Below are 57671 nucleotides of genomic sequence, written 5' to 3'. Positions count from 1 at the left end.
GCAGAACAAAAGCAAGAAGTCAGAGGTTTAAGGCGATCGCAAGTGGGAACAGGCGCGCGTTCGGAAAAAATTCGTACCTACAATTACAAAGATAACCGCATTACCGATCACCGTCTGGGTCAAAATTTTCCTTTAGCCAATTCTTTATCAGGAGACATTGATGTCATGATTCAATCTTGTATTTCTCAAGATCAGCAAGAAAGACTAGAGGAATTAGCACAATCCCCTAATACTGCCGAAGCTCTAAATTAGAACCAATTACCAAACTAGAGATTATGGCTCAGGCTAATCTTTTTGACTGAGTTAAAATTATCTCACGGTCAGAAAACCCATGCTGTTAAAAGTCACAGAAATTGCAGTTCTTCCAGGGCAAACAGTAGTGCTGGATAAACCTTAGCTGTGATGTATTTGTGGCGCTCCTAGAAAATATAGATATTTCCCCCCCCCAGAAAAATTGTCGAAATTTCTATTGTCATCAGCGATAAAATACCGCAATATATTGATGGCGATCTTTTCTTAAGGAATAGGTATCAAGAAAATGACATTCACCAACCTCAAATCAATTAATTTTATTACTAAATCTAAATTTTTAAACTATAAAAGCCACTGGATCTTCTCTTTATTTATTTGGTTATTATTTGTCTTCCCTGCTCAAGCTATCGAATTAAAAGTAGCGATTAAAAAAGAGGTTTCTAGTGTTAAAATAGGTAGTTCCACTACTGCTATAGTCAGAGACGGTGCTGGAAAGCAGCTAGGCCAACTTACTCCAATGTCCTCTTTAGCAGCCAAGCTTAAAGGGAAGACGATCGCAATTAATGATCGTGTTGGTGCAGGTGAATTAATTATTGAGCCTCAAAACAATGGTTATGTTTGGATTGGCGATCGCTGGTATCGGGGCAAAACTCGTCTAATTCGTCAGGACAATAGTATTACTGCGATTAATAATGTCGATTTAGAACAATATTTATATAGCGTAGTCGGTGCTGAAGCAATTTCTACTTGGCCGATCGAAGCTTTAAAAGCACAGGCTGTAGCTGCTCGTTCCTATGCTCTTTATAAGCACAATACGTCTAATGGTATTTATGATGTGGACACAACCATTGGTACTCAGGTTTATCATGGTTTAGATAGCGAATACACTACCACTCATGAAGCGGTTGATGGCACGTTAGGTCAAATTATGACCTACAACAACGAAGTAATTTTAGCAGCTTTTCATTCTTCTTCTGGAGGGTATACGGAGAATGTTGAGGATGTCTGGACTGCTCCTTTACCCTATCTAAGAAGCGTAGTCGATTATGACCAGAAGTCTCCCGTGTTCGAGTGGCAACAGGTAATTCCTGTCAGTAAAATTCAAAGTTTAGTAGCTGGTGTCGGTAGAATTAGCGGTTTACAGCCTGAAAAAATGACTCCTCATGGTCGAATAATTACCATGAAAGTTACAGGCGATCGCGGCACTACTACTGTTAGCGGTAAAAATCTACGCCAAGCCCTTGACCTCCGAAGCACTTTATTTCGTGTCTCTACTGACGGCAATAATCTTCAGATCAAAGGTCGTGGTTTTGGGCATGGACTAGGCCTAAGCCAGTGGGGTGCTTATTTTTTGGCACAGCAGGGAGTAAATTATCATCAAATCTTAGCTCACTATTATCAGAATGCTAATTTAACCAAATTGAATTAAGGTTTGGTGATTGTCAAAGAACAAGCAGGGCTTAAAACTATATCTCAAGCAATAGGCTTGAGATACTAAATGAAGCGATAGCAAATACGGCAAAAAAAATGTAACATTATTGAACGTTATTTTCTGAAAGCTCGAACACAAAACTGTAAGGTCTTTTGACAATGCCTAGTAATTTTTCTTCTGTAGATGCAGACCAATCGCCACGTATTCTGGTTGTTTCTGTTCGTGGATTTCGTTTTCAAGCAGCAAATTGCTGTATCTATGAACTTGAAGATTTGCTGACAGATTTAGAACTGGCGCAATTACATACTCCGATCCCCAATCGGGGGTTTGATATTGCGCAGAAGGTTTACCGTACAGCAAAATATTTAGGTTCTTCTAATAAGTTGGCTATTAATATTGCCCCTTTTCCTGCTCAAGAGTTAGTCTTGGAACATGAGTATGACCTGCTATTTGCGGTATTAGATAATCCTTGGCAGTTCCATTTATTAGAATCAATTAAAGGATGGCGTGATAAGTGTCGTCATACCGCTTGCTTTATTACCGAGATGTGGCAACCCGATCTAAAAATACAACGGTTATTTAAAGAGCCTTGGTCGAATTTTGATCGGGTTTTTTTAGGAGTAACTCAGTGTGTAGAAGAATTAAGCAAATTAATTGAGCCTCCTGTAACTTATATTCCTCCTGCTGTTGATACTCTTAGGTTTTCTCCCTATCCTAATCCTCCTCAGCGTTTGATTGATGTTTCTTATGTAGGAAGGCGAGCGCCTGATATTCATCAATCTTTGATCGAAAGAGCAGCCCAAAATAATTTCTTTTATTACCACGATACGCTCAAAGGAAAACTAGAGATTGGTAATCCCAGAGAACATCGAATCTTGTTAGCTAATTTGTTCCAAAGAAGTCGTTACAACATTACTAATTACGCCAAATTTGACTCTACTGAAGAAACTGGCGGAACTCAAGAAATTGGCTATCGCTTTTTTGAAGGGGCAGCAGCAGGAACGGTAATGGTAGGAATGCCACCGGCTGGATCAGCTTTTCCTCACTACTTTGATTGGGAAGATCCGATTATTAAAGTTGATTTATTAGGAACAGACGTAGTTGATGCGATCGCTGAACTTGACGCCCAACCCGAAAGATTAGCTCGAATTAGTCGCACAAACGTTGCCAATTGTTTACTCAAGCATGATTGGTCTTATCGTTGGCGAGATATGCTGGCGACTTTTGACCTCAAACCCAGTTCGGCAATGGTTGCCAGAGAAAAATATTTACACCAATTGGCTCTAAGTATTTTGGCTGAGATTGATACTTAGTATTTGACTATTAATGATTAATTATTGGTGTTCGAGCTAAATTAATTTGAATATTGGTTAGAAGTAACTCTGTTTGTAGACAAAGAGAGCAGCGATCGCTTTGGCCCAAATGTATGAGATTCCATCACTTCATAGTTGAAATAGCTCAATCATCGAAAACTGAAAAGACTATTTCTTAACTTACTCAAAATCTAGCCAAATTTATTTCATCTAAAATAACAATTTTCTTAACAAAGCTTAATATAATATATACTTTTATTAACAATTAATTTTATAGGCAAAAATTTACAATGGTAGCTCAATTTCCCTGGCTTACCGCGATTATCTTTTTACCGCTGCTAGCTGCTCTAGCAATTCCTCTTATTCGCGACAAAAAAGGTAAAACCGTTCGTTGGTATGCTCTTAGTGTCGGTATTGCAGATTTTATACTAATGGGATATGCGTTCTGGAACAATTACGATACCAGCAACGCACAATTCCAACTAACAGAAAGCTATAGCTGGATTCCCCAGCTAGGTATTAGTTGGTCAGTGTCAGTAGATGGCATATCTGCACCCCTAGTTTTGCTAGCAGGATTTGTGACAACTTTGGCCATGTTATCTGCTTGGCAGGTAGATTGCAAACCTCGCTTATTCTATTTCCTAATGCTGGTGCTATATTCAGCGCAGATTGGAGTTTTCGTAGCTCAGGATATGCTGTTGTTTTTCGTAATGTGGGAATTAGAATTAGTTCCTGTGTATCTATTAGTTTCAATTTGGGGAGGTTCCAAGCGTCGTTACGCAGCCACCAAATTTTTACTTTACACCGCAGCAGCATCTATATTTATCCTGGTAGCAGGTTTTGGTATGGCTTTCTATGGTGATAACCTTACTTTTGATCTTGCTGCTTTAGCTTTGAAAGATTATCCTTTAGCTTTAGAAATGCCTTTGTATGCAGGCTTACTAATTGCTTTCGGAGTTAAATTAGCTATTTTCCCATTGCATACCTGGCTACCAGATGCTCATGGCGAAGCCTCTGCCCCAGTATCGATGATTTTAGCAGGCGTACTGCTTAAGATGGGTGGTTATGGTTTGATTCGCTTCAATATGGAGCTATTGACTGATGCACACGTTTACTTTGCTCCGATATTAGCAACATTAGGCGTGATCAACATCGTTTATGGTGGCTTTAGTTCTTTTGCTCAAACCAACATGAAACGCCGTTTAGCATACTCTTCGGTTTCTCATATGGGGTTTGTGTTGCTAGGTATCGCTTCCTTCACTGATATCGGCACTAGTGGCGCCATGCTGCAAATGTTATCCCACGGTTTAATTGCTTCAGTGCTGTTCTTCCTCACAGGAGTAACTTACGATCGCACACATACTTTATTTATGGATCGCATGGACGGTGTAGCTTTGGTCATGCCTAAAGTTTTCGCCCTCTTTACCGCAGGTGCAATGGCATCTTTGGCTCTTCCTGGAATGAGTGGTTTTGCTAGTGAAATTGCTGTATTTGTGGGTATGACTAGCAATGATGTTTATAGTCCTACCTTTTCTACTGTAATTGTCTTTCTAGCTGCGCTAGGAATCATCATGACTCCCATTTATTTGTTGTCTATGCTTAGATTAGTATTCTTCAATTCTAATGAAGCTCTAGCCTGTGATATCGATTGGTTAAAAATGAAGCAGCCTACCAATGAGCCAGCGGTATGTTTCGGTAATAACTGTGTATTACCAGGAGAAGCTCCTTTTGATGATGCTAATCCCAGAGAAATCTTTATTGCTGCCTGTTTTCTAGTTTTAATTCTTGGTATTGGAGTTTATCCTAAGCTTTTTACTCAGATGTATGACGTTAAGACAGTAGCAATTAATGCTGAAGTTCGTCAATCTCAAGCAATTATTGCCCAACAAAAGCAAGTTACCTTAGCTCAAGCACCAGTTATTGGGAAAATGGTGAAATAACTGCCGATAATTCATCTATTTGTCAATAATTTACATATTAATAGCGAAAGGGACTGATTTGCTATAGTTTTAGCGATTACCAGTCTCTTTTTAGAAAATGTCCCCTAAAGGATATGCCAATCACGGATTCACGGATAAACCGCACTCCGCCCTTCGGTCTCGAAGCTTATCCTTTAGGACTGCCAAATAAATTTGACTCAACAGCTTCTAAATCTGTTGCTCGCTTATATCCGTGGGCTAAAGCCACACGGCTTTACGCTCCACGCTTGGTAAATAATTTTCTGAAACTTGCAGAAAAACTTGCTCAAGTCTTGGAATTTCTGTTTTGCTTGCGTTTGCGTGCAGCAATAAACTTAGTCAGTCTAACTATCGCTAAGATTAATAGACCAAGTACTAAAGCCATGGCCAAAGGCAGTATAGTTAAAGCTAAAATTGACAAGACACCAGAGCTTAATGCTTCTGTAGTGGCTACTAAAAAATTACCTAACCCCCCCGTCATTCCTGTAAAAGCTAGCCTGGTTAGAGCCGTAAAAGCCACAACAATACCTGCTGTACCGCCTCCTGCGATCGCTGCTATTAGCCACCATAATAATAATGAATCAACATCCCCCAAGGTAGCCGCCGTTAATAAAGTACCGATGGTAACTGCGGTAGGAATTTCAATCGTATCCAAAAAGTTATCTACGACAGGAATGTAATAAGCAAAGATTTCGACTACGGTAGCTATCCCCAGAGCGATCGCGGTAGGATATGTTCCCACCCAATCAAAGCCAAAAGACAGTTCTAGATCTCCATAAAGCGCAGCCAAACTTAACGCTAATGGAGGCACAAACAAGCGAAATCCAGAAGCTGCACTCAGGGTAACTCCTAGACCAAGTGCCAGAATAATTTCCATCTTCTCATTGAATACTTTTTGTTAATATAGCAATCCTCTGTTTAGACAATTTATTACCAGGTGATGCTTTGGTAACTGTCAACTTATGTAGCAGTGACATCCTCCAGACACCGTAATCTTTGATTACGGTGCTGGCTTCCATTGTCGCCAATGGATCTTGCTCCCCTAAAACGCCACTTATCTAGAACAAAGTTCCCCGACAGTAAGACTCAAGAGTGCCAATTTCTTGAGCGAAAATGCGGTGTGGATTTTCCTCCCGCATTATTCGCGTGCTTTTCGGGAGTTCCCCGATACGTGAGTGCGCGTCGCCTGGGGTTTCCCCAGGCGTTTATGCCGTACGTTTCTATTCCTCGATTGCATATTTCCTGCGCTGAGGCTATGTCTCTATCGACAACATAATCACATTCGTTGCATTCATGCAGCCTCACGCTTAGATCTTTTCTGACTTCAGTACGGCAGTTAGGAAAGGTTTGAGATGTCCCACGATGGTCTATCCGACCAATAAATACATCTCGCTTTCGAGCTACATATTTTGATATGTCTCGCTGTTTACCAAATGCTGCATCAATTGTATGCTTGCCCAGCATACCCTTTGCCATAATACGAAAGTCACAATCTTCAACGTAGATCGTATCTGCCATGTCATAGAGTTTATGGGCTAGTTTGAATTGATAGTCAGCACGTTTGAACGCTATATGGTTATGTTGTTTGGCTACAATAATTCTCGCTTTCTCGTAGTTCTTTCCCCGTTTCATCTTTCTTGACAGACGCTTTTGTAGCACTCTCAGCCGACGGTGCGCTGTCTTGAAAAACTTAGGTCTAGGCTACAACGTACGAGTCAGATGTCGCCACGTAAAAAAATATAGCCGTTGTTGTTGTTTATTATTAATATTCTGTATTAGATAACCGACATAATGTATTCTGATTCTAGACTGCACCGATCAATCAGACACTTTTTAGAAGCAATCCAATCTTTCAGTTCCCATAGTGCGTAGTTATAGCTGACACGACAAGTCTCAAGCCACTCATTGAGTAGCTCTGCTTGTTGTGCGTCGGGATATAATCTATAGCGTTAATTTAGAATCATACAACTATTTTACCATTTTGTAGGGCGAGTGTATGACAAATTACACTACGTTGCCAAGTTTTTTAAAGGATATGCCCGTGCATGATTAGCTAGCCCTAAAGAATTAGCTAACGCATCCGCGTCCGTCCTCCGCGTCGCGCTTTCATGAGGCGGAAACGGCGAGGAAACCTCGCCATGTTCCACGCCGTCTCGATGCTGATTTGCTACATCCTTGGCAATACAGCGCGGGACTTCTCGCTCACAATGTTAAACTGGCGCGATAGTTGCGAATGTTTTTAATACTTGAATTGAATCAATAAAACGCGTCTTGTTCAAAAAGAAAGTATTGAAAATTAGCTATTTGGTTGGGTTAGCAGTCGTGTAACCCAACGCATAAAACATTACTTCACACTTTAATTTACTCCCAGCGGACAGACATTTTAACCGCCGTATTCCCAACCAGTGCTAGATAATAGCAGTTGATCGCCTTCGCGATGAATACCAGAAGCAATTACTTCTGAGACATAAACAGTGTGATCGCCTTCTTCTACTGTATCGACAACTTTACATTCAATGTATCCCAAAGAGTCTTTAATAATTGGACAGCCTGTCTCTTCTCCTGGATAAAACTCTACATCTTCAAATTTGTTACCAACACGGGCTTTAGGTTTGAAGAAAGATGCAGCTAGATCTTTTTGGTCTGCTTCTAAAAAACTAATCGCAAATACTTGAGTGTTTTCGATCATTTTATGGGAAATAGTGCCTTTTTTGACACAGTTAACCACTAAAGGTGGTTCAAAAGAAGATTGCATTAGCCAGCTAACGGTAAAACCATTCATTTCCTCACCTTCTTTGACACCACAAATGTATAGTCCGTGGGGAATCTTACGTAGCATTGTTTTTTTTGCCTTCTGATCTAACAAAAGTTTTGCTCCTTAACTTAATAACTTAAAATTGTCTCGCAATAGTTTATCAAGCTTCCGTAGCTAGAAAAACCTTCTGTGGTTAGAAACGTCAATATTCAGCATCAGTTAAACATGGAATTAGCAAATCGACTTATTGGATTGACAGGGGGAATTGGTACAGGAAAAACCACCGTATCAAATTACTTGGCAGAGAAATATAATTTACCAGTTTTAGATGCAGATATTTATGCCAGACAAGCACTTGCCCAGGATTCTCCTATATTACAAAATGTTTTGGCGCGATATGGCGATCGCCTTAAATTGCCAGATACTAGTCTCAATCGTTCTGCTTTGGCAGAAATTATTTTTAATGACCCTAAAGAGAAACAATGGCTAGAAAGCAAGATTCATCCTTTTGTTCGCGATCGCTTTACCCAAGAATTACAGCGTACTCAAAACGATACAATAGTATTGGCTATTCCTCTTTTATTTGAAGCCAACTTAACTGACACGGTGACCGAGATTTGGGTAGTTAGTTGCGATCGTTCTTTACAAATTGCTCGATTGCAACAGCGCAATGGCTTAACTCTTGAGCAAGCGCAGGCGAGAATTGATAATCAACTTCCTTTGTCAGAAAAAGTCGCTTTAGCTGATATTGTCCTGAATAACGATGCTGACTTAGAACATTTGTATGCTCAAGTCGATTTTGCCCTAACCTTAAATCCAAAAACTGTATAAAGTTAAATTACGATTCTTTTGTTTTACTAAAATGGTAACAACAGTTACAGAAATAAACTATATTATCTATATAAGGCAGAAAAATCGCTATTTGATAACCAGCTTTGTTTAGTGTAAAACATGAGGTTACATAATTATTACTGCTGAATCATATAGAAAATAATATTTTAGATCAAAGGTGCAACAATGAGACTACAATTTAGAGGAAAAACTTACGAACATACTAATGTAGCAATGGACGTAAGTGAAGGCGAGGTTGGCGGAATGTATCGCGGTAAACCTTGGAAGGTGCATTACCTAAAAGAACAACATCGTCACAACCACAACGCCAAATCAGATTTGACCTACCGTGGTATTCACTACACTAAAGATTAGTTGTTTGAACTAGAGGCATTTATTGGTTAAATGCCTTGCTATTTTTAGTAGTCACAGATTACTCTGCCGCTTGCCCTAAAGGATTCCCTTCGGTCTCGGAGCGGTATGCTTTAGGGCAAGGGCAGGAGTGCGGTTTAACCGTGAATGCTCGCCAAGACACGACGGAGACGGCACGGACCGTTGGTCAATTATAACTCAACTTAAATTTTGATCTACTTTGGCTATTTTGGGTGTTAGCAGGAAAAATATAAAGTAATGTTAAATCTATCCCCTAATTCATCAAATTATCGACCACCTAGCTTTTATGACGAAGCAATGGGGGCAGAAACTTTTTATCAGCAGAAGAAACTTAAGCTACCTCGCCATATATCTTCACTCGAAAGCACAGCTCGTTTAAATAGTAATTTGGACGAAATTAATTACAAGTCGGTAATTTACTCAACAAATTTAGATTCCCATCCAGCAGAGGCAATTGATCTAGCTGTAAGTATCCTTAAATATCAGCTGAAGGATCTTGCTTCCAAACAAAAGCATTTACAAAATGTACGCTGCAACTTAAGACATCGTTTGCAGGTAGCTCAAGTGCAGGGAAACAGTCAGTTAGTAAAGATTTTGCAAGAAGAGTTTAGACAGTTGGAGGCTAGTTCTTAAAAACAACTATCGATTACCAATCTGACTCACAAGATTGCTTAGTTATTATTAGTATTGTTAGAACCAAGGTATTGACGCAAGCGAAACAGGCTGAAAGTTTGCCCAAAATTGAGTGGTAACAACGAAACGCCTTCTAAATGAGACTGTAACCAGCCATCACCCCAATGCCATTCGTGAAAACCATCGATGCCTTTACTCAATAAGAGGCGTAAACTATTCTCTTCGACAGTTTCTACCTGATGTTCAATTTCTACCAACCCGAAAGAACTAACAAAAGTATCTCCTGGACTTAAGCTGCCTGACAAAGAAGCAAAACTTTGAGGCCACATCCATTGTTTGAGACGATCGCTTTCAAGTAAACTATCTCGAATAATTTTCTCTGAGGCATCTATTTCGATTCGCAAGTTGCTTTGCTGAAAACTTCCCAACATATTTAACTGATACTGCGTTTTGGATGTATTAGTAAATTAAGTTTAGTTTAATTTTGCTAAGAGTTTCAAGACCAGTTGAAAAATTAATTTTAGCTAATTAAAAATCAACGCTAGACTATTAACAATCGATCCCTGAAGTATCTTTGTGTTTCATTCAAAAATGAACTTATGAATCATGAATCATAGTGCGACTTTTGACTACTGCTCGAAAACGGTACTCGTAATTAATAATAATAATAATAATGATGATGATGTAAATCTCGCCTCAAATTCTTCGATCCTGGCTTCGTTTCATCAAGTTTTTCTTTCGGTTTCAGATGCACATAATGCTTTATCTTGGGTACAACAAAATCAACCCGATTTAATAATTCTAGATTTAGAGTGGTCACAGATAGTTCGTCTACAATTAATTGCAGCGTTAAGATTGGATTGGCTAACTCGCAACATTCCGATTATGCTAATAGTCAGCTCTACTGCTCAAGGGCTTCATTCAACTGCACAACTCGATTATGATGCCTGTCTAGTAAAACCATATTCCATTACCGACTTAGACAAAAAAATCTGTTCTTTGGTGTCAATTCCTGCCTGTGAATTGTCTGCTACGGCAGTCTGAATACAATAGGCCAGAAAGAAACCAAATTTTCCAGCACAACTTCATATAATTAAACAATTTACCAGGACAATCAAACCCTTGCGCAATGGTAAGCTAACAGTTGCGCTAAAAAAAAATATTAAATGGATTTAATAAAATGAGTGGAGCGAATGAAACGCCATTATTGTTAAGAGCAGCCCGTGGCGAAAAGCTAGAACGTCCTCCTGTATGGATGATGCGGCAAGCGGGCAGATATATGAAAGCATATCGCGATATCCGAGCCAAATATCCTAGCTTCCGCGAACGTTCCGAGATTCCCGAAGTAGCAATTGAGATCTCTTTGCAACCTTGGAAAGCTTTCCAACCCGATGGTGTAATTATGTTTTCCGATATTGTTACGCCCCTGCCTGGCTTAGGGATCGAAATGGATATCGCCGAAGGAAAAGGCCCGATTATTAGTTCGCCGATTCGTTCTCAACAGCAGGTAGATGAATTACGCGCCTTAGAACCAGAAGAGTCTCTTCCTTTTATCAAAACGATCTTACAAAGTCTGCGTTCTGAAGTAAATAATAAATCCACAGTACTAGGTTTCGTCGGTGCGCCATGGACTTTGGCTGCTTATGCAGTAGAGGGAAAAGGTTCAAAAACCTATGCCAATATAAAAGGGATGGCTTTTTCAGATCCAACGATTTTACATCAGTTGTTGAGTAAGTTGGCTGATGCGATCGCTACTTATATTTGCTATCAAATCGACTGTGGCGCTCAAGCAGTACAGATGTTCGATTCTTGGGCAGGACAATTATGTCCCCAAGATTATGAAGCTTTTGCTTTACCTTATCAGCAGCAGGTATTTCGTAAGGTAAAAGAAACTCATCCCGATACACCCCTGATACTTTTGGTCAGCGGTAGCGCAGGTTTATTAGAGCGCATGACTTCTTCTGGGGCAGATATCATCAACGTAGATTGGACAGTTGACATGGCAGAAGCCAGACAGCGATTAGGCAAAGAGATGAAAGTACAGGGTAATATAGATCCTGGGGTTTTGTTTGGTTCTAGAGAAGTGATTCGAGATCGCATCTTAGACACGATTCGCAAAGCAGGCGATCAAGGACATATTCTTAATTTAGGACATGGTGTTTTAGTTGGCACTCCTGAAGATAATGTGCGTTATTTCTTTGAAACCGCTAAACAAGCCGATCAATTGTTGGCTCACGCTTAAATAAGCTGTTAGCTATTAGCTATTAGCTAATAGCCAAATAGATATTGTTCTTTGATTCAAAGAGTAGTTAAACAAAAAAACAAGCAAGAGAAATTCTGGGACTCAATAAACTCTTGCCTGTTTTTATCTCGACTTGCTACTCGCTACTGCGACGCGAAGCTATATGCGAAGCGGTATCCGTGATAGAGTCCTTTAGGGCTACTTGCTACTTAAACAGAGCTGGCTTGTGTTGAACGTTATTAGATTGGGGTACAGCGGAATTGCTTTTTAACTGTTGTCCTGTACCACCATCAGCAGGATCTAAAAAAGGTCTGAGGTCAATATTTTCTGGAGAATTACGGGGCGTATTCCCGTTTTTACCATTAATTACGTTACCGATCTCACCTAAAATATCGCTGCTGGATTGATTGTCACCAAAGGTATATACTCCTTGAGTTGAACCGCCGTCATCAGCAACTAATAAATTATCAAAGATTAGATCGCGAGTTAGCTGAGGATCTTGTCCAGGGGGAACAGTCAAAACAATACGGCAGTCTGTGGGGTCTAACTGAGTAGTTACACAGATTGTATCGTAGCCATTTTCAGTTCCAGTAGTCAACTCTAGCAATCCATCCTCACGATAAGATTCAAAGCGAGAAGTAATCGCATCGCAGCGTTTCTCAGGAGTCCAACCACCGCCTAACTCACTGGGAATAGCCCAAGGATATTTCTCATTGGGCTGGCTTTCGGGATAATACATTACAGTGTATTCACCATTAACTAGTTCACAAGTAAATCTGGTATCTCCATTACGAGTGACAGTAGAAGAAGATGAGGGAACAGAACGACGATTAGGTTCATTAATAATTACCTCTGGCGGTTCGCTATTTTGACTCAAAACTTGCCGTAACTGGTGAGTACTATTCAGACTCAAATTATCTACTGAAAGGGCGTTGACGCTGCTTGGTATACCTAGTAATGCGATCGCTCCAGGAATAGTAAATAGCGAAACCAAAGTTTTTAGATGATTGTTTAAATTCATTGATTGTAGTGGCACTGTTGTTAGTTCCTGAAATATTACAAGATTAGTAATTTTAAATAAGATAAAAACATTCACTTTAATATTTCAGCTTAAGTTTTTGCTCCATTATTTTTGACGAGAGTAAGGTACAAATAGTTTCTGAGAAAACTCGATCAATAAGCGATAATAACGGATAAACATAAAGAGAAGCAATACATCCTACTAGTTATAAAGCTAGCTGAAAACCAATAGATTATCAAAAAAATAGGGGTTCTAAACAATTGAGTGTCAAACAAAGTTATGTTATCGCTGCCGAAGCATGGCAAGCCCTTGAATCATCCATCATCTACTATCGTGGAAATCCTATAGGTACTTTAGCTGCTTGTGACTATAGTTCACCTTCCTTAAACTATGACCAATGCTTTGTGCGCGATTTTGTTCCCGCAGCCGTAATTTTTTTGGTCAGAGGTAGAAGCGAAATTGTCCGTAATTTTTTAACTGAAACACTCCAACTACAAATTAAGGAAAAACAGCTTGATTTTTTAGAGCCAGGACGAGGATTAATGCCCGCTAGTTTTAAAGTACTGCATCAGGGAGGGGAAGAATTTCTTAAAGCTGACTTTGGCGATCATGCTATAGGCAGAGTCACTCCTGTTGATTCTTGTCTGTGGTGGATGTTTCTCTTGCGAGCTTATGTCAAGGCTACAGCCGAAAATTCTTTTGCCCACAGTCCCGAAATGCAAAAGGGCATCAGATTAATTATTGAGCTTTGTCTTTCGGCACGGTTTGATATGTACCCAACGCTACTTGTTCCTGATGGAGCTTGTATGATTGACCGTCGTATGGGGATTAATGGACATCCGCTGGAGATTCAAGCTTTGTTTCATACTACCCTAAGATGCGCCAAGGAATTACTGCTATACAATGAAGAAAATGTCACAATTCTCCAGGCAATTGACAGCCGTATTGCTCCTTTAACCAGTCATATCCGTCATAACTATTGGCTAGATCCAGAAAAGTTAAACGTGATTTATCGCTATCACTCTGAAGAATATGGAGAAGATGCCTTAAATCAATTTAATATTTATGCAGATTCCATTCCCTATGCAGCATTAAGTGAATGGTTTCCCGAAGATGGGGGTTATCTGGCAGGTAATTTAGGTCCGTCTCATCTTGACTGTCGCTTTTTTGCCTTGGGTAACTTGATGGCGATTCTTTCATCTTTAGTTATGCGTCAACAGGGGCAGATTATCATGCACACCATCGAACAAAGATGGGAAGATTTAATTGGCTGGATGCCAATGAAAATCTGCTTTCCTGCCCTCAAAGGTCGCGATTGGCAACTACTTACTGGCTGCGATCCTAAAAACCGTCCCTGGTCTTATCATAATGGCGGAAATTGGCCAGTATTACTGGGATTTCTAGTAGCAGCGGCAGTTAAAATGGATCGTTTTGATTTAGCCCAGAGGGCAATTGACATTGCCGCCAAACGCCTCCATAAAGACGAGTGGGCAGAATATTATGATGGCAAAAATGGTCGCTTGGTCGGGAAAGAAGCCAGAAAATATCAAAATTGGACAATATCTAGCTTCTTGTTGGCTCAAGATCTGATCGACAATCCTAAATATCTGGATTGGATCTCTCACGATGGAGATGTCAAGCGATCGCGTTTTTCTAGTTACAAGTAAAAAAGTGCGGTTGCCGAGACAATTAACTACTAAAATCTATTTGAATCTAAAAATAATTGTCTTTCCGCTTGCCTTCTTCTAGTTAGTCCTGGCATCTGTACCAGTGTGCCTTGTAGATTGGCTTTATCCCAACGCAGAAACTCATTAGCTGCACCAGCATAATCTTCAGCATTAATTTTTTTAACTAAAGTGCTGTCTTTAATCGAGTTAATTCCTACATTAAATGAGATAGAAGCTAACGCGCTGAACTGGCGATCGCTTAAATTAACCTGTACTATTTTGTCTAATTCTTGATGAATTTCTTGTAATTGATGCTTCAAAGCGTTTTCAGCCTGGAGCGGAGAAATGCGATCGCCGAGCTGTACGGGTTTTCCTGCTATTGTCGATAAACCGTAACCAATTACAGGTGTTCCATCAGTATCGACATAAGCGCTATCGGCAAATCCTTCAAATTCTTTGACCAAGTTAACTGCTATGTCAGATATAGGTTTGACCTGCGGTTGTGTTGAAGTTTGTTCTCTAAATCCTTCTAGTTTTTTGAGCTTGATCTCTAGAGAATTATCTAGGCGTTCTAATTGAAGATCTTTAACCACATTTTTAGACGGTTCATAAATTTTCCCTTGAGCAATAGATATGGTAGCTAAACCCATAGAGCAAATACTGGTTAGTACAATTACGCTATCAATGTACTTATTCAAAGTTTGCTTCTCAAATAGTTATTTTGCAACCAACAGTTCTAGCCGATTGTCAAAAAAACAGCGACCAAATTAAGCTATTGATTAAAAAATCTTTACCAACGGTTATTGCAGACTCAGGATTGAAAAGCTTGAGGCTGAAAATTGCTCTTTGGGCGATCGCTATTTTGGAGTCAGATTAATTCAAGTAGAGATTTAAAAAGATAGAAGCTTGCTTTTGGGGTTCTGTCCGAGTTTCGATCCCAAAAACAAGCTTCTTAATAGTTCACTCCTCACACTTCTAGAATTTTTACTTATTTGTCAAATAAACGTTATGGATGGTGTAACAGTTTGATGATTGTCACCTCAGATTATCGATCGCTTAATATTTAGCTGAGACTCAATCTGATTCAGCCAAAAAGCACTTTTGGACTGAAATAGCTAAAACTCCCCTTTATTGATAATTGATATTAAGCAAGTTTTTCAATTACGCTTGTCAAAATAGTTACGGCTCGGTCTACTTCCTCTGAAGAGACGATCAAAGGAGGAATAAAGCGGAGTACTTTTGCTCCTGCGGGAGCGAGTAATAAACCCTCATCCATGGACGCTTTCACGACTTCAATCGAGGTTAGATCGATATTAGAGCTTAATTCTAAGCCATTGATTAGACCCCAACCACGAACTTCAGTAAACAAGGTAGGATATTTAAGTGCGATCGCTCTGAGTCTAACCCGAAGCTGTTCTCCTCGCTCTTGAACATTTTGTAAGATGCTTTCGTTTTCTAGAGTATGTAATACCGCCAAAGCAGCAGCACAGGCAAAAGGATTACCGCCAAAAGTACTGGCATGATTTCCTGGTTCAAATGCAGCACAGGAGTCTTTACAAAGCATTGCACCGATGGGAATGCCACCGGCTAAACCTTTGGCACTGGTGAGAATATCTGGCTCTACCCCCAAATTTTCATAACCCCAGAGTTTACCGCTTCTGCCGATCCCCACCTGCACCTCGTCAAACACCAACAAGATCTTATTTTCGTCGCAGATTTTACGCAGTTTCAAGAAATAGTCTAAATCTCCTGGACGCACCCCACCTTCTCCTTGAAGAGGTTCGATCATGATCCCGACTACTCGGCTTAAAGTACCTTCGTCAAGGTCAGTAATTGCGTTTTCTACCGCAGTAATATCATTGTAGGGAACATAGGCAAAACCAGGAAATAAAGGACCAAAACCCTTTTGATATTTTTCTTGTCCTGTAGCGGTAACTGTCGCCAGAGTACGTCCATGAAAGCTAGATTTAGCAGTCAAAATAATCGGATTTTCTACCTTATCTAAATAAGTGTGAGCGTATTTTCTAACTAGTTTAATTGCTGCTTCGTTAGCTTCTGCCCCAGAGTTACAGAAAAACACTTTGTCCATACAGGAGTTATCGACTAGCCATTGAGCAAGCTGTCCCTGTTGCGGAATGTAGTATAAATTAGAGACGTGGTGTAACTTTTTAATTTGTTCGGTTACCGCAGCAATCAAAGCAGGATGAGCATGACCTAAAGTACAGGTGGCAATTCCCGCCACAAAATCCAGATACTTTTTACCCTCAGTATCCCAAAGACTACAGCCCTCGCCTTTTTCAATGGCAATCGGGAAACGGCCATAGGTTTGCATGACACTATTATCAAAGCGATCGCGATCGAATTCAGTACTGACAGATAAAAGATTTTTTGAAATTGTGGATTGAATCACAGGTTTCTCCTAAGTAAAATTTATATCTTCGGCAAATACATTTAAAATGACAGTTGTCATTCGATATTGCTGGGATTATTTGGTTTTAAACCAGACTTAATCTTAAATGTAATTAATTTTAGGTAAAACTGTTGTCAAAGTCAGCACCGAATTTTGAATATATAAATGTATATTTGAATGAATAATTACACTTTTAAAGAAAAGTATGGTCGTTTACGCAAGGAATTAGTCACGGGTGGTGTAGTATTAGTCATTATTGTACTAGTCGGTACTCTTTGGTATTGGCAGGTCGAGAAATGGTCTTTTTCTGAATCAGCGTACATGACCGTGATTACCTTGTCTACGGTCGGGTTTTCTGAGGTGAGACCGCTGGGAGAGAGGGGACGATTATTTACCGTTGCCTTAATCTTAATGGGTTTGCTGACCATTGGTTATATAGTTAATCGTTTTACAGAAGCCCTAATTCAAGGGTATTTTCAGGAAGGAATCAAACTAAGACAGGAGAAGAGTTTGATTGAATCTTTAGATCAACATTACATAGTATGTGGTTTTGGGCGTACAGGTCGTCATGTCGCCCGCGAATTTTTTGCTGAGGGCATTCCCTTTATTATCATTGATGACAATCTTGAAGAGGTAGAAGAAATTAAGCAGATTGGATATACCGTAATTCTGGGAGATGCTACCCTGGATGAATCTTTGCTGCGTGCCAAGATCGATCGAGCAATTTGCTTAGTAACGGCTTTACCCTCAGATGCGCAAAATCTTTATACAGTTTTGTCAGCCAAAACTCTTAACCCTCGAATCAGAGCGATCGCTCGCGCTAGCAACGAAGAAGCCGTACAAAAGCTTCAGCGTGCCGGGGCTGATGCAGTGGTTTCACCCTATATCACTGGCGGAAAAAGACTAGCAGCGGCAGCCTTAAGACCTCAGGTAATGGATTTTGTTGATGGTATCATTACAGGGGGCAACCGTTCTTACTATCTCGAAGAATTTTTAATCGATTCTCAGGACTGTCCCTATGTCGGCAAAACTTTAAGAGAAGCACAATTGCGATCGCAATCAGGAGCTTTAGTCTTAGCAATTCGTCGTTTTGATGGCAATCTGATCGCAGGACCAACGGGAGAAACGGAAATCTTAGAGCGAGATGCCTTTATTTGTATGGGGACAGCAGAGCAATTGCGCACGCTTAACAAGATTTTGGGGCCAATCAATTCTAATAATGCACTGAGATTACCGAAGAATAAGTAACTAATTACTAATTGCTGATAGGTTATGACATCACATATTTTAGTGGTAGAAGATGAGGTTAAGCTAGCTCAGTTCATCAAGATTGAACTAGAGTTTGAACAATATAAGGTTACTCATGCACTAGATGGCTTTACTGGATTATCTTCTGCCCGAGAGATTCAACCAGATTTGATTCTGCTTGATTGGATGTTACCTGGAATATCGGGACCAGAAATTTGTCGTCGTCTGCGGCAGACAGGGGATAAAGTACCAATTATTTTGCTCACTGCTAAAGATGAAGTAAGCGATCGCGTTGTAGGCTTAGACGCTGGTGCCGATGATTATGTGATCAAACCCTTTAGTATTGAAGAACTCCTGGCGAGAGTAAGAGCCAATTTACGTCGTGATCACGAGTCAGAAATAGACCTGCTGCAATTTAGCGATCTGACCCTCAATCGTTCTACTCGCGAAGTATTTCGGGGACAGCGTTCGATTGAATTAACCGCCAAAGAATTCGATCTTTTAGAGTATCTATTATCTCATCCCCGCCAGGTATTAACTCGCGACCAAATTTTAGAGCGAGTCTGGGGTTATGACTTTATGGGCGACTCTAATATTATTGAAGTCTATGTTCGCTATCTACGCCTCAAGCTAGAGCAACAGCAAGAACCCCGCCTGATCCAAACATTACGGGGTGTCGGCTATGTTTTGCGGGAGTAGCAGATCGTGTATGGGCAAGGCACTGCCTTATTCCTACCGTTAATTTTAAATAAACACTTCGTCACACCAGCTACCGTGTAAACCATAGGGAATATGATGTTTGAGATGTAGTAAGGCGATCGCTTTTCCTGCTAAATTTTCGCCATCTAAAATTGCTAGCGTAGAACGGTGTTTGCTGCCGTCATAAACCAAAGTTAAGACCCAGCCTGCATCTTCTGCTTCAGCGTTGGGCTTGGGTACGAAAATGGGTTCGCTAACATAACCACTGGGGGCAAAAGAATGTATCTGACGTTCTCCTGTATCTAGGTCTAATTTCAAAATTGCCTGTAATGGCGCATTATGTCCTGTATCACTGGGTATAGCACCTATGTATAAGTAGCGATATTGTCGACCAACTTTACCAGGATTATGGGTCGGAAATTCGCAGCAACGACTTTCGATCATCTGGCGCTCAACAGTACTATTATCCAGATTGAGGGTAAATCGCCATAGCTGTCCTGGATCGAGACTGTCGAAATCAACTTCTTTATAGTTAGACTGGGGTTGTACTTGAGGCAAAGTCTGATAGGCAATTGAATCGATACAAACTTGGTTATCTTGCTCAAAAGCATTGGCATGATGAAACACAAAGCCCGATTCTACGCTAAAGGTTTTGACCTCTCGATTATTAGGATCGCGAGGAATTAAGACTACAGTGGTTGGTTTATCTGGCTGAAACTCAACACATTCCCCAGCACCACGCATTCCCAGCAAAAAGGGTAGGGGATTAAAGCTAACAGGATTCTGGAAAAAGATGGCGTAATGAGGCGTAATGATAAAATCGTGAATAAAAGAAAACCCAGGAATACTGTGGGAATGGCGACGCAGTAATTTACCATCAGGAGCAAATTCAAACAGGGTTATTTTACTTGATAATCCTGGATCTATGCGAAAGTTGACTAAACATGGTGCGCCATCATCCATTACGCAACTAGGATCTACCCAAGGATGAGCTGCAAAAGCATCACCTGGTTCTAAAACACCGTCAAGGTATTCAATACCTATCGTTTCCAAAGTTCGCGGATCTAAGCGGTGAGGTTCAGCTGCTTCCCAAAGAGCCAGTAGTTTGCCTCCCCAATAAATGACCCCCGTATTTGCAATATTTTTTAGCTTGAGGTCAAAAATATTGTTGAATAAACCGCCAGGCTTCTGAGTCCCAAACACTCCCCGATAGAGAATTTTTTTTGCTTCGTTTTCTTTAACGTAAGACTCGGTTTGCACAAAGCGATTGCGATAATATGCCTTACCATCTTTGAGCGAAAACGCACTAATCATGCCATCTCCATCAAAAGGATGATGAATTGCCGAGCCGCCAATGTCTAATAAACCAGGCCCATTACGAAACAGTGTCCCAGACAATTGGACCGGTATTTCTCCTTCAATTTCGGTAATTTCATATTCGTATTCATTGGGTTGAGAATCGTAACCTCTTTTCCATTCTTCGATCTTGTATGGTTGAGTATTTGCTTGTTGAGTAATCGTGTTAGTCATGATAATGGTCGGTTTTGAGGGCAGTCTTGCCTCGATAAAATATCAAGATTTGTAAAGTTGTCAGATATTTTTTAGCATAGTCTGAATTTTGGTTATTCAGGAAAATTTTTGGCATTTTGGACTAATTACTATTAGTGTTGAAGCTATAGTAATACCAGGCTTTTAGCAGATAGCTAAGATTGGCACAGTATTTTTTCAAACCATTTATACTGAATAAAGAGAAAAATTTTGTGTAAAATTACCTAATTTTTGATTGGTGCAGGATATACTTTGAAACAAAGAAACCATTGACTTATAATTCTATAAATTTTCAGGCAAGATAGTAAACATAAAAGCAGCTAATACTTATGTTAGTCAAGGTTAATGCCTCTTCAGTAGAGTTATTGATAATTGGAAATTGCTGATTGCAAAGTAAAATCGGCTGTTGAGCTTAAGTGCATCTTATCCGCTAAATAATCACATCTTTGCTATATGTGTCGTGCAAATTAATAATGAATGTAGAACCTCGTCGTCAGAAAATCCAAGCAGCAGATTCTAAAGTTCCGATGATTTTGGCTGTGGAAGATGACATTGACAACTTGCTATTTATTTCTCATGCACTTATATTTTTCAAATTTGACTTTATTACAGCCAGGGACGGCAAAACTGCTTTTAATTTGGCAACTAAATATGAAATCGATCTGGTTCTCTTAGATTTAGTACTACCAGAGATTAGCGGTTTCGAGTTAGCCAGCCAGCTAAGACAAAATGTGTTAACTCAAGATATGCCAATTATTGCAATTTCTGGCTTGGCAAAAAAACAAGACCAAGAGCGCGCTTTGTCATTAGGCTGTAATGATTATTTATGCAAGCCTTATTTGATTGATGATTTAGAAACTAAAATTTATCAGCATTTACCTCGTGACCAACAATTAAGATCAAAACGAAATCTTAAAGTTTAATCTTTGATGTTAAACGTTAAATATTAAATAGTTTCGTTTGTTCGACAAGATAATCAACTACCTCAACCAAGTTTTGATTTTTTTGATATATGGCTAGCTGACGTTGCGCACCATTACCCTGGTCGAGAATTTTTTGTACCGAAGTAGAAATAAGCTCCCAATCACCAAACTTTTCTAAACCTGGACGCAAATAGTTGAGAAATTTCTCAACTAAGTCTTGAGCAGGAAGGGGAATTTTGCCGATAACATCAATTAAATTATCTGTTAAGCCATAACGCGCTGCACACCATTGAGCAGCCTGTAACAATTCAGGACGTACTTGATTTAAAGGAACATTATTAATTACCTCTTGATAACCAGTCCAGACTAAGGCACGAACTAAACCTGTAATGGTCACTGCCTCTTCTACAGTCAGACAGATATCGGTGACGCGAAATTCAATGGTAGGGAACTTGTCTGATAAGCGAATATCCCAATAAATATTAGTAGGATCTTTGATTGCACCAGCAGAGATCAAATCATCAATCAAAGTCTGATATTCTTGCTCGTCTGCAAAAATTTGTGGTGCACCTGTCATTGGTAACCGTGTCCACATTTCTGTACGATAGCTGGCATAATCTGTTACTTGACCCAACCAAAAGGGAGAATTAGCCGAAAGTGCGAGTAATACGGGTAGCCAAACACGAACACGATTAATTACCTGTAGTGCGATCGCGCGATCACTCATACCAATATGAACATGATTACCAAAAATAACTAGCTCGCGAATTAACTGTTTAAATTCTGCTTCTAAGTTTTGATAGCGAGGTTTTGGAGTTATTTCTTGCTCGCGCCAGTCAGAAAAAGGATGAGTCCCCGCGGCGGCGATCGCTTTACCTGAGACTTCAGCAGCCTCAATTACTGCTTGACGACAGCGAGTCAATTCTTGACGCACATCTGATAGAGATTGACATACCACTGTGGCAATTTCTACCTGGGAACGGTGCATTTCTGGCTGGATAATGTCTTTGTTTTCTAGAGCTAAATTCTCTCTAACATAACTAATTATCTGCTCGGCTTTACCACAAAGTTCTCTGGTTTGCGGATCGATTATTTGATATTCCTCTTCTACGCCGATGGTAAATTCTTCAGATTCATTCATATTGAAAAATATATTTTTAAAGCTGGATTATAAATTAAAAGCTTATATTTTTAGCTGAAATTAGGCGTGTATCTAGAGAAATAAATTATGGGAAATAATACGGGGTCTAGCAATGCTAGACCCCGTATTAAATATTTTCTTAAGTATTAGTATCAGCAAATTAGTCGATCATTTTTTTGATATCATCCTTAGCGTTTTCAACACTGTGCTGAACCTGAGCTTCAGTCTGCTTTTCCTTACCTTCTACCCGATCTTGAGGATTTCCTGTTACTTCTCCGACTACTTCTTGTACTTTGCCTTGGATATTTTTAGCAGTAGCATTAATTCTATCTTCAACACTCATTTAAATTAATCCTTTTACAATAAACTTTCTCTCAATATATCTATCTTAAGTCGTTTTTTACATCTATCATAAGATTGATTTAACAGCAAATATTAATAGTCAAATGAAAATATTGAGTATTTAGGCGCTCGCTGATTAAAGTTGATGCGCTGCTACTCATCTTTGCTGTTAAATCTAAAAAAGGTTAGCTAATTTGTTCCCGTTTTTGCTTCATCAAGCTTGCTCAAAAAAATTATTTTAATCAAATGACAACCCAAAATAATCAATCTAAATACAAACTGTCGAGTTATTAATAAATGTTTAGTTCTCTTGACACAAAAGCTTGGCTCATCCCGACGATAGATGTTTTCACTTGTCACACTAAATATACTTGCAACATTAACCTGGATATTTTTAGTATTTTTAGCAATTTTGAAAATGGCAAGTCTAACAGAATTTAAGTTATTCGCTCCTTATAACAAGGAGGCTGCTGTTACTGGTTCTTTTACCGATTGGCAACCTGTACCAATGGAGAAAGGTGACGACGGTTATTTTAGAACTAAGATTGAACTAGAAGACGGGGAACATGAGTATAAATTTCGCGTTCGTTCTTTGAGTTGGTTTTTAGAACCAGACGAATGGGTAGAAATAGTCGATCCCTGTGCTGTTAATATTGCCCCAAAAAGTCAAAATGGCACGATAACCATCAAAGACGGAGAACCAATTGTCGATACTTATGTTTGGATGCACGACGAGAAACCACTACCCCCAGACCATGAGTTAGTTATTTACGAACTACACGTTGGTGACTTTTCAGGTGGAGAAGACGATTCTAAAGCGCGAGGAAAATATCAGCACGTCATTGATAAGCTTGACTATCTATTAGATTTAGGTATCAACGCCATTGAAGTGATGCCCGTCAAGGAAAACCCTGGGACTTATAGCTGGGGATACAGTCCACAACATTTTTATGCCGCTGAGTCCAATTATGGTACAACCTATGAACTAAAGCATTTAATTGATGAATGTCATGGTAAAGGCATTCGGGTAATTATGGATGGGATTTATAATCACGCCAACACTGATTGTCCCTTAACCCAAATTGACCATGATTATTGGTTTCATCATGACCCAACCGATCCAGATAACAGCTGGGGTCCAGAATTTAACTACGAAAAATATGATGAGAACCTAGAGGTTAAACCTGCTTGGAAATTCGTGGGTGATACCGTGGATTTTTGGGTTAAAGAATATCATATCGACGGTATTCGCTACGACGCAGCCAGACAAATTGATAACTACGACTTTATGCACTGGATTGTCGATCGCGCCAAAAAAGATGGCGGAGTCAAACCATTTATCAATATTGCCGAACATATTCCTGAAAATCCAGCGATCACCAACCTAGAAGGGCCAATGGATAGCTGCTGGCACGATAGTTTTTACCATACCGTAGTCGAACATATATGTGGCGATCGCTATGAACCTGAAGAACTCAAAAATGTAATTGACTGTAAACGTCAAGGCTTTATGGGTACGACTAACGTAGTTAACTACATTACTAATCACGACCACGAACGAGTAATGGTAGAGTTAGCTAAGCGTGATCTTTTCGGAGAAGCTGCCTTTAAGCGAGTCAAGTTAGGCGCGATTTTATTGATGACCGCAGTGGGGATTCCCATGGTCTGGATGGGTGAAGAATTTGGCGAATATCAGCCTTTGAATCAAGAAGCCTGTAAAATTGATTGGACACTATTGGCAGCAGACAACAACCAGTATCTGTTTGCTCACTATAAGGGTTTAATCAACCTACGTAAAGGAAATCATGCTTTGTATACAGAAAATATTGATTTCTTCTATGAAGATCCAGAAGCGAAGGTAATTGCCTATACTCGTTGGAATGGTGAAGGTTCTCGCGTAGTGGTTGTAGCTAACTTCTCCGATCAATATCTGGGCGGTTATGCAGTTCCTAATTTTCCTGCTGATGGAACTTGGCATGAATGGACTGGCAACTACGACATTGAAGCGGGTGATGGTCAGATTGTGATCGATTTACCTGAATACGAAGCACAGGTATTCGTAATGTGATAGCTATTCTCATGTAGGGGTTATGTATGCCTAACCTCTACCAATTTATGTAATTTTTTCTGAGTTAACCATAATGAAGTTTAAGCTTGGCTGCCAATTAGACTACGATCTTTCCAGCGATAGTACTTTTATCTTCAATATCTGTGCTATCGAAAATGAATATCAGCGAATTTTAGATCACAGTCTTGAGATTACCACCTGAGTGTGAAAGAGAAGAATTTATTGACCAAGACAGGAAAAACAGCTACTTTCGCTTGATTGCACCAGAAGGAAAGTTGGCAATTGCTTATCAGGCAATAGTGGAATCAAAGTATCATGCCGATCAGATTAATACCATAGAAGAAAAATCTCCGGCAGAACTACCTTTAGATGTTGTTCCTTATTTATATCCATGGCGCTATTGTCAAAGCGATCGCCTGATGAAGCTAGCACAAGATGAATTTGGCAATTGTCAGCCTGGTTATAATCGGGTGGAAGCGATCTGCGATTGGATTTACAATATAAGATAGACTATATCTCTGGCAGCAGCGATTCCCATACTTCAGCTTACGATACGGCGACTGAGAGAGCAGGTGTTTGTCGAGATTTTGCCCACTTAGGAATTGCTTTTTGTCGTGCCTTAACTATCCCGGCTAGATTTGTATCAGCTTATGCCTGGCAGCTAAAGCCACCCGATTTTCCTGCCTGTTTTGAAGCCTATTTAGGAAATCAATGGTATCTTTTTGATGCTACTCGTCTGGCACCTACCGACGGATTAGTGCGTATTGCTACAGGTAGAGATGCAGCAGACGTAGCTTTTGCTACGGTATTCGGTGCTGTGCAATTAAACAAGATGAACGTATATATCGAGAATATAGGCGATCGCCAAGAAGCATCTAACCCAGAAAGTACTGCCTATGCCAACATTTCAACTTGAGTTGAGGCTTTTTTTAGGTTAAAACCTGGGTTGAGAATCGAAGGGTAAGCTAGTGGCTTATTCATAGACTCATACAACAGTTAAATTATCTCCCCTGAACTTGTCCCTGTTGCCTTTCTCGATCTAATACTAATAGCTCCACTGATTTTGTAGGTTATATTGTCCAGTAGTGTTGATAATAGTGTTCTGCTGGCCGATTGCTGCTGCATTATCGGTGGCATTTTGTATTGCTTGCTGATTGTTAGGATCGCCATAGTTGCCAGATTGATTTTGTACGCTATTTTGCTCAATCTCACTGATTACTACATTGTCTTGACCAACAGCAGCAGCACTACTTTGTCCCTGTTGAACAACAGTCTGTCCTTGCTCGTTAATATAGGCATTGGGGTTAGCAGACTGGTTTTGAGTTGCGGACTGCTCAACACTGCTAGCAGCAAAGTTATGGTTGCCTATGGCTGTAGCATTGGTGCTTCCCTGCTGCACAACTACCTGTTCGGCTAAAACAATGTTAGGAATCAAGATGCTTGCCACAATACTTAAAGATAATAATTGTTTAGACATAATATTTCTAGACCGTAAACTGATTAATTAACTTTTGAATACACTTTTGAATACGTTGGAAAGTGACTAAATATGCAAAGGCGATCGCCTTAATTGAAAATTAAGCTAGTTAGCATACAGCTTGTTCATTCTTGATTGCACCATTTTGATTGACCTTAAAAATAAATTAATTAGCTCGATTAAAGTTGATCAGGTTTGATGCTACAAAAAGAGCTAGCTAAAAAAATTACCGATTTTTCAAATTAACTTAGACGCTTCAAATCATTTCTTTCTGCTATTTTCGAGTTATGCCAAAAAAGCTTAATTCAATATATGCAATAAAAGTATCGTAGTTATGTAAAAAACACATATCAAACTACTTATCGAAGAAGTTTTGTATCTAAATATACTATAAAACCTATTGGTAAATGTAATTATTACCCCAAGATAAACACATCTTAAGAATTAGAGACAACTTCTATAGTTCTTGAAGATGCTCGATCAAGATAAATAGTTTGAGCGGCAAATCTTACCTATGCAATAAGTAAATTAAAAAGCAAATAAATAGACATTTAATAATTTTGCAGTGCTTTAGTATTTGATATCTAAGTTTTAGGCATTAAATATGGTGATTTTAAACATTAAAGGAAGGTAAATAATGCTCGGAGAAATGTGGCAATTCCAGGGTAGATACAAAATTCTACATATTACTTGGTTTGCATTCTTTTTAACATTTGTAGTTTGGTTCAATCTGCCCCCTCTGGCAACTACTATCCAAGCCGACCTGGGTTTAACAGGAGAACAAATCAAAACTCTGGCTATTTGTAACGTAGCTCTAACTGTTCCTGCTCGGATTATTATTGGGATGTTGCTCGATAAGTTTGGTCCCCGACTAACTTATTCTTTGCTACTAATGTATGCTTCAATTCCCTGTATCATGTTTGCCTCGGCACAAAACTTTAGTCAGCTAGTGATTTCTCGCTTATTGATTGGTATTGTTGGTGCGGGTTTTGTAATTGGAATTCGCATGGTTGCAGAATGGTTTCCGCCTAGAGAAATCGGTCTAGCTGAAGGTATTTATGGTGGCTGGGGTAACTTTGGTTCTGCTTTCTCCGCATTTACATTAGCTATTTTCGCTGGCTGGTTGTCATTCGGTGCGCCTGGTTCGGGCATTAACTGGCGTGCTGCGATCGCTTCCACAGGTATTATCGCTGCTCTCTATGGAATTTTCTATCTCTTAAACGCCAAAGATACTCCTCCTGGCAAAGTGTATCGTCGTCCTAAAAGTGCTAGAGGTCTAGAAGTTACCACCAAAAAAGATTTCTGGTTCTTAATGTTGATGAATGTTCCTTTAACTGGAATCTTGATGCTGGTTGCTTGGCGATTAATGAAGTTGGGTCTGTATGGCACAGGCACAATGTATATTATCTGGTTTGCTTTACTAGGATTATATTTATTCCAAGCTTATAATTGCTGGGCAGTAAACAAAGACCTGATGACAGGCAAGAAACGCTATCCCGCAGAAGATCGCTACGATTTTTCCCAGGTAGCAATTTTAGAGCTGACCTACGTTGTTAACTTTGGTTCAGAACTAGCTGTAGTTTCCATGCTTCCTGCCTTTTTTGAAGGGACATTTGATTTATCTAAAGCTGCCGCGGGGATGATTGCCTCTAGCTACGCTTTCATGAACTTAGCTGCTCGTCCTGGCGGTGGTTTGATTTCTGATAAATTAGGTAGTCGTAAAATGACCATGGGTGTCTTAACAGCCTGTATGGGTATTGGCTATCTACTTTTGAGCCAAGTCGGCAGCGGCTGGTTTTTACCTGCTGCGGTTGTTTTGACTATGGCTTGCTCTTTCTTTGTGCAAGCAGGGGAAGGTTCTACGTTTTCGATCGTGCCTTTAATTAAAAAACGTGTAACTGGTCAGGTGGCTGGTAATGTGGGAGCATACGGTAACGTTGGAGCAGTAGCTTATTTGACAATTTTTAGTTTGCTTCCTGGTTGGTTAGGTGGTGGAGCCGATCCTTCTCCAGCCATTGAAGCAGCAGCAGATGCGCGCTTTTTCCAAATTATGGGTGTAACAGCGTTAATCGTTGCAGGATTATGTTTTGTAGTTCTCAAAGAACCCAAGGGTTCATTTGCCGAGGCTCATCATGATGAAGAAAAATCGTTACTTGAGCCTACTTTAGAGCCTGAAAAAATCTAATCAGTAATGAGCGACTAATACTAATTTAGTGCTGAGAACATAAGCAAGTATTCTCGGCACTTTTTGGTTGCTAGAGAAAACTAAAAAAAAATTTCAATTAAGTATGATTATTAGCAGCAATCATGGCGAATTTTAAGATATAACCTGGCAAAAGTCTTAAGAAACCTAGATAAATAAGCTTTTAACATCTGTAAATATTTAACTGAGAGAGAAGGAAAGTGAGCGAACCAATAAAAACTCTGTGTCCCTACTGTGGTGTTGGCTGTGGACTAGAAGTTTTACCTCCAGCACAACCAGGAAAATCGATTCAAAGAGACAATCAAGGGAATCCGCTTTGGCAAGTTAGAGGCGATCGCTCTCATCCGTCCAGTAAAGGTAAAATATGTGTTAAAGGTGGTACAGTCGCTGAATCCTTGGATAAAGACCGCCTCAAATATCCGCTGATGCGGAATAGCTTAGATCAAGAATTTAAGCGAGTTAGTTGGGATGAGGCATTAGATCGAATAGTAGCTCGAATTAAAAAAGTTAGAGATACTCGGGGTTCAGATGCAATTTGTATGTATGGTTCGGGACAGTTTCAAAGCGAAGATTACTATATTGCTCAAAAACTGCTTAAAGGCTGCTTGGGTACAAATAATTTTGATGCCAATTCCCGTCTGTGTATGTCTTCTGCAGTGTCAGGATATATCCAAAGCCTGGGTTCGGATGGTCCTCCTTCGTGCTACGAAGATCTGGAGTTAACCGACTGTGCCTTTCTGATTGGCACGAACACCGCTGAATGTCATCCTATTGTCTATAATCGTTTACGGATGCAGCACAAGAAAAACCGCAAGGTCAAAATGATTGTGGTCGATCCGCGTGAAACTAAAACAGCAAAGGATGCAGACTTACATTTAGCAATTCAGCCAGGCACAGATATAGATCTGCTCAACGGCATTGCTCATCTGTTGCTTCGTTGGGGCGAACTAGATACTTTATTTATTGATGAATGCACTCAAGGCTTTAGCAATTTTACTCAGGTAATTAAAGACTATCCTCCCGAACTAGTCGCTCGTCGCTGCGGTATCCGTATCGATCATTTAGAACAAGCAGCCCGCTACTGGGCAGAATCAGAAAAAGTTTTGTCACTCTGGTCGATGGGCGTAAATCAATCTTCTGAGGGAACGGCAAAAGTCAGCAGTATTATTAACCTACACTTAATGACGGGCAACATTGGGAAACCAGGGGCGGGACCATTTTCCCTTACAGGACAGCCTAATGCTATGGGGGGTAGAGAAACAGGAGGACTCTCTCATCTGATTCCTGGTTATCGAGCAGTTAAAAATCCTAGTCATCGTGCAGAATTAGAGCAAGCCTGGCAGCTACCTCCAGGTAGGATCAACCCTGTTCCTGGTAAAGATGTCTGGAGTATGATTACTGGTTTGGAAACAGGAGACGTTGGGCTATTTTGGGTCGCTGCGACCAATCCTGCGGTAAGTATGCCTGACTTGGTTAGAACCAAAAAAGCCTTGTTGCGATCGCCTTTCACTATCGTACAGGATGCTTACTATCCGATGGAAACGGCTAGCTTTGCCCATGTGGTTTTACCCGCAGCCCAGTGGGGCGAAAAAACTGGCACTATGACTAACTCCGAAAGGGTTGTTACCCTTTGTTCCAAGTTTCGCCAAGCACCAGGAGAAGCTCGACCAGATTGGGAGATCTTTGCCGAGGTTGGTCGTCGTTTAGGTTTTACCAAAGAGTTTAATTTTGCTAATTCCGCTCAAGTTTATCAAGAGTTTGTCAGCTTAACTAAAGGTCGTCCCTGTGATATGAGTGGCTTGAGTCACGGGAGATTACGTCAACAGGGAGCTATCCAGTGGCCCTGTCCTTTAGAAGAAATCGATAACCATAAATTGCCAAACATTGCTTTGACCTGTGATACTGCCAACAATGTCGCTGACAATAGTGAGCCAGCCAAAGGTTTGTTTTCCAATTTGTTCAAAGGTAAAGAAGAAACTTTTGTAGCTAAAAGACTTTATACCGATCGTCGATTTAATACTCCTGATGGACGAGCCAGATTCACTGCTTTGCACTCCAAAGGATTAGCTGAACCCATTGATATTAAATATCCCTTTGTTTTAACTATAGGTCGCCTCTATGAACACTGGCATACTATGACTCGCACGGGGCGGATTGAAAAAATCATGAAGAAGCAACCTCAGTCATTTATCGAAATTCACCCCAGAGACGCTGCCAAACTAGGTATTGAAGAGCAAACCATGGTTGAAGTGCGATCGCGCCGAGGCGGAGGGCGTTTTGCAGCTAAAATTACCAAAGCGATCGTTCCTGGTACGGTCTTTGTTCCAATGCATTGGGGGGCATTGTGGACAGACAACGGTGAGGCAAATCTGCTGACTCATCCAGAAGCCTGTCCTATTTCTTTGCAGCCAGAATTAAAGGCTTGTGCCGTAAATTTGACCCCCGTAAAATTTGAAGATTCTTTCAGTAACCATAGCTCTAAAGATGCTATACCTGACATAGTTGAAAAATCAATGTCAGTCTGAAGTTAATTAGGGAATTAACTGCTTAAATGAATTTAAGGGCAGTTCTAATTCTCGAGCAGTTTTTTGTAACTTGGTTTGGAAACCCGCCGTATCTGAACCAAAGCCACATAGCTTGGCAGCCATTTCTACGCCAGCCGAAGCGTTGGCTCTAGCACAGTTAGTTAATTCTTCTCCAGTTAGGGGTTCTTCCCCAGAAAGCAGCTTGCGTTGAGATTCGCCCCAAAAAGCGCTGAGGGTACAGATTTGCTGGTCTGCCTGATTTTTAATTGACCAACGATAAATTACTTTTTGAGGATCTATCCTGACCTCGACTAATTTTGCTCCCATATAGTATTGCATCTGGCTGAGGGTTTTTTGCCTGACTTCTAGGGAATCGTTTTTATTGATGGTTCGCTCTAAGTGAGCCTGAGTAGGTTTGGGCATTTTTAAAACTTCTTACTTTAGTACTTTAGTAATAATTTTAAAGTGTTGTCTATTTTAGACAATAACTTTTTCGTGACCAATTGCTGGCTTTTAGCCTTGATCCTTATACTGATTCCCAGTCTTCGGGAGTATTGCAGTTAAAAAGACAGTGGCGATCGCTTAATGATAATTCTTTCACGGGATGTACGGCTAACCAAGATTGAAAAGATTGACCTCCATTTCCCTGATAGGCTTTCAGTGAAGCGAGGGATCTGCGACGATAAAAACCACATAAAGGCTCCCATCCTTTAACACTGCGGGGCAAAAGGGCAATTTCTGTGGGTAATACTGTTGCCAAAGCTAGCGACCACTGTTTTACTTGAGACGAAGACAAATAAGGTAAATCGCAAGCTAATAATAAGACCCATTCTGTCTTAACTAGCTGCATTCCTTGAATAAAACCAATTAGAGGAATATTAGATTTGGAGTTTAAAATTAGCTTTTCTCTAACTAATTGGCAACTAGAAGGAACGACACTCAGATATTTTTCAATCCAAGGTGTCACCACATAAGTTTGACTAGCGCATTCACTGGCGATCGAACAAACATGATTTAGCAGCGTGTTGCCACCCAAATCTAACAGAGCTTTGTCTCTTCCCATGCGAGAACTTTCTCCTCCAGCTAAGACAATCGCGCTAATCTTACTTTTAATTGGTTCGAGCATTACACCTGAATCGGCGATTTAGTAAAAATATCATGAGCAAGCAATTTTATATTCAAAGAAAAACCGAGCAACATCTTCAGCTTTGGATTTATCTCCTACCAATTGTGGGGGTAATTCCCGCTATCTGGACTCTATATCGAGCTAAAAGCGATCCTTCACTCAGTTCAGAAGAAGATATGACAAACGCGACAACTTCGCTGCGCCAGCAACAAAAAATTAGCCGACTATCGATTAATCTTATTCTGATTTGGCTAAGTTGCTACGGTCTATTTTCTTGGGGTGCAGGTAATGCCTCGTCGGAAATCGTATCTTTCCGTCTGCTTTACGCTAATGCCATGATTACTACAGTCTATTTTTTGACCTGTACTTTTCTCATGTCTCGTTTGGGCAAACAAAGTTTATTTTCTCGCAACGAGATGAACTAAGTCTTAACAATTATCTGGCAAGATAATAGACCGTTAAAATTGCTGGCGCAGCGAACCTGTCGTTACTCTAATAAAGAAGCTAAAATTAGTCAATATTTTCTGAGTATGCAGTAACCAAGCAAAATGAATTATTAGTTAAAATTTTCGTTCAGTTGGTCTTGATTGTAGTTTTTAGCCTGGGTATTTTTTCTGGCAAATAGCTGTTAATATCAATCAAATTACATTTGTGTTTATACATATCTTAATTTTTATTTAGCGTGAGGGTATACAGTGCCATTTAGAAAAGCCTATCAATCAACTCCTTCGGGAAAGAAAACTACTGCTCAATCTAATTCGATTAACTACCCCCTTAAAAACCAAAAGAAGAAATTGAACAAGAGAAGAGCTATTTTAGTTGGGTTTGGTTTGGCTAGTGTATCTGTCGTTTCGGCAGCAGTTGGTGCATTTTTAGCCGTAGCTCTATCGACTGCATCCCCCTTACAGCAAGCAAACCTGAGTAACGAAGAACAACAAGTTTTTAGTCAAACAGAAACAGTGACTGCTAAAAACCTAAACCTGCCAGAATTAAAACGTCCTGTAAATATTTTAGTCTTAGGGATCAAGGTTATTAGTTCTGACTTAGACAATGAAGGAATTAAATACCAAAAAAAAGATGTTGGCTATCAATACTTAGTCAACTCGTTTGAGGGTCTAAGTGACAGTATGTTGCTGTTGAGGTTCGATCCCAAACAAGAGAAAGTGTCCGTGTTATCTATTCCCAGGGATACCCGTGTTTATATTGAAAGATATGGCGTCAGAAAAATTAATCATGCTAATAAATATGGTGGTCCTGCTTTAACTGCCGCGGTAGCGAGTGAATTGCTGGGTGGTATAAATATCGATCGCTATGTGCGGGTTAACGTTCAGGGAGTGGAAAAGTTAATTGACGCTTTGGGTGGGGTTACGGTTAATGTACCTAAAGATATGAAGTACAACGACTTTAGCCAACATCTCTATATCGACCTGAAAAAAGGCATTCAGCATTTAGATGGCGACAAATCAATGCAATTTTTACGTTATCGCTATGATGAGTATGGCGATATCTCGCGAGTGCAACGCCAGCAAATGTTGATGCGTTCGGCAGTAGAGCAAACGCTTAAACCCGCCACGGTCGTTAAAATTCCTAAATTACTTGCGATAATTCAATCTCATTTAGATACTAATTTAACTGTTCGAGAATTAATGGCTTTATCAAATTTCGCTTCGCAAATTGAGCGATCTCAAATCAAAATGATGATGTTACCTGGAGACTTTAATAGCGCCGATGAATCTGTTAGCTATTGGCTGCCTAACTATCAGAATATTAATCAGTTAATGACTAAGCATTTTAATTTACCTAGAGATCGAGATGACGGGGCGATTGCTAATAACCAATATGCTAGCTTAGAAGGTATACCCGACATCAGTAATCCTCGCATGAGAATCTCAGTGCAGGACAGCACCGAGAATCAAGAAGTGTTACAGTCAGCTTTAGATAAGCTTAGAGAAGCAGGTTACACCAGAGTAAACGCTAGCAAAAATTGGCAAGATCCCTTGGCTAAAACTAGAGTGATTGCTCAATCAGGAGATGATGAAGCAGCCGAACAAGTGCGTTCAATTCTCGGTGTCGGAGAAGTGGTGGTAGAAAGTACAGGAGAACTTAATTCTGACATTACGGTGCAGCTTGGTCGAGATTGGAAAAAACAGCTGCAACAGTTAATCAAATCAAATTTGGGACCAGAAGAATTGGAATCGGCCGAAAATTTTAGCAACTAGCCACTCGATTAAACTGTTTTAAAGGCTGAGAGCTAATCTTGCTATACTTTTGGTTGCCCCTGTAAATCTTTAAATTCTCGTAATGAGCGATCGCCAAGCCTATCAAGATTATCCTCTTCGTCAACGTTTGCCAAACCAAAGATGGCACATTGCCACGCCTCAACCCGACAAAGCTCAGGAGTTAAGCGTTTCTACTGGCTTATTGCCCTTGGTAGCGCAGGTAATAATTAATCGCGATATAGCTACAGCTGACGAAGCTCACACCTACATTGAGCCAGAATCTCAGGATTTGCCTTCTCCCTTGGTGGAGTTTGTGGATTTAGAGGCAAGCGTTGAGCTAATCAAGAATGCGATCGCTGATGAAGAACAAATTGCCATCTGTGGAGACTATGATGCTGATGGCATGACTAGTACTGCATTACTGTTACGCGCCTTAAAACATTTGGGAGCAAAGGTAGATTATGCTATTCCCAGCCGCATGAAAGACGGTTACGGTATTAATAATCGAATCGTTGAAGAATTTGCCGAAAACGGTGTCGGTTTGATTCTCACGGTAGATAACGGTATTTCTGCTTATGAACCTGTTGCCAGGGCAATCGAGTTAGGCTTAAGCGTAATTATCACCGATCATCACGACTTGCCAGAAAAACTCCCTCCCGCCGATGCCATTCTTAATCCCAAGCTATTACCAGATAGTTCTCCCTACAAAGGATTAGCAGGGGTAGGAGTAGCCTATATTTTAGCGATCGCTACTGCTCAAAGCCTAGGCAAATTAAAGGGTTTAACTAACCCCATTATGGAACTGTTTACCCTGGGAACAATCGCCGATCTTGCCCCCTTAGTGGGGGTTAATCGCCGTTGGCTCAAGCGTGGTTTACGAGCCTTGCCTAATTCACAATTACTGGGTATTCAAGCATTAATGCAGGTAGCGGGAGTAGATGAAGCGCAAAAACAGCTCAAACCCGATGATATTGGCTTTCGCTTAGGGCCTAGAATTAATGCTGTAGGGCGAATTGGCGATCCACAAATGGTCATTGAGCTACTAACTACCGACGATCCTGAAGTAGCCAAGATGAGGGCGATGCAGTGCGAACAAATCAATCAGCATCGTCGTCAACTATGTGAGCAAATTGAAAAAGAAGCGATCGCTCTAGTTGAATCTACACCGATTTCTTGGCAGCGTGATCGAGTTTTGGTAGTAGTAGCAGCAGGCTGGCATCATGGCGTGATTGGTATAGTCGCATCGCGATTAGTGGAACGTTATGGTGTCCCTGTGTTTATTGGTACTTATGAAGATCATGAGCCAGTAGAAGCAGATGCGCCAACATCTCCTCGAATGATTCGCGGATCTGCTAGAAGTATTGATGAGTTTAACGTATTTGATGCTCTTAACTATTGCAGCGATTTATTAGGCAAATTTGGCGGACATCGCGCAGCGGGTGGCTTTAGTTTTGCCGCCGATAATTTAGAACAGGTGAAACAAAGACTAAGTGAGTTTGCTTATATGTGCCTGGAAGTGGAACACCTTAAACCACTGGTAAAAATAGACGCTCAAGCTAGCTTAGGACAGGTTGATTTTGAACTTTATCAACAAATTGAAAGCTTGCAGCCTTGGGGTATTGGCAATAGCACCCCTGTGTTCTGGACACCCAATGTTAAAGTTGTCGAGCAAAGAGCGATCGGTAAAACTCAAAGTCATTTAAAGTTAACTTTACAAGAACCCGATTCTTCAACTCAAATTAAAGCCGTAGCTTGGCGATGGGGCGAATACTGTCCGTTACCCGAATGTTTAGACATTGCTTACAAGTTGCAAGAGAATCACTGGCAGGGCAATACTAATATTGAATTAGAGTTAGTCGGGGTTAAACTGCCTCAATCACAACCAAACAACAATATTATTGTTTTGAATAAAAAAATTGAAAATGGTAATGTCCAAAAAGCGGTGTTTACCTATAGTGGGAGAATTTATGTATGCAGTAAAACAGTTAAAGAATTGCGGATTAGAAACGATCGCGGCAAAATTTTAGCGGTTAGTCAAGGCGATCGCACAGGCTTGTTGGGTAAAACCAGAGACGAAGCTCAAGAAGTTAATGTAACTAAAGAGCCTTATTTTCAGTTGATTAAGGCTGCCTTACGAGCAATTGAGGCAGGAAAATAGTCTAAAAATCGATGTGGATGGAGGATGAAGTTGTTGGTATGTGTTGTTAGTGAGTTTTTGATAATAATATCCCCAAGCGATCGCACTAACCCAAACACAATCTCCCTGCAATAGAACAATCGCGATACCTATTTACATTGATCCCTGGATATTACCCCCAAAGTTAAACCCGATAAAAAAAACAGTCCCATTAACCCAGCGATTGGATTAGCATCAATTCCCGTAACCCAGACTGGAACTCGATTAGTATATTCAACCAACCGACCAACATTAACAATGTAGTAGCCCCAAACTAACCCTGCATGAATACCAATACAGATGCCCAAGCGATCGCCATGCCGATATTTAGCTAATACCAAAGCTATTCCCAGCAAAACTAAAGCGGGAAAAGTTACCGCAGTGCGAATTATCTCCTCAATCGGCTTGAAAAAATGAGCTATGGCATAAGCGATCGCACTAACCCAAAGACAAATTTTTTGCTCGTAATCTCGCTGTAGCTCATCAAGTAACCAGCCACGAAACAACAATTCTTCTGCTAAGCTGATTCCCACTGCACTGAAAAAGCCTTCGACAGTAATTTTAATCAGATTAACTGAAGGTGTAACAACTTCTATCCACCCTACAAGTACTTCTAAAATAAATAAAGCCAGGCACAGCCAAAAGCCAATCGCTAAACCTTGAAGAAATTCTCGACCATTTTTAGTATTGCTAACTAAACCATAGTGAGCAAAAATATGCGTTTCACCATATACCAACCTGCCCCAAAATCGCCACAAAACCAGCAATTCTCCAAACAGCAATGTCATAGTTAAAATACTAACTAAATTACTATCTTCGCGTAGTAGCCAGTAAATTGGCATTGCTAGGGGTAGCCATAAACAGGATAAAGCACCAATAAAGATGATTAATCTTATTGGTGTTGAGAATTGGGATATTTTTTTAAATCTCGAAGTATACGGCAATTAATTATCTATGGTTAACAAGCCTAACCATAACATTATCAAAGCTTAATTATTCGTCAGGCTCAATGGTGCTGGTCAAGCCATGATTACACAGAGTTTCGGAATAAAATTCAGCGTGTTCTAATGCACAGGTAATAACTAAACCAACTCCGCTATTGTGAGTTTCCATCATAATATTAACTGCTTGAGGCTGAGTCATACCGCTGACAGTCTCCATTAAAACCTGAACTACATACTCCATTGAGTTGAAATCGTCATTATGGAGTAAAACTTTATAGCGCGGTGCGTGCTTGCGCACAGTTGAAGTTGAACTTTTATCTATTACAGAAGTTCCCAGGGACACAACTATTTCTCCTTTAAAATTTCTTTTTTTTGTTGAACAATTCCTCATGTAGTTTTTTGAGGATTTTTTTAATTACCTAAACTTTAAGCCATCGCCATTAGGTAATTGCAGCCCATATTGGCAGAGTTTTTTACAGTTCTATTTTAATTTAAGCCCAAAAAAACTTGAACTACACTTTATATTAGTCAAACCTATTAATTTTCTTAACTTTATCAACCTTATTAATAACTCAGTCATGATTAAAATTGTTTTTTGAGAACACCCTCAATCAGACAAAACTGTACAATAAAGAAGTTAACACAAGTTAATAATAGAATATTTTAAATTTAAAATGCCGACAATTTATCCACCAACCATGCAATCTTTTCCAGGTACTTACTGGCAATGGCGAGGCAACTCTATTTATTATGTCTGTGCTGGAGAACCATCTAAGAAACCACCTTTACTATTAGTACATGGTTTTGGCGCGTCTACCGATCATTGGCGTAAAAATATTTTCCAGTTACAAGAACAGTTTCAGGTTTGGGCGATCGACTTATTAGGATTTGGACGTTCAGCCAAGCCAAAACAAGAATATAGCGGTAACCTTTGGCAAGAACAACTACATGATTTTATTACGGAGGTGATCAAGCAGCCTACAGTATTGGCAGGGAATTCTCTTGGTGGTTATGCTTCTTTATGTGTAGCAGCAGAATATCCCCAATCGACGATGGGTTTAATTCTACTTAATAGTGCAGGGCCTTTTTCTGGTACAGAAGAAAATTCACAACAGCAATCTTCGGCAAATTCGCTCCAAAAGTTATTGCGTTCAGTCCTTTTGCAGCCGTGGGCAAGTTTTTTATTATTCCAATATGTCCGCCGTCGCTCTATAATTCGTAAGACTTTGAATAATGTTTATTTCGATCCCAGTGCTGTAACCGAGCAATTGGTTGAAGATATCTACCGTCCTTCCTGCGATCGCGGAGCAGCAGAGGTATTTAATGCCGTGTTCAAAACTTCTCAAGGAGAAAAAGTAGATGTGTTATTAAAGAAGATGGAATGTCCTCTACTGCTTTTGTGGGGAGAAAAAGATCCTTGGATTAATGCTAGGGAAAAAGGGACAAAATTTCGCCAGTACTATCCTCAATTAAAAGAATATTATCTCGAAGCTGGTCATTGTCCCCATGATGAATCTCCAGAAGAAGTAAATACTCTCATAGCAGACTGGGTTTTAGCCATTAATGAGCTACAATCTTAATTGCTGTCTTCTTAATAATTTGTTACAAGGTAAGAGTAACTCAACCTATAGCTTTATGTTTGGTGGATTTGTTGGATTTGGTAATAAACAAGGCGGAGATTGGGGCGAAAATCTCATCAATACTGTCGCAAGCAATACAATCCGGCACTTATTTACTCGTAGTGAGTCAGTAGAAGTATCGGTTAAATGTAACCCGTCTAGCAAGCTACTCCAGGGAACAATCGACAGCTTTAAAATGAGTGGTCGCGGTCTAGTAATTCGTAAGCAGTTTCGCACTGAAGAAATGTCTTTTGAAACTGACTCGGTGGCAATAGATTTTGGTTCAGCAGTTCAAGGCAAAATAGCTCTCAAGCAGCCAACTCAGGCGATCGCTCAAGTAAAATTATCTCAAGCTGATATCAACAAATCTTTTGAAGCGGATTTAGTTAGAAAACGTTTGGAAGATCTAACTCCTGATGGCTTAACTGAGATATCTGGTGGTGAACCTGTTTCTTTTACAGATGTTGAAGTGCAACTCTTGCCCGAAAATAAAGTGAAATTGCTAGCCAAAGCCAGTTGGAAAGAGACTGTTGTTCCTGTCAGCTTGAGCTGTATTTTGAGTATTGGCAAGCGAAAAAGAGTAAAGTTTGAAGAGGTTCAGTTTGAGCCGGATGATATTTGCCCTGAGTTACAAAATATTTCCCAGGATTTGACTCTCGCTCTAGGAGAAATTCTCAACGAAATGGTTGATTTAGACCGATTTAATCTCGATGGGGTAAAGTTACGTCTCAATCGCTTGCAAACACAAGGAGAAATGTTGTTATTTAGTGGTTACGCACAAATAGAACGAGTGCCTCAAACGGGCTAAATTGACTCAGAAATTAGCGTTAATTACAATTTTTTGTTCATCTGAATATGAATAACTCCTGTAGTGGTCGAGGGAAATTGTGCGCCACAGGTTTGAAAGCCTAAATTTTGATAGAATCCAACGGCGGTGAGTCGGGCATTAAGGGTTATAGCGATCGCTTTTTCTTGTTTAGCTATTTTAATCAGAGTAAAAAGTATTTGTCTGCCTAAATTTTGACCTTGATAATTCGGTTTAACTACCATCTGGCAGATTTGGTAGATTTGACTGCTATGAGGTACTAGTTGACCGTAAGCAACTACGTAGTCTTGAATCAAGATAGCTGCATGAAAATACTCGGCATGGTGTTCATCTAGAACAACATCCCAAGGCAAACCATGTTCGGCAAAAAATAGTTCGTACCGCAGTTGACAAGCTTGCTGATATTCTCGACTACCGTAGGCGATCAGTTCGACCGCAATTTGCTTTTGTGGGTGATAATTTTTATTCATAGCTAAGCGATCGCTAAAATCGACTTTTGTACATCAGTACTGCCCAATAATCTAATTCTCTAAAATTGGTTGACCAAAGAAAGATAAACTTGAAATGATCTAAAATTTTACTTTTGCACGAACTTGGATTCGGCAAATTAGTAGTCAAGTTTTTTTTAATAATCAAATAAATTTATCTCAAGAATGATTTTAATCAGGTTGCTAAAATCTTTACTTTTAGAATATAAAAATCTTTTCGCTCTGGTGTGTCCAGAGAAACCACAATTACGACAATTACGTCTGTCTTTGGCTAGGTTGGCTGTTTGTTGGTTAATCTTAATAATTAGTATCTTGGCTGGCTGGACTCCAGCATTAGCAGCTATCAACAACGATCGCTATGATGGTAATATTTTTATCTTGTATGGAGGTAATGGTTCTTTAATTCCTCCTCGCATGGATCTGGCCACCTCTTTAAAGCGAAAAAAACCAGCTATTTTAGTATTTTATGTTGATGACAGCAGTGATTGTAAACAGTTTTCGATTATAGTCACCCGTCTTCAACAATTTTATGATCGAGCAGCCAGTATTATTCCTGTTAGCGTTGATTCTTTTGTAAATAAAGAACAATATTCTCCCCAAGAACCAGCTTATTATTACGGCGGTGTTGTACCCGAAACAGTAATCCTCGATCAACAAGGAAAAGTAGTTTATGACGGTAAAGGACAAGTCCCCTATGAAGAGATTGATGACGCGCTGCGAGAAGTTTTCGATCTGCTGCCACGTTCTGAATCTCAACTTTTAAAACGCCGTTCTTTCAACGAGTTTAATTCAGAAATGACTGACAAATAAGCAGCAAGCTAGACGATAAAATTCATTGCTAAGTTCAATTGATCTACACCCATCAGGAAATGCAATGTTCTCTGACAAACTAATAAAAATTAAACGCTATTTTGAAGCAGGTAAAACGCACTCTACTAATGGTTTAAATTTCGGTATTAATTCACTCCGACAGATGCCCAAACTAGGAAGAGAAACTTGGCTGTAATCTTGTCCAGGCTCTAGCGGAAATCTAGATTTGTCATCTATAAATACAAAATCACCCCCAGCAGCCTTAATAATGACCCATACGGCAGCTATATCCCAAATCTTCGGGGTAGCTTCTACACCGCCAATAGCTACCCCTGCTGCGACTAAAAGTAAGTTGTAGCTAGCCACTCCGAGCATTCTTACCTTACAGGGAAAGGGCTGTTTCAAGATAGCTTTACTACGAGCGCAAAGATTAAACAATTGAGTACCGTTAGGATATTCTCGACTAGTATGTATTGCTTGACCGTTGAGATATGCACCTTTGTAGCCAGACAGTCCTGATTCGCCATACCAGTAGCCGTGAAATGTCTGTTTTATGGGCGGGACATAAACAAAGCCAAATACAGGTATTCCCTTGTAAAGCAGTCCCAAAGATATTGCCCATAGAGGAACACCACGGGCAAAGTTAGTTGTACCATCTATGGGATCGATAATCCAGCACCAATCATTGTCAGGAAAGATATGAACTGTTTCTTCCGTTAACACGCCATGGTGGGGGAAAGTAAGCGCGATCGCCTCTCTAATTTGCCGATCTGACCATCGATCGGCTTGGGTAACTAAGCTGCCGTCTTCTTTCGCGTTTGCCTGGATTTTACCAAAGTCCTGCATCAGGCGATCGCTAATTGTGGCGGTAGTTTGCACACAAAAGTCAAGGACTCGATCCCAAAAATCGTTCATTACATTAGTTGTCATCAATTAACAATTCATTTAGTTGTCTGTGTTGCTAAGGCGATCGAGCAACTGCTTCAATCTTGCACTATTCAAGGTTACTCTTATTTCTAATTTTTGCGCCTCATCCCGTAGTAGAATCATTGCGCCGTTGTCTTTGAGCGTTGCTGCTATTTGCGGATTCAACAAATTAAGCTTTTGATATACACTTTCAGGCAAACTAATCCTAATTATTACCTGAGATTGAGATTGAGGAAAAACATATAGCTGTTGTTTAGTTAAGTTTAATTGCAGTTTACTGGGGGTAATATTGCGCTCGTCTGTAGTTTGATCGTTGCACCAATAGATCGTAATACCTCTAAGCTGTGGTGTTTGCAAAACCAACTTTTCGTCGAACTTCTGTGGTTGCCAATTGATGTCTTGTAAGTCTCCACTGGCGGCAATTAAACGCTGTTGCCAAGCAACCTCTTTTCCAGCTAAATTCGACCACCACTGAGCGATCGCATCTAAGTTATCTCTATTGTTTGGCTCGCTGCTATTTTGTTGCCAAATTAAATTATCAATCATGCTACAACCCCCTACAGTATCAAGATAGGTAAAAGAATGTTCTAAAATAGTAAATCGTACAAAACACTAATAAAAGTAATATTTTTAAAATATGTCAGTACTAGCGGCGATTTCAGTCGTACTCCTATTAATCGTAGTTCATGAGTTTGGTCATTTTGCAGCAGCGCGGTTACAAAAAATCAGAGTAAACCGTTTCTCGATCGGGTTTGGTCCAACTCTTTTAAAATATCAAGGTTCAGAGACAGAATACGCTATTAGAGCAATTCCGCTTGGAGGTTACGTAGGCTTTCCCGATGACGACCCTGACAGTACTATCCCTGCCGACGATCCCAATTTACTGCGCAATCGCCCCGTACTAGATCGAGCGATTGTTATTAGTGCTGGCGTAATTGCTAACTTGATTTTTGCTTACTTTCTTTTAGTCGGTCAAGCGGCTACTATAGGGTTTCAAGATATTAACTACCGGCCAGGGGTATTAGTTCCCCAGCTATTAAGTGCAGACGAATCTGCCGCTGCTCAGGCGGGAGTTAAACCTGGTGACATTATTTTAAAAATAGACGATCTGGAATTAGGAGACTCGGCTGATGCTTTAGAAAACTTGCGTCAAGCAATTCAAAAATCTCCCAACCAAACTTTAGGACTGACGATTAAACGCAACGCTGAAATTGTCACCCTTGATGTAGAGCCAGATGTCGGTCAAGATGGCAAAGGAAAAATCGGCGTAATGCTTGCCCCAAATGGAGATATTGTGCGCCGTCGCGCAGTAAATATTGTTGAAGCTTTTTCCACAGGGGCAAATGAATTTCAAAGAATTGTTCAGCTAACTGTTAAAGGTTTTTGGCAGCTAATTAGCAATTTTCAGGAGAATGCTAAACAGGTGGCAGGGCCAGTAGCAATTGTCGCTGTAGGTGCAGAGCTGGCTCGCAATGACTTGGGCAACTTGTTTCAATTTGGAGCTTTAATTAGTATTAATTTGGCAATCATTAATATCTTACCGTTACCTGCTTTAGATGGCGGTCAGCTAGCTTTTTTGACTGTTGAAGGAGTTACAGGAAAACCTTTACCCAGCAGGCTACAGGATGGCATTATGCAGACTGGTTTAGTTTTACTGCTTAGTTTGGGCGTGTTCATTATTGTCCGAGATACAATCAACTTGGCGTTTTTCCAAAATCTATTTCAATAGCTAAATGCCAAATAGTGCTTCTCAAAAATCCACTCAGAAGACTACCAAAAGAAAGCGATCGCCTAGTAAAATTTTAAAACAGCGATCGCTCGATATTTTTACCTTGCTAACAAAACTTTACCCCGAGGCTACCTGTAGCCTAAACTATGAAACTCCTGTACAACTGTTGGTGGCAACTATCCTTTCAGCGCAATGCACCGATGAACGGGTCAATAAAGTCACACCGACCCTATTTGCTGAGTTACCTGATGCTGCTAGCTTGGCAGGGTGCGATCGCGATCGATTAGAAACTCTAATTCGTTCGACAGGTTTTTATCGCAATAAAGCCAAAAATATTCAGGGTGCTTGCCAGATGATCGTTACCCAGTTTGATGGCGAAGTTCCTAGCGAAATGGAACAGCTTTTAAAATTGCCAGGAGTCGCCCGTAAAACTGCCAATGTTGTCTCGGCTCACACCTTTGGCAACATTCAAGGAGTTACGGTAGATACCCACGTTAAACGCCTCTCTAACCGCTGGAAATTAACTAAGTCCGATCAGCCAATCCAGATTGAACGGGATTTGATGGCATTACTACCCCAGCCAGAATGGGAAAATTATTCGCTCCGTACTATTTATCACGGTAGAGCAGTCTGTAAAGCCCGTAAGCCTCAATGCGATGTTTGCCAGCTAGTTCATCTCTGTCCATCAGCAAAAGAATACTTGAATTAATAATTCTTAATTAGTTTACCTCTGGTAATAGCTTGCAGCTTACTTTCTTTTATTGATTATCATTTTTCCATTCTTTCAATTCTTCATGGATAAAATATTCCACTAAATCTTTATAGATTTTTTCGATTACATCAGGGTTTAGGTTTTCTATTTCTGCCCATTTTCTTCTTTGCTCTAACATTGTTTTAAATCTTTCCGACGCTTTTACTGCTGCTACATCTGATTTAAAATTAGCTGCGGCTTTGACATATTCAAATCTCTGTCCGAGTGCAGCAATTATTTGTCGGTCTAATGTATCAATTTCATGTCTAATATCTTCCATATTTAAACATTGTTCTGGCTGTTTCATGATTATCTACCAGCGTGCGATCATAAACTAAATTATCAAGTAAATTTTGCGAATATTAAATTTAATTGGAAAATGAGAGCTAATCCTCATAATTATTAATAAATAAGTATTTGAGTATTTTCAGCTATCTTACTCGAAAGAACTTATGACTTATTTTCAACTAGCTTCATGTAGATTGTTTGCTTTAAATGGAAAATAATCTAAGCTGTTGAAGAATTATACATCCACTTCAAGTTCGAGTTATACTAGGAAACTGTGTGTTCACATTAAAATCAATAAATTTTTATGGCAAAGAAAGCGATGGTAGAGCGTGAAAAGAAACGCGCTCACTTAATTGAAAAATACGCTGATAAAAGAGCAGAATTAAAAGAAAGCCTGCGTACAGCTACTTCTGCGGCGCAAAAGCTGGAAATTAGCCGTCAAATCCAAAGATTACCTAGAGATAGCTCTTCTACTCGCCAGCGCAATCGTTGTATGTTAACAGGTAGACCCAGAGGTTATTACCGCGATTTTGGTTTATCTCGTAACGTTCTTAGAGAATGGGCGCATGAAGGATTGCTTCCTGGTGTAGTTAAATCTAGTTGGTAGATTTAATTTTATTAACTAACTAATTAAAGGGATAGAGGAACAAAAGTTGCATTGCTTCAGCCGAGCTAAAGTGTTCCTCAAATCCCGAGCTTCGTATTTCTAGAATGAACTTTTGGCTTGGGAAAAACCAACTCTAGATCCCAGTTAGCAACCGTTCGAGCCAGATTATCCCTATTTGCCAAGTCTTTAATGTAAGGCAAAGTGCCAATAATTGTTACTTGTGTCAAAGACTCAATCAGATCGCTCGGAGTTAAATCTTCTATTCTCCCCTCCGCTTCGGGTTGAGAACAGTTAAGAATAATTCCCCGTAAATCAATATTAAGGCTACGCGCCAGAGCAACGTTAGCCACAGCATTGGCGATCGCACCTAGCTTAACAGGAACAACCAATACCGTAGGTAAACGCCAGTCTGCTGCAATATTCCCTACAATTAATTCATTTGTTACGGGAGAGCCTAAACCACCTAAAGATTCTAAAATTATTAAGTCTGATTTTTGTATAGCAGCACTATATTTTTGCCAGAGGGAACCTAATTCGATGATTTTTCCTTCCTTGGCAGCAGCGACGGGTGGAGCGACAGGAGCATCAAAACGTAACGGAGCAATTATTTCTATCCCTTTAGCATCGTCAAATAGACTGTGATACAACTCAACATCTCCAGTGCCAGTCTGAATTAGCTTAAATATGCTTAAAATATCTTGAACGTTACTATTTTGATTTAAACGATATTTTTGCCAATATGTAGTTAAAGCGATCGTAATGAAAGTTTTACCGACATCTGTATCAGTACCTGCTATCAATAATGCTGTCATAATTTGAGGTTTAAATAGCTTTCTTTAGTCTTTTTTTATACTTACTGTTCTACAATACCAATATTATTGAAGAGAAATGCTTAGTAAAATTGAAAAAACAGGACTTCTTGAAGCAATAACACCGAGTCTGCGATCGAGGGCGTAATCATCTAGCGTCTAAAGCTCCTGCAAAAGTAAGTCCGTCGGTTTAGGGCGGGGTATTATTCATCGTAGTAAGATGTACTGATGCTATACATCCTCAAAAAAAATACAATGTAACCATAAAGATTTAGTATAAGAATAAACAAAATGACGTTCATGAATCTTAAATAAAGCTAAACTTTTGCAAGCTTTACTTTTATTTTTAGGTTCAACTAGGAGCACTGATATTTTAACTGCCCAAACTACAACAAATATTAAGAGTCCTAGTATTGATAATATTGCCCTGAATTAAGTTAAATATATTTGCCGTGACCCATAGTACTACCTTAATGCCTCAGTCGATGGAGCAGACTCCCTTCTTATCAGACTCCAATCGTCTTAGATTGTTTTCTGGTTCTGCTAATATTCCTCTTGCCAAAGAGGTAGCCCGCTATATAGGAATGGACTTGGGTCCAATGATACGCAAACGGTTTGCTGATGGAGAACTTTACGTTCAAATTCAAGAATCCATTCGCGGAGCGGATGTCTATTTGCTTCAGCCCTGTTGTAACCCAGGAAACGACAATCTCATGGAGTTAATGATTATGATTGATGCTTGTCGTCGAGCATCAGCCCGACAAATTACTCCTGTAATTCCTTATTATGGCTATGCCAGAGCAGATCGCAAAACCGCTGGTCGTGAATCTATTACTGCCAAACTGGTAGCCAACTTGCTAACAGAAGCTGGAGCGAGTCGAGTTTTAGCCATGGATTTACACTCGGCACAGATTCAAGGATATTTTGATATTCCTACCGATCATGTTTACGGCTCTCCCGCTATTTTACAGTATTTATCAGCTAAGAATCTTAATGATTTGGTGGTGGTTTCTCCTGATGTTGGAGGTGTGGCAAGGGCTAGGGCATTTGCCAAAAAACTTAATGATGCTCCCTTAGCAATTATTGATAAACGTCGCCAAGCTCATAATGTGGCTGAAGTGATGAACGTCATCGGTGATGTTGCAGGCAAAACCGCAGTTTTAGTAGATGACATGATCGATACCGCAGGTACTTTATCCGCAGGAGGCAAACTGTTGCGCAAAGAAGGTGCCAAAGACATTTATGCCTGTGCTACTCATGCTGTTTTTTCTAACCCTGCCGTTTCTCGATTGTCTGAGGGCATTTTTAAAGAAGTCATTGTTACGAATACAATTCCGATTCCAGAATCTAAAAAGTTTGAGCAGTTGACAGTACTTTCAGTTGCCAGCCTTTTAGGCGAAGCAATTTGGCGTATTCATGAAGCAAGTTCTGTTAGCAGTATGTTCCATTGATTAAGCTGATTTTTGGTGAATTACTCCTGCGTTTAATTAAATTATTAAAGATAGCAGGAGCATTTATATTTATCAGCTTGAGTCTAGATTCGACTACAAAGCTGGATTTGATTTTTTCTGTTCAGGATAAAGAGGCTGAGGATCGAGAGAACCTAATCGCTCAGGCGGCCAAAAGCGAAATGCGGCGCGACCAATAAGATTTTCTAGGGGAACAAATCCCCAGTAATGAGAATCATAGCTGTTATTGCGATTGTCACCTAAAACCAAGTATTCGCCTTCAGGTACTTTAACTGGACCGTAATCATAATTAGGAGGATTGAGAATGTATTTTTCAGTCAGCTTTTGATTATTGACGTATACACTATTATTTTTGACCTCTACAATGTCTCCTGGTATGCCGATGACTCTTTTAATAAAAGCTTCTTTGTAATCTTCTTCTTTCAAAGTGTCTGTAGGAGAAAAAACTACGACATCTCCTCTTTCTGGCTTACGGAAGCGATAGCTAATTTTCTCAATGATTAAGCGATCGTCAATTTCTAGCGTCGGAAGCATAGACTCAGATGGAATGTAACGAGCTTCTGCAACACAGGCACGAATCCCAAATGCCAAAATAGCCGCCGATACTATGGTTTTTAAGAGTTCAACTATGGGATTTTCTTCTTTTTCGGTCATAAGCAGATAGCCTCTAAGACAAAAATATGATCTGGCAACTAAATTAAAATTGATAAAAAACTCGTATGGCAAAATCGTAATTTTAGCAAAAACCGAACCGCTAATAGTCGTCTTTAGTCAACATCAATGTGAACATTTAAGTATTTCAGCATGGCTGATAGTTAAGACGTATATTGTATACTTTTGCGTGTCAGGCTACCATTGACACCAACTTGTTTACTAGGAATCAGACGATTGCTTTAATTGCTAATTATGTTGAATACTAGGCAGTATATTAGCTTAGTATTTGCGTTTTGATAGCAATGCATCAAACTATCTACTAACTCTTTGACGATATCAGTCGAATTTTGTGGCTGGCAAAATCAAATCAGCTAGACTTAAATTCTAGTTTTTGGTGAAAATTAAATTTATTGAACTAGGCATTTAGATATGTGTTGCAAAAATATGAATCGGTCTTAAAAATATACTATCTAAAATCTTGATAAAAGTTACAGTAAATTGCATAAGCTAGACTATATTGGTACACAGTGTTAATACAGAGTGACAGACCGCAAATTTAAAATTGCTATAGGTTAATTTTGTTTTAGCAGATAAGATCGTTATAGGTACAGTCAAAAAGACGAGTTTAAATTATGGAAAATAAAAACCCTGCTTTGGTTCAGGAACCTCGTTACGAACCAGCAATCGTAATTCCTTTAAAACAAGAAGCTTCGCTTTTAGATTGGTTAAAAGCGAATAATCGTTTGATTCCTCGTGAAACCATAGAAACCGAAAAAGTTAAAGCTGAAGATGATTTAGATGTATTAATGGACGGTGAGGATGACGACTTTATTGATGATACTGACGATTAATTAAGTCCCACAAATATTGACAGGGAAAAGCAAATAAACCAAGCTTTTTCTCTGCTGATTCAGCTAGTAGTTCTGACAATCGCTCATTCTTAACGAGTAATCTTTTCAATAATCTGACGTAATTTAATTGTGAATGTTAAGTCATTTTCTACAAAGAAATTAATCGATCCTTCAGGTAAAATTTTACTGATTGCTCTGAGCTGCATTTTAACTTTAAGCGCGATCGCTTTTGAATATACCTCTATTTCAATTAATCGATTCGGACTGCTGTTGTTTCCTTTGCTAACCTGTACTTTAATTAGCGCCTTGTTGGGTATAGCGATCGTCCCCATTTTGACTAGGCTCAAGACGGGTCAGGTTGTTCAGGAAGATGGCCCTCAAGCTCATTTAAAAAAAGCTGGAACTCCCACGATGGGTGGGATTTTTTTTGTTCCAGCAGCAGTAATTTTATCTTTGTTATGGGTCAATTTCGCTGGACTCTCAACAGCTATCTCGCCAGAACTGATTGCCGTATGCCTGATGACTTTAAGTTATGGCTTAATTGGCTGGATTGATGACTGGCAGGTATTACGCCGTAAGTCTAATAAGGGAATCTCTCCCCGCATGAAGCTAACGCTACAGGTAGCATTTGGCGTATTTTTTGCGCTTTGGCTCTGGTGGCACGAATCTGCTTCTATCACTAACGTTAATCTTCCAGGGGGATTAACCTTGTCCTTGGGGTGGCTTTTTTTACCGTTGGCGATATTTGTGCTAACTGCCGAAAGCAACGCCACTAACTTAACAGATGGAGTCGATGGATTGGCTGCGGGAACAGGAGCGATCGCCTTCTTGGGACTAGGGGCAATTCTGGGACGAGATCGCCCCGATTTAGCTATTTTTTGCGCTTGTCTTAGTGGTGGCTGTCTAGGGTTTTTAGTTCATAATCGTAACCCCGCCGTAGTATTTATGGGAGATACTGGTTCTCTAGCTTTGGGTGGTGCGTTGGCAGCAGTTGGACTTAGTAGCGAGAATCTTTGGGCATTGTTCCTAATCAGTGGCGTTTTTTTTGTCGAATCTCTTTCCGTCATTGCTCAGGTTAGTTACTTCAAGGCGACAAAAGCAGCCGACGGTACAGGAAAACGCCTATTTAAAATGGCTCCTATTCATCATCACTTCGAGCTAAGTGGCTGGAGTGAAACTCAGGTTGTAGGAGTGTTTTATTTAGCTAATGTTTTGTTAGTGGCGATCGCTTACCTATTTCGCTAATTTTATTATTTCAATAATTAAATTTATTTTAGAGACGTAAAGCTCAACTAAACTGCTGCGTCTCTTTTTTGATGTTTAGCTTTGCATTTGAGAAATATTAGGTTTTACAACTGTTACTCTTTCGATATATCCTATGTTTGAGCGATAATTCCCTGGAAGGAGAAATGCATGAACGAAAAAAATATTATTCTTGGCATAGTTGGTGACAGTGCAGCAGGTAAAACTACTTTAACCAAGGGAATTGCTCAGATATTGGGGACAGATAATGTCACCATCATCTGTACCGATGATTATCATCGTTATGACCGCGCCCAGAGAGCAAAAATGGGAATTTCAGCACTTCATCCCGACTGTAATTATTTAGACATTATTGAACAGCATCTAGCTTTGCTGCGAGCAGGGCAAGCAATTCTCAAGCCTATTTACAATCACAGCACAGGTGCTTTTGACCCTCCAGAATATATCGAACCTCGTAAATACGTCATTGTAGAAGGTTTGCTAGGATACTCTACCTCTCAAATGCGCAACAGTTATGATGTTAAAACTTATCTAGCTCCTCCAGAATCTTTACGTGCAGCCTGGAAGGTAAGACGCGACACTCGTAAAAGAGGTTATGACAAATCACAGGTGTTAGATCAGCTACGTCAAAGAGAGCCAGATTCAGAAGCTTTTATTCGTCCTCAACGCCAATGGGCAGATATGATTGTGTCTTTTTATCCTCCCGACGAAACCGATCTCAATGGCGACAACCTGTTACTCAATGCCAATTTAATTTTGCGTCCCACAATTCCCCATCCAGAGTTAAATACCATTCTTAACGCAGAAGGAAATCATTTAGGGGCAGCTATCCGTTTGGGCTTGAGTCGCGATATGGGCAAACCTGTAGACATTTTAGAAATAGACGGACATGCAAATTTAGAACAAGTAAGAGAACTAGAAAAAATGATGTGTAACGAAGTACCTTACCTAGGTCAATTTTGTAGTCTAGAAGGAAATCAAGAATTAGGAAAAGTAACGGGGACTACAGGAGAAACTCTACAAAGTTATCCTCTAGCTTTAACTCAACTGCTGATTACATATCATATGCTTAAAGCTGCATATTAATCGTAGTCTGTAATCGCTCAAATTACATTATCAATTGGGAATTTACGCTGAGCTATGGTTAATAACGATTTGCTCAGATCTATGCTGTCAAATTATTGCTTAGCCTGCTGACAATTATGGTTTAACTTGCTTCCAGCCGATAGTTTTGCTGCCAATGCGAAATGTCATCGAGTTGGCTAAACCTAACCTGGCGATCGCTTGAGATATTAGACGATCTTGCTCTTGGTCTACGTCAAACAAATGCGGACAATTTTCAAAATCTAGGCATAAAACCGTCGAACGACCCCATGGTTCGCGAAAAATTTTGCTATCTTGGGGTAGAAAGCTTACTAATGAACGGAATTTGGCTAAAGCAGCCTGTTCAAAGTTGGCGCTGGTGCAATTGGGTAATGATTCCATAGTTCCGACTCCCGCGATCGGCTAAAAAGGACTTTTAATCGGAACAACGAAGAAGCAAATGATGAGACATGAGAAAAAAAACTTTAAATAGCTTAATAACTGCCGTCACAATAACAGAGAATCAGTGTTTAAAAATTCTGAGTGAACATCAAAATTTTGATTTTTCTCAACTCAATTTTAGACAGGCAAAAGCTTACTTCGTCTTAATAGATTAGCATTTACTATTTTGCCTGTGACACTTCTAACTCTTTATTTAACAAAAATTTCCAATTTTATTTTAATTGTTTAACCAGTCCGTTGCTTTTGACTAAATTTTGCGCAATTATCAACTAAATTGCCACAATTTACCAATTAAATTTATTAAACTAACTAGAATTTTTATAAAAATCGTGAACTCCAAACCCGATCTAAATCATAAACCAGAAGAATTCGACTTGGCCCGAGATAGCGAGGTGATTGATAAACTATTTAGCAATTTCGACAGTATCGCTTTAGAAAATGCCTGCGCCGAGCAAAATTTTCCCAACTTGGTATGTCCATCGGTCAAGTCAGGCTTGATTCTTAAAAAGGCAGTATACATTACAGAAATTGAAGATCGATTTTACCTGTTAGATTATACAGCTGACGAATTTGAACCGCAGCCAGTACTTTTAACAGCTAACAAATTGGTTGAGTCGTCACAGCCGAGCCTGACAAAAGAATTGTCTTTAGACCATACTTCTAACTCAAAATCAGCGTCATTTTTAGGTAAACAAGGCTTGTCGATTGGAATCGGCTTGGGCATTTTACTGACTTTGGGAGCAACTCGGATATTTTCTCCCCAGACAGCAGCTAACCCCAGAGAATCAGAATTAACTACAGTTAATAATACTGCACCTGCCCAGACAGTAACAGTTACGGAAGTAACAAACACAGATATTAACAGTACCTTGAATGTCTCTGGAACAGTCACAGCATATGAAAAAACGCCTGTGATGTCCCAAGCAGCAGGATTACAAATTACCGATATAGTAGTAGAACGTGGCGATTATGTCAATCAAGGACAAATGCTGGCTAAATTAAGCAACAGAGTTTTAAGTGCCGAAAAAATACAGGCAGAGGGAGCAGTTAATCAGGCTCAAGCTAGGTTGGATGAGCTACAGGCGGGCAGCCGTATCGAAGAGATTGCTCAAGCAGAAGCCAGAGTTGCCAATACTCATTCGGCGATCGCTCAAGCAGAATCAGATCTAAAGCTAGTGCAAAAAAGAGTAGAACGCAATCAAACTTTGCAAGCACAAGGGGCAATTAGTCGCGATCGACTCGATGAAGTCCTCAACCAAGAACAAGTAGCCAAATCAGATTTAGCAGGAGCAAAGGCAAATTTAAATGAAGCCGAACAGGTTCTAGTTCAAGCAAAGGCGGGTTCTCGCCCCCAAACCATTGCTCAGGCTCAGGCAGAACTAGCTCAAGCTCAGGGTCAATTACAGGCAATTGAGGCACAGCTAGCAGACACTAGTATTACCGCTCCCCGTGCGGGTATTATTGCTTCTCGTGAGGCTAAGGTTGGACAAATTACCTCAACTTCCCAAATGCTGTTCACCATTATTCAAGATGGACGTTTGGAATTGAAACTACAAATACCAGAAACCTTAATTAGTAGAATTCAGCTAGGACAAAAAGTACAAATTACTTCAAATAGCAACAGTAATTTAGAAATTGCCAGCAAGGTTAGAGAAATCGATCCTTTGATTGACGATAGTTCTCGTCAAGCAACAGTAAAGGTAGACTTACCAGAGGGTACTAACCTCAAGCCTGGAATGTTCTTGCAAGCAGCAGTTAATACTGATACCAGCAAAGGACAAGCTGTACCAATTAAGGCACTGTTACCTCAGTCGGGCAACACGGCGATCGCCTTTATCGTACAATCAGACAATACAGTCAAAGCTCAGACGGTAAAGATGGGCGAAATACTCTTAGGTCAAAAAGTAGAGGTAGTAGAAGGTTTGCAGCCAGGCGATCGTCTTGTCGTAAAAGGAGCAGCTTATCTCAAGGATGGCGATCGAGTAGCGATTAGCAAAGAGCAGGTTTCATCTACCAAATAATGTATTTGGTGAATCTATTCGGCTATAAAATTTAGGCAAAATAGCTTCAATAGCTTGTCCAAGTTGCTTGACAAATTCTCATACCAATTAAGACCATTTTGGGCTGACTATAATTTGTCACAATCAAAAATGGCTTGTATTTTGGAGATCCAAGCGTTTATCTATTCAACTTGTTGTTGCTTGGACTTCGGCTTCGGTTATTTCCCTAAAACGCACTTCATCCCGTTGAGGATCACAGCGAGTTACCTGCATTTCCATACGCTCACCTAAACTTACGGGGCGATCGAAACGATGGGGTAATTCCATTCCCAAATCTTCAATTAGAATCAAACCTAAATTTTCATCTTCTCTTAACCAGCGTAAAACCAGTACATCCCAAACACACTCGGCATTACGTCTGAGGTATTCTAGCCCCCAATAGCGATTAGTTTGGCGTTCGACTAGGGTTGCTTCATAAGAAGAATTACTAACGCTATAGACAATCTCTTGGAGTTCTTCACGGGAAAATGGTAATTTTTCTGCCTGTAAATGAGCTTTAATTTGAAAATGCGCCAGCAAATCTGTATAGCGACGGATGGGAGACGTTACCTGTACATAACTTTCTAAACCTAAGCTAGCGTGGCGAATCGGAGACATACTCATTTCACTACGAGGCATACAGCTACGTAAAGCACAAAAACGAGTTGGCCCAGCAGGCAATTGGAGTAATTCTTCTTCTGAGGGCAGTTCTGGTTGAGGTTGACCTCTATAAGGCAAAGGTAAGTTATGCTCGCTTCCATATTTTCCACCAATTTGACCCGCTAAGATCATCATTTCGGCAACTAGCTGACGAGAAGGAGAGCTATCAATTAGTTCGATAGTAACTTCTTCGTTTTCTTTCACCTTAATTACCGATTCAGGCATCTTAATCTGGATTGAACCTTGTGATTTACGCCAGTTTCTTCTTAAGTAAGAAATTTGAGCTAAATCGGCAATTTCTGGTTCGTTTTGTACTCCTAACTGCAACATCTCGTCAACGTCATCATAGGTAAGACGATAGGTAGGCTTAATCAGACTAGGATGAATCTCATATTCTTGAATTCCTCCTGCTTCATCGAGAATTACTCCAAAACTAAGAGCAGAGCATATTTGACCCTGTACTAAGCTCATTGGTCCTGTTGCCAATTCTGAAGGAAACATGGACACCATTCCCGTGGGCAAATAAAGGCTAGTGCTACGACGACGAGCTTCTAAGTCTAGTTCATCTCCAGGGCTGACTAAACGAGTCGGATCGGCAATGTGAATCCAAATTTTAGCCGTACCATTATCTAAATATTCGATGCTTAGACCATCATCAATTTCGGTGGTACTTTCATCATCAATCGTCGAAACTTTGAGATGAGTTAAATCTAGACGGTTTTCTCCTGTCTCAGCAGGATCGGATTGAAGGCGAGGTTGCACCACGTCAAGCACCTTTTTAGAGAAATTTGTCGGATAAGAACTACGGCGTAAAAACAGATTTTCGTGCTTACTCCACCATTTTATATCTACTAGAAGTTGAAAAGCTCCTTGAGCATCAAAATTTCTTCCTGCTTCATGCAGTATTTCTTGGGCTACTTTAGAAGCATTGTTTGTCTGAAGAGCAACTTTTTCAATTGATTCTAAACGAATGCGATCACTTTCACTCCACTCAATCGTTTCTCCTGCTAAAGCTTGCCGAAGATGAGCGATAAATTCTGATTTTTCTCGTTCTTTTTGGGCCTGAACCTCTAATTGATGCTGGATTTCTGCCACCTGGGATGCAGAACGAGGTTCGTAATAGTCTGATTTTTGCTTAAAATAAATTTTATCTTGGCTTAGCAGACAGTGAGCCGCATAACAGGCTACGGGACTTTGAGCGCAAAATAACAGTTCTGCCATTTGTTGAGGGGTGGCGGTGCTATTCTCATCTTCAATTAGCATTTCCCAGGCTATTTCTAAACTGCTGGGATCGAGATACGATTCTACCTCTAATAGAAAATCAGCGATTTCTGAAGGTTGATATACCCCCTCTACCGTGTAATCAACTCTTTGGGGACGTATCTTATGTGACTGTCCCCCTGCATCGATTACGATCCAATCCTTTTTTCCCTCTGGTCGTTCGGCAACTGCAAGACGACGCTCTCCTTGCACTCTGAATTCAATCAGCTTTCCTTGTTCCACCAGTTTTGCACTCGATCGCTTACAACACTATTTAGTTTACTTTTCGCTGGCTGATTATCTCCACCACTACCATAAAAATAGGTTTTTGTTTAACCTTCTGTATTTACAAAAGGTAATAAGGCGATCGCTCTAGCTCTTTTTACCGCTACGGTTAAGTCTCTTTGTTGCTGTGCGGTCAATCCTGTAATTCGACGGGGTAAAATTTTGCCTCTTTCGGTGATAAACTTACGCAGCAGCTCAAGATCTTTGTAGTCGATAGGAGCGCTAGGCTTAATAGGGGAAAGACGTTTACGATAATATGCCATAATTTTTGCTCTTCGGTTGCTCTAAATTGAGAAGTTACTTAATTTCTTTATGTACAGTATGAGTATTACAATGAGTGCAGAATTTTTTCAATTCCATTCTACCTGTAGTATTACGACGGTTTTTGGTGGTAGTGTATCTCGATACACCAGGAGACCTCTTTTCAGTATTGGTGCGACACTCAGTGCATTCTAAAGTAACAATGATGCGTACGCCTTTTTTGCTTGCCATAATAATTTTTGCGCTTGAATTCTTGAATTAAATTATTTATCTGTTTACTCGTATTGACACGCAGCTTACTATTTTCGCATACTGCGCTGAATTTGACCAAATATTTTTTTGAGTCTTAAGTCCAGAGAAAAACCTCTTTCTGTTTGTACCAAAAAAGTCTCGCCAACGCGATCGTGAAAAGCCAAGTTACTTGTCTCGTCTAGTAAAGCTAGAGAACAATCAACTGCCAAAGGGGCTAACAACAACAACATGGATAAGCCATTGCGAACGTTAATTTGCAATCCAGCGATCGCCAAAGCGGCAGCTGAACCAAGAATTATTTCTCTTTTAGCTAAAGCCAATAAATCGGGAAGACGATTAAAGCGTGGATCGATTATCTTAATATCGAACGCCCAACGTCCCAGACTTTGACCCTGGTTTTTCTCGACAATTACCACTCGCATAATCAACCAAGCAGGCAGAAATACTATCCATTGAAAAATTAGATTAGAAGCAAAAAAAGAACTAATAAACCAAATGCTCAAAAAGTCGATCGCAAACGCACCAATCCTTCTCTCTAGAGGAACTTTGGGATATCTTCTATAATCAGGTTTAGGTTTATATTCGTACATGGTGATTGTTGCAGAAAGTTGAGATATATTTTTGAGGGTCAACTATAAACTTCAAGCTTTTATTTAATTAATTTCTAATTAATTGTTTATCTTTAATTAAGTTTAGCTTTTGTTCAATACAAACACCTGTAAATAAGAGTTG

At 40.0% G+C, this 57671-nt stretch carries 60 protein-coding genes and 1 pseudogene (1 of these 61 only partly in view); 33 read left to right on the top strand and 28 right to left on the bottom strand.

Translation table 11 applies throughout. From position 1 onward, the window contains the following. The 4 genes from prfA to V6C71_21550 all read left to right on the top strand — a co-directional run. Nucleotides 1–252, top strand: the final stretch of a protein-coding gene (gene prfA / locus V6C71_21565; protein HEY9771048.1) for a peptide chain release factor 1. The gene continues 858 nt to the left of window position 1, outside the view; the window shows 252 of its 1110 coding nt (coding positions 859–1110); its start codon lies off the left edge, out of view; its stop codon occupies nucleotides 250–252. 286 nt (nucleotides 253–538) lie between these two features. Further along, nucleotides 539–1681 carry a SpoIID/LytB domain-containing protein gene (locus V6C71_21560; protein HEY9771047.1) on the top strand — a complete coding sequence of 381 codons (1143 nt, stop codon included), beginning with the start codon at nucleotides 539–541 and terminating at the stop codon, nucleotides 1679–1681. A gap of 161 nt (nucleotides 1682–1842) precedes the next feature. Beyond that, nucleotides 1843–2997 (top strand): glycosyltransferase, encoded by a 1155-nt coding sequence (locus V6C71_21555; GenBank protein HEY9771046.1) that lies wholly within the window; start codon nucleotides 1843–1845, stop codon nucleotides 2995–2997. 290 nt (nucleotides 2998–3287) lie between these two features. Beyond that, a complete protein-coding gene (locus V6C71_21550; protein ID HEY9771045.1) occupies nucleotides 3288–4937 on the top strand; it encodes an NAD(P)H-quinone oxidoreductase subunit 4 in 1650 nt (549 codons plus the stop codon). Nucleotides 4938–5241: 304 nt separating this feature from the next. Here V6C71_21550 and V6C71_21545 read toward each other — a convergent pair whose 3' ends face one another. The 5 genes and pseudogenes from V6C71_21545 to V6C71_21525 form a co-directional block, all read right to left on the bottom strand. Continuing rightward, entirely contained in the window at nucleotides 5242–5832 is a 591-nt protein-coding gene (locus V6C71_21545) for a DUF4126 domain-containing protein (protein ID HEY9771044.1), read from the bottom strand. Nucleotides 5833–6041: 209 nt separating this feature from the next. Continuing rightward, complete coding sequence (locus V6C71_21540; GenBank protein ID HEY9771043.1) at nucleotides 6042–6614, bottom strand: transposase; 573 nt, start codon at nucleotides 6612–6614, stop codon at nucleotides 6042–6044. Between the two features lie 116 nt (nucleotides 6615–6730). Continuing rightward, nucleotides 6731–6847: pseudogene (locus tag V6C71_21535) on the bottom strand (transposase). 117 nt (nucleotides 6848–6964) lie between these two features. Then, nucleotides 6965–7102, bottom strand: coding sequence for a hypothetical protein (locus tag V6C71_21530; protein ID HEY9771042.1), 138 nt, complete (start codon nucleotides 7100–7102; stop codon nucleotides 6965–6967). Nucleotides 7103–7338: 236 nt separating this feature from the next. Further along, the gene (locus V6C71_21525) at nucleotides 7339–7794 is read right to left on the bottom strand and encodes a flavin reductase family protein (protein HEY9771041.1); all 456 of its coding nucleotides are present in this window, start codon (nucleotides 7792–7794) and stop codon (nucleotides 7339–7341) included. 105 nt (nucleotides 7795–7899) lie between these two features. On the opposite strand from V6C71_21525, the gene coaE reads away from it, so the two are divergent. From coaE to V6C71_21510, 3 genes are all read left to right on the top strand, one after another. Continuing rightward, nucleotides 7900–8541: a dephospho-CoA kinase gene (gene coaE / locus V6C71_21520; GenBank protein ID HEY9771040.1), complete on the top strand. Its 642-nt coding sequence runs from the start codon at nucleotides 7900–7902 to the stop codon at nucleotides 8539–8541. A gap of 186 nt (nucleotides 8542–8727) precedes the next feature. Further along, entirely contained in the window at nucleotides 8728–8916 is a 189-nt protein-coding gene (locus V6C71_21515) for a DUF4278 domain-containing protein (GenBank protein ID HEY9771039.1), read from the top strand. A 255-nt stretch (nucleotides 8917–9171) separates the two neighbouring features. Next, the gene (locus V6C71_21510; protein ID HEY9771038.1) at nucleotides 9172–9567 is read left to right on the top strand and encodes a hypothetical protein; all 396 of its coding nucleotides are present in this window, start codon (nucleotides 9172–9174) and stop codon (nucleotides 9565–9567) included. A gap of 38 nt (nucleotides 9568–9605) precedes the next feature. Here the strand turns inward: V6C71_21510 and V6C71_21505 are convergent, their stop codons facing one another. Continuing rightward, complete coding sequence (locus V6C71_21505; GenBank protein ID HEY9771037.1) at nucleotides 9606–9998, bottom strand: hypothetical protein; 393 nt, start codon at nucleotides 9996–9998, stop codon at nucleotides 9606–9608. A 175-nt stretch (nucleotides 9999–10173) separates the two neighbouring features. Between V6C71_21505 and V6C71_21500 the strand changes: the two genes are divergently transcribed. Together V6C71_21500 and hemE are read left to right on the top strand one after the other, a co-directional pair. After that, on the top strand, nucleotides 10174–10611 hold the full coding sequence (locus tag V6C71_21500; GenBank protein HEY9771036.1) for a response regulator: 438 nt from the start codon (nucleotides 10174–10176) through the stop codon (nucleotides 10609–10611). Nucleotides 10612–10747: 136 nt separating this feature from the next. Next, nucleotides 10748–11809, top strand: coding sequence for a uroporphyrinogen decarboxylase (gene hemE, locus V6C71_21495; protein ID HEY9771035.1), 1062 nt, complete (start codon nucleotides 10748–10750; stop codon nucleotides 11807–11809). A 205-nt stretch (nucleotides 11810–12014) separates the two neighbouring features. On the opposite strand, the gene V6C71_21490 is transcribed toward hemE, so the two are convergent. Beyond that, complete coding sequence (locus V6C71_21490) at nucleotides 12015–12830, bottom strand: COP23 domain-containing protein (GenBank protein ID HEY9771034.1); 816 nt, start codon at nucleotides 12828–12830, stop codon at nucleotides 12015–12017. A gap of 260 nt (nucleotides 12831–13090) precedes the next feature. Between V6C71_21490 and V6C71_21485 the strand changes: the two genes are divergently transcribed. Further along, nucleotides 13091–14497, top strand: a complete 1407-nt coding sequence (locus V6C71_21485) for a glycoside hydrolase 100 family protein (GenBank protein HEY9771033.1) — start codon at nucleotides 13091–13093, stop codon at nucleotides 14495–14497. A gap of 29 nt (nucleotides 14498–14526) precedes the next feature. Here V6C71_21485 and V6C71_21480 read toward each other — a convergent pair whose 3' ends face one another. Next, the gene (locus tag V6C71_21480; GenBank protein HEY9771032.1) at nucleotides 14527–15195 is read right to left on the bottom strand and encodes a lysozyme; all 669 of its coding nucleotides are present in this window, start codon (nucleotides 15193–15195) and stop codon (nucleotides 14527–14529) included. 23 nt (nucleotides 15196–15218) lie between these two features. Here V6C71_21480 and V6C71_21475 point away from each other — a divergent pair, with 23 nt between their 5' ends. Next, a complete protein-coding gene (locus V6C71_21475; protein HEY9771031.1) occupies nucleotides 15219–15374 on the top strand; it encodes a hypothetical protein in 156 nt (51 codons plus the stop codon). A gap of 267 nt (nucleotides 15375–15641) precedes the next feature. Here V6C71_21475 and V6C71_21470 read toward each other — a convergent pair whose 3' ends face one another. Continuing rightward, complete coding sequence (locus tag V6C71_21470; GenBank protein ID HEY9771030.1) at nucleotides 15642–16907, bottom strand: aspartate aminotransferase family protein; 1266 nt, start codon at nucleotides 16905–16907, stop codon at nucleotides 15642–15644. A gap of 177 nt (nucleotides 16908–17084) precedes the next feature. Between V6C71_21470 and V6C71_21465 the strand changes: the two genes are divergently transcribed. Continuing rightward, nucleotides 17085–18155 (top strand): potassium channel protein, encoded by a 1071-nt coding sequence (locus V6C71_21465; protein HEY9771029.1) that lies wholly within the window; start codon nucleotides 17085–17087, stop codon nucleotides 18153–18155. Between the two features lie 24 nt (nucleotides 18156–18179). Beyond that, nucleotides 18180–18854: a response regulator transcription factor gene (locus tag V6C71_21460; GenBank protein ID HEY9771028.1), complete on the top strand. Its 675-nt coding sequence runs from the start codon at nucleotides 18180–18182 to the stop codon at nucleotides 18852–18854. A 45-nt stretch (nucleotides 18855–18899) separates the two neighbouring features. Here the strand turns inward: V6C71_21460 and V6C71_21455 are convergent, their stop codons facing one another. Then, complete coding sequence (locus V6C71_21455; protein ID HEY9771027.1) at nucleotides 18900–20384, bottom strand: carotenoid oxygenase family protein; 1485 nt, start codon at nucleotides 20382–20384, stop codon at nucleotides 18900–18902. Nucleotides 20385–20875: 491 nt separating this feature from the next. Between V6C71_21455 and V6C71_21450 the strand changes: the two genes are divergently transcribed. Next, nucleotides 20876–21325: a response regulator gene (locus V6C71_21450; protein HEY9771026.1), complete on the top strand. Its 450-nt coding sequence runs from the start codon at nucleotides 20876–20878 to the stop codon at nucleotides 21323–21325. Nucleotides 21326–21341: 16 nt separating this feature from the next. On the opposite strand, the gene V6C71_21445 is transcribed toward V6C71_21450, so the two are convergent. Then, entirely contained in the window at nucleotides 21342–22466 is a 1125-nt protein-coding gene (locus V6C71_21445; GenBank protein HEY9771025.1) for a carboxylate-amine ligase, read from the bottom strand. 160 nt (nucleotides 22467–22626) lie between these two features. After that, nucleotides 22627–22809, bottom strand: a complete 183-nt coding sequence (locus V6C71_21440; GenBank protein ID HEY9771024.1) for a CsbD family protein — start codon at nucleotides 22807–22809, stop codon at nucleotides 22627–22629. Nucleotides 22810–23226: 417 nt separating this feature from the next. Between V6C71_21440 and V6C71_21435 the strand changes: the two genes are divergently transcribed. The 3 genes from V6C71_21435 (at nucleotide 23227) to V6C71_21425 (ending at nucleotide 25792) form a co-directional block, all read left to right on the top strand. After that, nucleotides 23227–24876: an alpha-amylase family glycosyl hydrolase gene (locus V6C71_21435; protein ID HEY9771023.1), complete on the top strand. Its 1650-nt coding sequence runs from the start codon at nucleotides 23227–23229 to the stop codon at nucleotides 24874–24876. A 185-nt stretch (nucleotides 24877–25061) separates the two neighbouring features. Further along, nucleotides 25062–25385 (top strand): hypothetical protein, encoded by a 324-nt coding sequence (locus V6C71_21430; protein ID HEY9771022.1) that lies wholly within the window; start codon nucleotides 25062–25064, stop codon nucleotides 25383–25385. Then, complete coding sequence (locus tag V6C71_21425) at nucleotides 25364–25792, top strand: transglutaminase family protein (protein ID HEY9771021.1); 429 nt, start codon at nucleotides 25364–25366, stop codon at nucleotides 25790–25792. Before V6C71_21430 ends, V6C71_21425 begins: the two co-directional genes overlap by 22 nt. Before the next feature lie 129 nt (nucleotides 25793–25921). Here the strand turns inward: V6C71_21425 and V6C71_21420 are convergent, their stop codons facing one another. Next, nucleotides 25922–26353 carry a hypothetical protein gene (locus V6C71_21420; GenBank protein ID HEY9771020.1) on the bottom strand — a complete coding sequence of 144 codons (432 nt, stop codon included), beginning with the start codon at nucleotides 26351–26353 and terminating at the stop codon, nucleotides 25922–25924. Nucleotides 26354–26990: 637 nt separating this feature from the next. Between V6C71_21420 and V6C71_21415 the strand changes: the two genes are divergently transcribed. Together V6C71_21415 and V6C71_21410 are read left to right on the top strand one after the other, a co-directional pair. After that, nucleotides 26991–28538 (top strand): MFS transporter, encoded by a 1548-nt coding sequence (locus V6C71_21415; protein HEY9771019.1) that lies wholly within the window; start codon nucleotides 26991–26993, stop codon nucleotides 28536–28538. Between the two features lie 218 nt (nucleotides 28539–28756). Next, a complete protein-coding gene (locus V6C71_21410; protein ID HEY9771018.1) occupies nucleotides 28757–31081 on the top strand; it encodes a nitrate reductase in 2325 nt (774 codons plus the stop codon). A 6-nt stretch (nucleotides 31082–31087) separates the two neighbouring features. On the opposite strand, the gene V6C71_21405 is transcribed toward V6C71_21410, so the two are convergent. Continuing rightward, entirely contained in the window at nucleotides 31088–31504 is a 417-nt protein-coding gene (locus V6C71_21405) for a hypothetical protein (protein HEY9771017.1), read from the bottom strand. Between the two features lie 103 nt (nucleotides 31505–31607). Then, entirely contained in the window at nucleotides 31608–32207 is a 600-nt protein-coding gene (locus tag V6C71_21400) for a molybdenum cofactor guanylyltransferase (GenBank protein ID HEY9771016.1), read from the bottom strand. Nucleotides 32208–32239: 32 nt separating this feature from the next. Here V6C71_21400 and V6C71_21395 point away from each other — a divergent pair, with 32 nt between their 5' ends. The 3 genes from V6C71_21395 (at nucleotide 32240) to recJ (ending at nucleotide 36584) form a co-directional block, all read left to right on the top strand. Further along, nucleotides 32240–32632, top strand: coding sequence for a hypothetical protein (locus V6C71_21395; GenBank protein HEY9771015.1), 393 nt, complete (start codon nucleotides 32240–32242; stop codon nucleotides 32630–32632). 270 nt (nucleotides 32633–32902) lie between these two features. Continuing rightward, entirely contained in the window at nucleotides 32903–34426 is a 1524-nt protein-coding gene (locus V6C71_21390; protein ID HEY9771014.1) for an LCP family protein, read from the top strand. Between the two features lie 82 nt (nucleotides 34427–34508). Further along, nucleotides 34509–36584 carry a single-stranded-DNA-specific exonuclease RecJ gene (gene recJ, locus V6C71_21385; protein ID HEY9771013.1) on the top strand — a complete coding sequence of 692 codons (2076 nt, stop codon included), beginning with the start codon at nucleotides 34509–34511 and terminating at the stop codon, nucleotides 36582–36584. 128 nt (nucleotides 36585–36712) lie between these two features. Here recJ and V6C71_21380 read toward each other — a convergent pair whose 3' ends face one another. After that, nucleotides 36713–37390, bottom strand: coding sequence for a CPBP family intramembrane glutamic endopeptidase (locus tag V6C71_21380; protein ID HEY9771012.1), 678 nt, complete (start codon nucleotides 37388–37390; stop codon nucleotides 36713–36715). A gap of 205 nt (nucleotides 37391–37595) precedes the next feature. Then, nucleotides 37596–37883: an ATP-dependent Clp protease adapter ClpS gene (clpS, locus tag V6C71_21375; protein ID HEY9771011.1), complete on the bottom strand. Its 288-nt coding sequence runs from the start codon at nucleotides 37881–37883 to the stop codon at nucleotides 37596–37598. 361 nt (nucleotides 37884–38244) lie between these two features. On the opposite strand from clpS, the gene V6C71_21370 reads away from it, so the two are divergent. Together V6C71_21370 and V6C71_21365 are read left to right on the top strand one after the other, a co-directional pair. Further along, nucleotides 38245–39126 carry an alpha/beta fold hydrolase gene (locus tag V6C71_21370; GenBank protein HEY9771010.1) on the top strand — a complete coding sequence of 294 codons (882 nt, stop codon included), beginning with the start codon at nucleotides 38245–38247 and terminating at the stop codon, nucleotides 39124–39126. 55 nt (nucleotides 39127–39181) lie between these two features. Further along, a complete protein-coding gene (locus V6C71_21365; protein ID HEY9771009.1) occupies nucleotides 39182–39973 on the top strand; it encodes a DUF2993 domain-containing protein in 792 nt (263 codons plus the stop codon). Nucleotides 39974–39996: 23 nt separating this feature from the next. Here the strand turns inward: V6C71_21365 and V6C71_21360 are convergent, their stop codons facing one another. Next, nucleotides 39997–40461 (bottom strand): GNAT family N-acetyltransferase, encoded by a 465-nt coding sequence (locus tag V6C71_21360; protein ID HEY9771008.1) that lies wholly within the window; start codon nucleotides 40459–40461, stop codon nucleotides 39997–39999. 183 nt (nucleotides 40462–40644) lie between these two features. On the opposite strand from V6C71_21360, the gene V6C71_21355 reads away from it, so the two are divergent. After that, complete coding sequence (locus V6C71_21355; protein HEY9771007.1) at nucleotides 40645–41289, top strand: thylakoid membrane photosystem I accumulation factor; 645 nt, start codon at nucleotides 40645–40647, stop codon at nucleotides 41287–41289. 96 nt (nucleotides 41290–41385) lie between these two features. Here V6C71_21355 and V6C71_21350 read toward each other — a convergent pair whose 3' ends face one another. Together V6C71_21350 and V6C71_21345 are read right to left on the bottom strand one after the other, a co-directional pair. Continuing rightward, nucleotides 41386–42204, bottom strand: a complete 819-nt coding sequence (locus V6C71_21350; GenBank protein HEY9771006.1) for an inositol monophosphatase family protein — start codon at nucleotides 42202–42204, stop codon at nucleotides 41386–41388. 30 nt (nucleotides 42205–42234) lie between these two features. Continuing rightward, entirely contained in the window at nucleotides 42235–42762 is a 528-nt protein-coding gene (locus V6C71_21345) for a hypothetical protein (protein HEY9771005.1), read from the bottom strand. A gap of 91 nt (nucleotides 42763–42853) precedes the next feature. Between V6C71_21345 and rseP the strand changes: the two genes are divergently transcribed. After that, nucleotides 42854–43945, top strand: a complete 1092-nt coding sequence (rseP, locus tag V6C71_21340; protein HEY9771004.1) for an RIP metalloprotease RseP — start codon at nucleotides 42854–42856, stop codon at nucleotides 43943–43945. Between the two features lie 4 nt (nucleotides 43946–43949). Further along, complete coding sequence (gene nth / locus V6C71_21335; GenBank protein HEY9771003.1) at nucleotides 43950–44654, top strand: endonuclease III; 705 nt, start codon at nucleotides 43950–43952, stop codon at nucleotides 44652–44654. A gap of 49 nt (nucleotides 44655–44703) precedes the next feature. Here nth and V6C71_21330 read toward each other — a convergent pair whose 3' ends face one another. Next, a complete protein-coding gene (locus V6C71_21330; GenBank protein ID HEY9771002.1) occupies nucleotides 44704–45003 on the bottom strand; it encodes an isochorismate lyase in 300 nt (99 codons plus the stop codon). Nucleotides 45004–45288: 285 nt separating this feature from the next. Between V6C71_21330 and rpsN the strand changes: the two genes are divergently transcribed. Continuing rightward, nucleotides 45289–45591 (top strand): 30S ribosomal protein S14, encoded by a 303-nt coding sequence (gene rpsN, locus V6C71_21325; GenBank protein HEY9771001.1) that lies wholly within the window; start codon nucleotides 45289–45291, stop codon nucleotides 45589–45591. Between the two features lie 77 nt (nucleotides 45592–45668). On the opposite strand, the gene bioD is transcribed toward rpsN, so the two are convergent. After that, nucleotides 45669–46403, bottom strand: a complete 735-nt coding sequence (gene bioD, locus V6C71_21320; protein HEY9771000.1) for a dethiobiotin synthase — start codon at nucleotides 46401–46403, stop codon at nucleotides 45669–45671. Between the two features lie 449 nt (nucleotides 46404–46852). Here bioD and V6C71_21315 point away from each other — a divergent pair, with 449 nt between their 5' ends. Beyond that, nucleotides 46853–47851, top strand: coding sequence for a ribose-phosphate pyrophosphokinase (locus tag V6C71_21315; GenBank protein HEY9770999.1), 999 nt, complete (start codon nucleotides 46853–46855; stop codon nucleotides 47849–47851). Between the two features lie 93 nt (nucleotides 47852–47944). Here the strand turns inward: V6C71_21315 and lepB are convergent, their stop codons facing one another. Then, entirely contained in the window at nucleotides 47945–48523 is a 579-nt protein-coding gene (lepB, locus tag V6C71_21310) for a signal peptidase I (protein HEY9770998.1), read from the bottom strand. A 632-nt stretch (nucleotides 48524–49155) separates the two neighbouring features. Between lepB and V6C71_21305 the strand changes: the two genes are divergently transcribed. The 3 genes from V6C71_21305 to V6C71_21295 all read left to right on the top strand — a co-directional run bounded on the left by V6C71_21305 (nucleotide 49156) and on the right by V6C71_21295 (nucleotide 51723). Further along, nucleotides 49156–49374, top strand: a complete 219-nt coding sequence (locus tag V6C71_21305) for a DUF3134 domain-containing protein (GenBank protein HEY9770997.1) — start codon at nucleotides 49156–49158, stop codon at nucleotides 49372–49374. A 129-nt stretch (nucleotides 49375–49503) separates the two neighbouring features. After that, nucleotides 49504–50619, top strand: a complete 1116-nt coding sequence (mraY, locus tag V6C71_21300) for a phospho-N-acetylmuramoyl-pentapeptide-transferase (GenBank protein HEY9770996.1) — start codon at nucleotides 49504–49506, stop codon at nucleotides 50617–50619. Nucleotides 50620–50787: 168 nt separating this feature from the next. Continuing rightward, nucleotides 50788–51723 carry a phosphoribulokinase gene (locus V6C71_21295; protein ID HEY9770995.1) on the top strand — a complete coding sequence of 312 codons (936 nt, stop codon included), beginning with the start codon at nucleotides 50788–50790 and terminating at the stop codon, nucleotides 51721–51723. A 114-nt stretch (nucleotides 51724–51837) separates the two neighbouring features. Here V6C71_21295 and V6C71_21290 read toward each other — a convergent pair whose 3' ends face one another. Then, nucleotides 51838–52122 carry a hypothetical protein gene (locus V6C71_21290; GenBank protein ID HEY9770994.1) on the bottom strand — a complete coding sequence of 95 codons (285 nt, stop codon included), beginning with the start codon at nucleotides 52120–52122 and terminating at the stop codon, nucleotides 51838–51840. Between the two features lie 389 nt (nucleotides 52123–52511). Here V6C71_21290 and V6C71_21285 point away from each other — a divergent pair, with 389 nt between their 5' ends. Further along, on the top strand, nucleotides 52512–54203 hold the full coding sequence (locus V6C71_21285) for an efflux RND transporter periplasmic adaptor subunit (protein ID HEY9770993.1): 1692 nt from the start codon (nucleotides 52512–52514) through the stop codon (nucleotides 54201–54203). A gap of 165 nt (nucleotides 54204–54368) precedes the next feature. On the opposite strand, the gene V6C71_21280 is transcribed toward V6C71_21285, so the two are convergent. The 4 genes from V6C71_21280 to V6C71_21265 form a co-directional block, all read right to left on the bottom strand. Then, nucleotides 54369–56384, bottom strand: coding sequence for a ribonuclease R family protein (locus V6C71_21280; protein ID HEY9770992.1), 2016 nt, complete (start codon nucleotides 56382–56384; stop codon nucleotides 54369–54371). Between the two features lie 89 nt (nucleotides 56385–56473). After that, entirely contained in the window at nucleotides 56474–56689 is a 216-nt protein-coding gene (gene rpsR / locus V6C71_21275; protein ID HEY9770991.1) for a 30S ribosomal protein S18, read from the bottom strand. Nucleotides 56690–56723: 34 nt separating this feature from the next. Then, entirely contained in the window at nucleotides 56724–56918 is a 195-nt protein-coding gene (gene rpmG / locus V6C71_21270; GenBank protein HEY9770990.1) for a 50S ribosomal protein L33, read from the bottom strand. 68 nt (nucleotides 56919–56986) lie between these two features. After that, the gene (locus tag V6C71_21265) at nucleotides 56987–57529 is read right to left on the bottom strand and encodes an RDD family protein (GenBank protein HEY9770989.1); all 543 of its coding nucleotides are present in this window, start codon (nucleotides 57527–57529) and stop codon (nucleotides 56987–56989) included. Between the last annotated feature and the right edge of the window lie 142 nt (nucleotides 57530–57671).

Origin of the sequence: Coleofasciculaceae cyanobacterium, assembly GCA_036703275.1 — a bacterium.
Classification (GTDB): Bacteria; Cyanobacteriota; Cyanobacteriia; order Cyanobacteriales; family Xenococcaceae; genus Waterburya.
Note: the sequence above shows the minus strand (reverse complement) of the source record. Positions and strands in the feature narration are given on the sequence as shown.

What these genes read in the sequence shown, in the direction of transcription:
- V6C71_21560 (HEY9771047.1), top strand. Translation starts at nt 539, where the DNA reads ATGACATTCACCAACCTCAAATCAATTAATTTTATTACTAAATCTAAA.
- V6C71_21555 (HEY9771046.1), top strand. Translation starts at nt 1,843, where the DNA reads ATGCCTAGTAATTTTTCTTCTGTAGATGCAGACCAATCGCCACGTATT.
- V6C71_21550 (HEY9771045.1), top strand. Translation starts at nt 3,288, where the DNA reads ATGGTAGCTCAATTTCCCTGGCTTACCGCGATTATCTTTTTACCGCTG.
- V6C71_21545 (HEY9771044.1), bottom strand. Translation starts at nt 5,832, where the DNA reads ATGGAAATTATTCTGGCACTTGGTCTAGGAGTTACCCTGAGTGCAGCT.
- V6C71_21525 (HEY9771041.1), bottom strand. Translation starts at nt 7,794, where the DNA reads ATGCTACGTAAGATTCCCCACGGACTATACATTTGTGGTGTCAAAGAA.
- V6C71_21515 (HEY9771039.1), top strand. Translation starts at nt 8,728, where the DNA reads ATGAGACTACAATTTAGAGGAAAAACTTACGAACATACTAATGTAGCA.
- V6C71_21510 (HEY9771038.1), top strand. Translation starts at nt 9,172, where the DNA reads ATGTTAAATCTATCCCCTAATTCATCAAATTATCGACCACCTAGCTTT.
- V6C71_21505 (HEY9771037.1), bottom strand. Translation starts at nt 9,998, where the DNA reads ATGTTGGGAAGTTTTCAGCAAAGCAACTTGCGAATCGAAATAGATGCC.
- V6C71_21500 (HEY9771036.1), top strand. Translation starts at nt 10,174, where the DNA reads ATGAATCATAGTGCGACTTTTGACTACTGCTCGAAAACGGTACTCGTA.
- hemE (HEY9771035.1), top strand. Translation starts at nt 10,748, where the DNA reads ATGAGTGGAGCGAATGAAACGCCATTATTGTTAAGAGCAGCCCGTGGC.
- V6C71_21490 (HEY9771034.1), bottom strand. Translation starts at nt 12,830, where the DNA reads ATGAATTTAAACAATCATCTAAAAACTTTGGTTTCGCTATTTACTATT.
- V6C71_21465 (HEY9771029.1), top strand. Translation starts at nt 17,085, where the DNA reads ATGAATAATTACACTTTTAAAGAAAAGTATGGTCGTTTACGCAAGGAA.
- V6C71_21460 (HEY9771028.1), top strand. Translation starts at nt 18,180, where the DNA reads ATGACATCACATATTTTAGTGGTAGAAGATGAGGTTAAGCTAGCTCAG.
- V6C71_21455 (HEY9771027.1), bottom strand. Translation starts at nt 20,384, where the DNA reads ATGACTAACACGATTACTCAACAAGCAAATACTCAACCATACAAGATC.
- V6C71_21450 (HEY9771026.1), top strand. Translation starts at nt 20,876, where the DNA reads ATGAATGTAGAACCTCGTCGTCAGAAAATCCAAGCAGCAGATTCTAAA.
- V6C71_21445 (HEY9771025.1), bottom strand. Translation starts at nt 22,466, where the DNA reads ATGAATGAATCTGAAGAATTTACCATCGGCGTAGAAGAGGAATATCAA.
- V6C71_21440 (HEY9771024.1), bottom strand. Translation starts at nt 22,809, where the DNA reads ATGAGTGTTGAAGATAGAATTAATGCTACTGCTAAAAATATCCAAGGC.
- V6C71_21435 (HEY9771023.1), top strand. Translation starts at nt 23,227, where the DNA reads ATGGCAAGTCTAACAGAATTTAAGTTATTCGCTCCTTATAACAAGGAG.
- V6C71_21420 (HEY9771020.1), bottom strand. Translation starts at nt 26,353, where the DNA reads ATGTCTAAACAATTATTATCTTTAAGTATTGTGGCAAGCATCTTGATT.
- V6C71_21415 (HEY9771019.1), top strand. Translation starts at nt 26,991, where the DNA reads ATGCTCGGAGAAATGTGGCAATTCCAGGGTAGATACAAAATTCTACAT.
- V6C71_21405 (HEY9771017.1), bottom strand. Translation starts at nt 31,504, where the DNA reads ATGCCCAAACCTACTCAGGCTCACTTAGAGCGAACCATCAATAAAAAC.
- V6C71_21400 (HEY9771016.1), bottom strand. Translation starts at nt 32,207, where the DNA reads ATGCTCGAACCAATTAAAAGTAAGATTAGCGCGATTGTCTTAGCTGGA.
- V6C71_21395 (HEY9771015.1), top strand. Translation starts at nt 32,240, where the DNA reads ATGAGCAAGCAATTTTATATTCAAAGAAAAACCGAGCAACATCTTCAG.
- recJ (HEY9771013.1), top strand. Translation starts at nt 34,509, where the DNA reads ATGAGCGATCGCCAAGCCTATCAAGATTATCCTCTTCGTCAACGTTTG.
- V6C71_21380 (HEY9771012.1), bottom strand. Translation starts at nt 37,390, where the DNA reads ATGACATTGCTGTTTGGAGAATTGCTGGTTTTGTGGCGATTTTGGGGC.
- V6C71_21370 (HEY9771010.1), top strand. Translation starts at nt 38,245, where the DNA reads ATGCAATCTTTTCCAGGTACTTACTGGCAATGGCGAGGCAACTCTATT.
- V6C71_21365 (HEY9771009.1), top strand. Translation starts at nt 39,182, where the DNA reads ATGTTTGGTGGATTTGTTGGATTTGGTAATAAACAAGGCGGAGATTGG.
- V6C71_21360 (HEY9771008.1), bottom strand. Translation starts at nt 40,461, where the DNA reads ATGAATAAAAATTATCACCCACAAAAGCAAATTGCGGTCGAACTGATC.
- V6C71_21355 (HEY9771007.1), top strand. Translation starts at nt 40,645, where the DNA reads ATGATTTTAATCAGGTTGCTAAAATCTTTACTTTTAGAATATAAAAAT.
- V6C71_21350 (HEY9771006.1), bottom strand. Translation starts at nt 42,204, where the DNA reads ATGAACGATTTTTGGGATCGAGTCCTTGACTTTTGTGTGCAAACTACC.
- V6C71_21345 (HEY9771005.1), bottom strand. Translation starts at nt 42,762, where the DNA reads ATGATTGATAATTTAATTTGGCAACAAAATAGCAGCGAGCCAAACAAT.
- rseP (HEY9771004.1), top strand. Translation starts at nt 42,854, where the DNA reads ATGTCAGTACTAGCGGCGATTTCAGTCGTACTCCTATTAATCGTAGTT.
- nth (HEY9771003.1), top strand. Translation starts at nt 43,950, where the DNA reads ATGCCAAATAGTGCTTCTCAAAAATCCACTCAGAAGACTACCAAAAGA.
- V6C71_21330 (HEY9771002.1), bottom strand. Translation starts at nt 45,003, where the DNA reads ATGAAACAGCCAGAACAATGTTTAAATATGGAAGATATTAGACATGAA.
- rpsN (HEY9771001.1), top strand. Translation starts at nt 45,289, where the DNA reads ATGGCAAAGAAAGCGATGGTAGAGCGTGAAAAGAAACGCGCTCACTTA.
- bioD (HEY9771000.1), bottom strand. Translation starts at nt 46,403, where the DNA reads ATGACAGCATTATTGATAGCAGGTACTGATACAGATGTCGGTAAAACT.
- lepB (HEY9770998.1), bottom strand. Translation starts at nt 48,523, where the DNA reads ATGACCGAAAAAGAAGAAAATCCCATAGTTGAACTCTTAAAAACCATA.
- V6C71_21305 (HEY9770997.1), top strand. Translation starts at nt 49,156, where the DNA reads ATGGAAAATAAAAACCCTGCTTTGGTTCAGGAACCTCGTTACGAACCA.
- V6C71_21295 (HEY9770995.1), top strand. Translation starts at nt 50,788, where the DNA reads ATGAACGAAAAAAATATTATTCTTGGCATAGTTGGTGACAGTGCAGCA.
- V6C71_21290 (HEY9770994.1), bottom strand. Translation starts at nt 52,122, where the DNA reads ATGGAATCATTACCCAATTGCACCAGCGCCAACTTTGAACAGGCTGCT.
- rpsR (HEY9770991.1), bottom strand. Translation starts at nt 56,689, where the DNA reads ATGGCATATTATCGTAAACGTCTTTCCCCTATTAAGCCTAGCGCTCCT.
- rpmG (HEY9770990.1), bottom strand. Translation starts at nt 56,918, where the DNA reads ATGGCAAGCAAAAAAGGCGTACGCATCATTGTTACTTTAGAATGCACT.
- V6C71_21265 (HEY9770989.1), bottom strand. Translation starts at nt 57,529, where the DNA reads ATGTACGAATATAAACCTAAACCTGATTATAGAAGATATCCCAAAGTT.